This window comes from Achromobacter sp. GW823-FHT04E03 (assembly GCF_058796095.1).
Genome location: NZ_JBXAIJ010000003.1, coordinates 449,733 through 506,333, shown reverse-complemented (window position 1 = coordinate 506,333; position 56,601 = coordinate 449,733). Strand labels below are relative to the sequence as shown.

The window sequence follows — 56,601 nt, the reverse complement described above, 5'->3', positions numbered from 1 at the left end:
CGACAGCAGCAACAGGCCGGCCGGACCGAGCGCGCCGGCCAGCAGGCCGCCCAACAGCGGGCCTGCCAGCCCGCCGGCGCTGGCGCCCGCGGCAATCAGCGCGAACAGGCGCTTGGCGGACTCCATGCGGAATACGTCGGCCATCAGGCTCCAGGCGATGGAGACGACGAACAGGTTGAAGACCGACAGCCAGACGTAGAAGCTGCGCGCCGCCCAGACGCTGCCGGGGCGCAGATGGAGCAGGGCGGCGAAGCCGGCCATGCTGAGCGCGAAGGCGGCATAGACCCAGGTCACCAGCATGGCGCGCGGCACGCGCGCCGACAGCCAGCCGAACAGCGGCACCACGGCCAGCATGGCGATGAAGGTCGCGGTGAACAGCCATTGCAGCTGGTCGACGCCCGCCTGGATGCCCATGGTCTCGCGTATCGGCCGCAGCATGAAATAGCCGCAGAACAGAAAGAAGAAAAACGCGAAGCCGCAGGCTGCCGGCGCCAGTTCTTCCTGCGGAATGCCCAAGGCCTGCGCGGCGCGGCCTGGCAAGCTGCCGGGGGCGGACGCCATGGCGTCAGGCCAGCAGCGCGGCGATGCGTTCCCGCATGGCGGCGTCCGGCAGCGGCCCGAAGCCGGCCTGCGCGTTGTCCGCCATGTTGGCCGGCTTGGAAGTGGCGGGAATGACGGCGGTGACCGCGGGATGGCCGATGATGAACTTCAGGAAGATCTGCGCCCAGGATCCGCAATCGATCTCGGCGGCCAGCTCGGGCAGCGCCATCCCCTTGACCCGGCGGAACAGCGCGCCGTCCTGGAACGGGCGGTTGATCAGCACCGCGACGCCGTGGGCCTGGCAGGCGGGCAACAGGCGTTTTTCGGCGCTGCGGTCGGCTACGGACAGGTTGATCTGCAGGAAATCGGGCTTTTCGCGTTCGACCAGTTCGGTCAGTTCGTCGTGGGCATGGTCGGTGTAGTGCGTGATGCCCAGATAGCGGATCATGCCTTGCTGCTTCAGTTCGCGCAGCAGCGCCAGCTGGTTGGCGGTGTCGATCAGGTTGTGCACCTGGACCAGGTCGAGCTTGTCGCTGCCCAGCGCCCGTTGCGATTGGCGCACCTGGCGCATGGCTGACTCGTGGCCCTGCGTGCTGATCTTGGTCGCCAGGAAGGTCCTGGCCCGCACGCCGCCGTCGCGCGCCAGCAGCGCGCCGGTGACCGCTTCCGCCTGCCCGTAGCTGGGCGCGGTGTCGATCAGCTTGCCGCCCTTCTGCAGCAGCGTATCCAGCACCTGCGCCAGCGGCGCCATGGCGGCCTTGTCGGCGGGGGACACGTTGAAGGTGTCGGCGGTGCCCAGGCCGATCACAGGCAGCGCCTCGCCGGAGGCGGGTATGTTCCGCCTGTGCATGGGAGTTACCACGCTGAGGGCGCGGGCCGTCCAGGCCGGCCCGGTCAGGGCGGCGGCGGCAGCGGTCTGGAGGAAGCGGCGGCGGTCGGGCATGGCGTGGCTCCAGCGGGAAAGGGCGCCCGGGAGGGGCAAAGAAAAGGGCCTACACGTGAATGCAGGCCCAAGGTAAAAAAAGAGCCTACACGTGAATGTAGGCTCTTTGTGCCGGTTTGGCTGCGTTGCGATTACTCGCGGTTGCCGCCGAAGATGCCCAGCAGCATCAGCAGGTTCGAGAAGACGTTGTAGACGTCCAGGTAGATGGCTAGCGTGGCGGACACGTAGTTGGTTTCGCCGCCGTTGACCACGCGCTGCAGGTCGACCAGCATGAAGGCCGAGAAGATGACGATGGCCAGGACCGAGATGGTCAGCATCAGCGCGGGCAGTTGCAGGAAGATGTTGGCCAGGGCCGCCACCAGGATCACGACCGCGCCGATGAACAGGAATTTCTGCAATCCCGACAGGTCGCGCTTGATGGTGGTGGCCAGCGTGGCCATCGTGCCGAACACGATCGCGGTGCCGCCGAAGGCCGTCATGACCAGCTGCGAGCCGTTGCTCATGCCCATGACGAAGCCCAGCAGGCGCGACAGCATCACGCCCATGAAGAACGTGAAGGCCAGCAGCAGGACCACGCCCAGCGAGCTGTTCTTGTTCTTTTCGATCGCGAACATCAGGCCGAACGCGCCCACCAGGAACACGATGGCGGACAGGCCGGGACTTGCGCCCATGATGCGGTTGATGCCGGTGTACATGCCGACGGCCGCGCCCAGCACGGTCGGGATCAGCGAGAGCGCCAAGAGCCAATAGGTGTTGCGCAGCACCTGGTTGCGCGCGACCTCGCCCGGCGCGCCGGCTACGGCGCCGGAACGGTTAAAAGGGGACGGACGATATTCGTTCATTGAGAACTCCTGTGTGCGGCAGAGTAATGGTTGCCTAGAAGGCTTAGATGGGAAGGATACCTTACAGTTCCCTGAAGAATCCAGTTCTGCCTAGGATTAGACCAGAGGCGCGAAATAGGTTCCAGACGGGTCAACCCGGCCTGACGTCCTGCAGCACCCTGGCGACGATGCGCGGCAATTCTGCGTCCATGCGGGCCTGGATCTGTTCGATGGCTTCGGCCAGGGCTTCGCGCATCAGCTGCTCGACCTCGGCCTGAAGGCGGGCGCTCAGGACCGTGGCGTCCGGCGCGGCGGGAGGCGCAGCCAGGACGGCGGCTGCCGGTGGAATAATATCAGGGGACGCATCTGCGTCGTCCGCCACTTCCGTCAGTAGCGGAAAGGCGTCGTCGTCATGACCCTGCGCGCCATCGTCGGCCAGGTCGGTCAGCACGAGCATGTCCGCGTCGTGCGGGGACGCCGGCGGGTAGAGCGCGGGCTCGGCCCGCTGGGTCAGGGTAGGGATGCCGGGGTCGGCGTGGCGAGAGGGCATGATGGCTCCCGGGTGATCGAGGTGGCGCGCCGCAAGGCCGGCGCGTTCAGCCGTCCGGCTGCTGGCGGCTGAGGTCGTGGCTTTGCGGCGTGTGGCCCGCGGCCAGGTAGATCCGCCAGCGCTGGCGGGCGGCCTGCTTGTCGTCGGGGTCGTCCGAGACGATTTCAAGCAGGCGCTCGAAGGCTTCGAAACCCGGAGGGCAGTCGAGGTCCAGGTTCAGCAGCCAGGACGGCTGGGGCTGTCCGCCCTGGCCCGCCGCGGCCGCGGCCTGTTGCGGATCGCCGGCAGTGAGAATTACAGGAGTCTCGCCCGCCAGCGGATCGTTGGCCAGCACGTGCGGCACGAAAGAAGTGTCGTCGAAGGCCCAGAGCATGCGGTCGAACGCGGCCAGCCGGGAGCCATCCCTACAGTACACCACCAGCCGCTGCCCTGCCAGGTAGCGCTTGCGCACCACCTGGCAGGCGGTGCGCAAGCGGTCGGGCGCGCCGAAGGCGAAGTCGATGCGCGTCATGCCGGGTTCCGTTGCTGCCGTTTCAAGCCTGGTCCAGCAGGTACTGCATCAGGAGCGGCACGGGGCGGCCGGTGGCGCCCTTGTCCTTGCCACCGCGCCAGGCGGTGCCGGCGATGTCCAGGTGGGCCCAGCGGTACGAGGTGGCAAAGCGCGACAGGAAGCAGGCCGCCGTGACCGCGCCCGCCGGAGGACCGCCGATGTTGGCGAGGTCGGCGAAGTTGGACTTGAGCTGTTCCTGGTAGGCGTCGTCCATCGGCATGCGCCATGCGGTGTCCAGCGACTGGCGGCCGGCCGCGGCCAGCGCATCGGCCAGCGCGTCGTCCTTGGAGAACAGGCCGCTATTGACGTTGCCCAGGGCCACCACGCAAGCGCCGGTCAGGGTGGCGATGTCGATCACCGCGGACGGCTTGAAGCGTTCCGCGTAGGTCAGCGCGTCGCACAGCACCAGGCGGCCTTCGGCGTCGGTGTTCAGGATTTCGATGGTCAGGCCAGCCATGCTGGTGACGACGTCGCCCGGCTTGTTGGCCTTGCCGCTGGGCAGGTTTTCGCAAGCCGGGATCAGGCCCACCACGTCCAGCGGCAGCTCCAGTTCGGCCAGGGCGCGGAACGAACCCAGCACGCTGGCGGCGCCGCACATGTCGTACTTCATTTCGTCCATGGTGGCGGCGGGCTTGAGCGAGATGCCGCCGGCATCGAAGGTGATGCCCTTGCCGACCAGCACGATGGGGCCTTGCGCGCCCTTGGCGGTCTTTTTGGCGGCCTTGTTGCCGGCATGGCGCAGGACGATGAAGCGCAGCGCTTCCTCGGAACCGCGCGCGACCGACAGGAACGAGCCCATGCCCAGCGCTTCGACCTGCTTGCGGTCCAGCACTTCCACCTTCAGCGACTTGAACTCGCGGGCCAGGCGCTTGGCCGTCTCGCCCAGGTAGGTCGGCGTGCAGATATTGCCGGGCAGGTTGCCCAGCGTGCGGGTCAGGTCCATGCCGTTGGCGATGGCGCCGCCTTCGCGCAGGCCCTTCTGGGCCTGGGCCGCGTCGGCGCGCTCGACGACCTGGACGATCTTCTTGAGCTTGGGACGGGCGTCGCGGTCGGGCTTGCCGAAGCTGGCGTCGTAATGATAGGTGGCGTTGCCGGCTGCGATGGCGGCGCTGCGGGCGCGCGCGATGACAGCCACGTCGGCGATCGGATTGGCGACCAGCGTGGACACGCCTTCAGCCAGCTGCGCCGATACGCAAGCCGCGGCGAAGGCCTGCTCGGCCGAGGCGTGGGCGCGGGCAGAATATTCTTCCTGCTTGCCCAGGCCCACCAGCACCACACGCTGCGCGGACACGCCGGGCAGGTTGCGCAGGGTCAGCGTGGAGCCGGCGCGGCCGCGGAACTCGGCCTTGACCACCGAACGCACCGCGCCATTGGAAGCGCGGTCGATGAGATCGGCGGCGGGGCTCAACACGCCTTCCGCATAGACCCCGACGGCCAGGGCGGCGGTCTTGACTTGGTGCAGGGAAGCAGTGGTCTGTGTGCTAAATTCCATGAGGGTTTCCCGTGTACGTCTGTGTAGAATGCGGTCGATTATCCCGCATATTCTCCCATGTCTCTATTCAAACGCTCTGTCGTCAGCGAGATCACCAGTCACGCTGGCGTTGTCTTTTCCACGTTGCTCATCGTATGGCTCAGCGTGTTGCTCGTGCGCCTGCTCGGTGAAGCAGCGGGCGGCAACATCGGGGCGGACGTCGTGGTGGTGCTGGCCGCGCTGTCGACCATCACCGCATTGCCGACCATTCTCGCGGTCTCCGTCTTCATTGCGGTCCTCACCACCGTCACGCGCAATTACCGTGAATCGGAAATGGTGGTGTGGTTCGCCAGCGGCCTCTCGCTGGCCGACTGGTTCCGGCCGGTGCTGCGCGTCGCCATCCCCGTGGCGCTGGCGGTGGCGGGGTTGACGCTGGTGGCGGCGCCTTGGGCGTACCGCCAGATCGGCGAATACCACGAACGCTTCGAGCAGCGCTCCGACCTGTCCAAGGTCACGGCCGGCCAGTTCGCGGAATCGTCCGGCGGCAACCGCGTGTTCTTCGCCGAAGATCCGCTGGAACCCAGCGATGAACTGGGCAACGTATTCGCGCGCGAAAATGGTCCCGAATGGCTCAGCGTGCTGACCGCCAGCAAGGCCCATAGCGAAACCATGCCCAACGGCGACCGCTTCCTGGTGCTGGGCGAAGGCCATCGCTATGACCTGAAGCCGGGCACGCCCGAGATCCGGCTGGTGCACTTCGACAAGTACGGCCTGCGCCTCGAAAGCAAGTCGGGCGGCGATCCCGTGGCCGAAGCGCGCGCCAACGCGGAGCGTTCCGCCAAGGCGCGCACGACCTCGCAATTGATTGCGGACAACACCAATAGCAGCTGGTCGCAAGTGATGTGGCGGGTCTCGTTGCCACTGGCCGCGCTGAACCTGGCGTTGCTGGCGATTCCGCTGGGCGCCGTCAACCCGCGCCTGGGACGTTCGGGCGACCTGCTCATCGCCGGCCTGGTGGGCCTGCTCTACATGAACCTGATGAACCTGTCGCGCGCCTGGATCTCCAACGGCAAGCTCAGCTTTGGCGTGGGCGTGTGGGCGATCCATGCCTTGGTGGCGATGCTGACGGTCTTCCTGCTGATGCGGCGCTTGCGCGTGAAAGCGCCCAAGAACAGCGCCTGACGCCGGCACATCCAACGCCTTGCGGCCCGCCCAGCGCGGGCCGCGGCTTTTTCAGGGCAGGTACTTCATCGTGCCGCCCTTGCCGGCCAGCAGGTCGGCGTTCTTCAGCACTGACTTGCGAATGAACTCCCACAGGGCCGTCACGCGTTTGAGCTTGCGCAGGTCTTCATGGCAGTACATCCAGAACGAGCGCGTGATCTCGACCTCGTCCGCCAGCACGGGCGTGAGCCGCGGGTCCTGCGCGGCGATGAAGCAGGGCAGGATCGCCAGCGACTGGCCCTGCAACGCGGCGTGGTATTGCGCCACCACGCTGGTGCTGCGCAATACCACCTTGCTGGCGGGCAGCAGGTCTTCCAGATAGCGCAGCCGCTCGCTGAACAGCAGTTCGTCGACGTAGCCGATGAAGGTGTGGTCGGCCAGGTCCGCGCGCTCTCGGATCGGCGGATGGCTGGCCAGATAGCCGGGCGTGCCGTACAGGCGCAGCGTGTAGTCGCACAGCTTGCTGCACACATAGGGGCCGCGCTGGGGGCGCTCGATGGTGATGGCCAGGTCGGCTTCGCGCTTGGACAGGCTGACAAAGCGCGGCACCGGCAGGATGTCCAGCGTGATGTGCGGATAGCGCCGCTGGAAGTCCGCCGCCAACGGCGTCAGTACATAGCTGCCGAAGCCCTCGGTGGCGCCGATGCGCAAGTGTCCCGACAGCGCCTGGCCGATGCCCGACAGGTTTTCGCGGGCGGAATGCACCGTGCTTTCCATCTGTTCGGCATGGACGAACAGGCGCTGGCCGTCTTCGGTCAGCACGAAGCCCGCGCCGCGCGACTTTTCGAATAGCAGGGTGTCCAGCTCAGCTTCCAGCGCGCGGATGCGCCGCGACACGGTCGTGTGCTCGACCCCGAGCTTGCGCGCCGCGGCGCTCACCCGCTGGGTGCGGGCCACTTCCAGGAAATATCTCAGGCTGTCCCAATCAAGCACTTTCCGGCTCTCCAGGCCCGGCTGCGCGCTGCGCCGCCGGGAAAATTTTGCTTGTGCATGAATGCACAAGGAATGTGCATTTCTAGTGTTGCTTGTTGATTTTCACACATCTACACTGGGTCGGCGGGCTTGGGGCCTGTAGCCAGGCTCTCCGGGGTCTGAACCCCGGGACCGCAGGCCGCGTAGACGGCGCCATAACGAATAAAACTCAGGAGACAAATCCATGAAATTGCACGCACGCGGGCTGGCCGTAGGCTTGTGTCTGGGCGCCGCATTGGTCGGCCAGGCGCAGGCGGCGGATAAGCCGCCAGTGAAGATCGGCATTCTGACGGACATGTCGGGCACCTACGCCGGCATGGGTGGGCCTGGTTCGGTGGCGGCGGCGCAGCTGGCCATCGACGACTGCCTGGCCGCGGAATGCAAGGGCATGAAGATCGAGCTGGTGTCCGCGGACAACCAGAACAAGGCCGACGTGGGCGCGGCCAAAGCGCGCGAATGGTTCGACCGCGACGGCGTCACCGCCATCGCCGACCTGACCAATTCCGCGGTGGCGCTGGCGGTGCAGGGCATTGCGCGCGAAAAGAACAAGGTGGTGATGTTCTCCGGTCCCGCCACTACGGCGCTGACCAACAAGGAATGCTCGCCGGTGGGATTCCACTGGATGTTCGATACCTACTCGCAGTCCGCGGGCGGCGCCAAGGCCACGGTAAAGGCAGGCGGCAAATCCTGGTACTTCATTACCGTGGACTACGCCTTCGGCCACTCGCTGGAAGCCGACACGGCCAAGGCCGTGCAAGCGCTGGGCGGCACCGTCGCCGGCAGCGTGCGCCATCCCCTGAACGCGCCGGACTTCGCGTCCTACCTGCTGCAGGCGCAGGCCTCCAAGGCCCAGGTCGTGGCGCTGGCCAACGGCGGCCAGGACACGGTCAACGCGGTCAAGCAAGCGCGCGAATTCGGCATCGTGGCCGGCGGCCAGCGCCTGGTCTCGTTGCTGATTTTCCTGTCGGACCTGCGCGCGCTGGGCCTGGAAAGCGCCCAGGGCCTGTCGTACGTGGACGGCTTCTACTGGGATTACGACGACGCCACGCGCCAGTGGTCCGGGCGCTTCGAGAAAGCGTTCCGCGGCCTGAAACCCACCATGACGCAGGCCGGCGTGTACTCCAGCGTGCGGCACTACCTGCGCTCGGTCGCCGCTTCCGGCAGCACCGACGGCAAGGTGGTGGCCGACAAGATGCGCGCGCTGCCCATCGAGGATCCGATCATGCGCAACGCGTCCATCCGTCCCGACGGCCGCGTGATCCACGACATGTACCTGTATGAAGTGAAAAAGCCGTCCGAGTCCAAGGGCGGTTGGGACTATTCCAAGCTGGTGGCCACCATTCCGGCCGCCGAAGCCTTCCAGCCGCTGGCGGATTCGAGCTGCCCGCTGGTCAAGAAGTAAACCCGGGGCGCCGGCAGGCCCTTGCCGCCGGCGCCTCACCATCCATGTATGCGGATTCCATCCGCATCGACCATGCAGTGTGAGGAGCATCAAATGAGTGAAGTCCCCCGCGTTCCGCTATTGATCGGCGGCAAGCTCGTGCAGTCCAAAACCACCGAATGGCGGGACGTGATCAATCCCGCTACCCAGGAGGTCGTTGCCAAGGTGCCCTTCGCCACGCGCGAAGAACTGGACCTGGCCGTCTCCAACGCCAAGGAGGCTTTCAAGACCTGGCGCAACAGCGGGCAGGGCGCTCGCATGCGCGTCATGCTGAAGTTCCAGGAACTGCTGCGCGCCAATACCGGCAAGCTGGCCGAAATGATTACCCGCGAGCACGGCAAGACCCTGCCGGACGCCGAGGGCGAAGTCGGCCGCGGCCTGGAAGTGGTGGAGCACGCATGCTCCATCGCCAACCTGCAACTGGGCGAGTACGCCGAGAATGCCGCTTCCGGCATCGACGTCTACACGCTGATCCAGCCGCTGGGCGTGTGCGCGGGCATTACCGCGTTCAACTTCCCGGTCATGCTGCCTTGCTTCATGTTCCCGATCGCCGTGGCCTGCGGCAATACCTTCATCCTCAAGCCTTCCGAGCAGGATCCGACGTCCTCGCTGTTCCTGGCGCAACTGGCGCTGGAAGCCGGCCTGCCGCCGGGCGTGCTGAACGTGGTGCACGGCGGCCCGGAAACCGCCAACGGCCTGTGCGAACACCCCGACATCAAGGCGGTCTCGTTCATCGGTTCGACCCGCGTCGGCACCGAGATCTACAACCGTGCCTCCGCCGCCGGCAAGCGCTGCCAGTCCATGATGGGCGCCAAGAACCACTGCGTGATCCTGCCGGACGCCGATCCCGAGGTCGCGCTGAACCAGCTGGTGGGCGCCGCCTTCGGCGCGGCCGGCCAACGCTGCATGGCCTCGTCCGTGGCCGTGCTGGTGGGCGAAGCCCGCAACTGGCTGCCTGACTTCGTCGAACGCTCGAAGAAGCTCAAGGTCAATTCCGGCATGGACCGCGAAGCGGATCTCGGCCCTCTCGTTTCGCCCAACGCCAAGAAGCGCGTCGAAAGCCTGATCCAGAAGGGCGTGGACGAAGGCGCCAAGCTGCTGCTGGACGGCCGCAGCCTGAAGGTCGCCGGCTTTGAGCAGGGCAACTTCGTGGGTCCGACGATTTTCGACGGCGTCACCGAAAACATGACCATCTACACCGAGGAAATCTTCGGGCCGGTCCTGTGCGTGGTGGGCGTGGAAACGCTGGAGGACGCAGTTGCGTTCATCAACCGCAATCCCAACGGCAACGGCGTGGCGCTGTTCACCCAGGATGGCGGCGCGGCGCGCTACTTCCAGAACAACATCGACGTCGGCCAGGTCGGCATCAACGTGCCGATCCCGGTGCCGGTGGCCTGGTTCAGCTTCACCGGCTCGCGCGGCTCCAAACTGGGCGACCTGGGCCCCAATGGCAAGCAGGCCGTGCAGTTCTGGACGCAGACCAAGACCGTCACGGCGCGTTGGTCGGCCCATGCCAAGAGCGTGAACACCACGATCTCGATGCGCTGAACTGGGGACGCCTTGCATGTAAGCTTATATAAATAAGTTATATAACGAGGCGTCCTTATTACTTATAATTGGCCCGTCTAACAGGGGCCAATTCATGAACCTGCAGCAATTTCGTTTTGTCCGCGAAACCATCCGGCGCGACTTCAACCTGACCGAAGCCGCCCGGATGCTCTATACCTCGCAGCCCGGCGTCTCCAAGGCGATCATCGAGTTCGAGGACGAACTGGGCATCAAGATCTTCGAACGGCACGGCAAGCGCATCAAGGGGCTGACCAAGCCCGGCCTGGCGGTGTCGCAGGTCATCGACCGCATCATGCGCGAAGTGGACAACCTGAAGAAGGTCAGCGACGAGTTTGCGCGCCGCGACGAAGGCGGCCTTGTCATCGCTTGCACCCACACTCAGGCGCGCTATCTGCTGCCGCGCGTGATTCCCGCGTTCCGCAAGCAATTCCCCAAGGTGCACCTGTCGCTGGCCGAAGGCAGCCCCGCGCAACTGGCCGAAATGGTGCTGCATGAGCAGGCCGACCTGGCCCTGGCGACGGAATCGCTGGCCTTGACGCCGGGCCTGGCGACCTTGCCGGTCTATGCCTGGGAACACACCGTGGTGGTGCGCCCGGACCATCCCCTGGCCGAACTGACCTCCAGCGCAGCCAAGCGCCTGTCGCTGGCGCAGCTGGCCGAGTATCCCATCGTGACCTACGACCGCGCCTTCACCGGCCGCAGCACCATCGATGAGATCTTCGCCAACCAGGGTATCCACCCAGACATCGTGCTGGAAGCCATCGACGCCGACGTCATCAAGACCTATGTCGACGTGGGCCTGGGCATTGGCATCATCGCCGGCGTAGCCTACGATCCGCGCCGCGACAGCAACCTGGTGGGCCTGCCGGTGGGCCATCTGTTCGGCACGCATACGACCCGCGTCGGCGTGAAGGCAGGCGTGTTCCTGCGTGACTACGTCTACACCTTCCTGGAGATGCTGGCGCCTTCGCTGACCCGCGCGGTGGTGACCGAAGCGGTGCAGGGCACGCCCAAGTAGGCATCCGTTTCACGGGGCGAGAGGCGCGGCGTCATTGGGCGGCGCGCCTTTTTTCTTGATGCGTCGCGGTCCGCGCTATCCCTTTTCATGGGCTCATAAAAATAATTAAATAAGAACTGATCTCATTTGAGTTGACTAAAAAATAGGAATCATTATCATTACATCCAGTCTCAACGACCCAGTGAGGTTCATCATGACGGCAGGATTAAGTGCAGTGGTAGTGGGCGCCGACCGCCTTGGCAACATCCCGGATCTGCTCAAAGGGCACAATATTTCGATCACGCACCACATCAGCGGGCGTGATCCCTCGCATCAAAAGAAGACGTTGCAACTGCCCTCGGGCACCCAGCTGGTCATCCTGCTGACCGACTTCCTGGGCCACAACGTCATGAAAACCTTCCGCAACGCCGCGCAACGTGGCGGTATCCGAGTCGTCGCTTGTCGGCGTTCGGTATGCAGCATGCAGCAGGCCCTGCAGCAATGCGGCCTGTGCCAGCGGGCTGGCTCTGTGCACTGAAGACACGGTCTGCTGCAGCCAAACAAAAAACTGGGGAGGCCGAAACGGCCTGCGGCCCAAAGCGCCGCGAAGAGATGGAAAAACGCCGCCGGACTGGAAAGTCCGGCGGCGTTTTGCTTGTAGCGGGGAGAGCCTGGCGGCTATCCTGGGAATGTGTCAGTTCGAGGCGCGGGCGGACGCCATCAGGCTGTTGTCCAGGCGGCGCGCGCCGTTGTAGCGCTTGGACCAGTAGGCCATGGTCATGTTTTCGACGCGGACCACGCCGCCAGCGCTGGGCGAGTGCACGAAGCGGTCGTCGCCCAGGTAGATGCCCACGTGCGAGTAGCGGCGGCCCAGCGTGTTGAAGAAGACCAGGTCGCCGGCCTTCAGTTCGTTCTTGGCGACCGAGACGCCTTGCTGCGCCATCTCGGCGGCGTTGCGGGGCAGCTTCAGGCCCAGCGAACGTTCGGCGGTGTAGGTCACCAGGCCGCTGCAGTCGAATCCGGTATCGGGGGAATTGCCGCCGAAGCGGTAGCGGATGCCCAGATGGTTCAGGGCTTCGCTGACCAGGGCGTTGTCGCTGCTGACGCCCGAGTGGGTCTTCTGGCGTTCGCGCTTGAATTTCTGGCTTACCAGTACGCCGATGGGATCATCGGAGGTGGCGACCCATTCCGTCTCGTAGGGGTCAATCTCGGACGTATGGGCGGTTGACTTTTGATTTGTAGCGGCACAACCTGCCAGACCCACCACGCATGCAACCAACGCCAGCAAGCGCAGACCGCGAGTTGCTTGGCCGGAGGATGAATTCAGTCTCGCGTGGTTGGAGTGTCGATGCATGCGCCTGGGGGTGATTTGCAGATAACGGCAAAAAACACGGAATTCGCCGTGAATGTGGCCGAGATGTCAGCAAAATCAACATTGTTCTACAACTTCGCGGGGATTCTACCAAACTTTTAAGACCAGTTAGTTACGAAACCGGCGTTAATGTCCATGCAGCGTGGACATTTGGTAGAACATTTTGACTTGCGGCAAGCCTCGTGCAAGGTTTGCCTACCAGAATGACCGAAGGATCAGAGAAGAAATCAATCAGCCTTAAGGCCTAAGAAAGATAACAGGAGACATAAATGCAAAAAACCCGGGATTTCCATTACCGCTCGATACATGACCGCGACGCGTTCTGGCGGGAAGAGGCCGGCCGCATCCACTGGGAGACGCCGTTCGAGTCCGTGCTGGACTTCTCCCGGCCGCCGTTCGCCAAGTGGTTCACGGGCGGGCGCACCAATCTCTGTTACAACGCCGTCGACCGCTGGCTGCCGACCCAGGCCGAAACGCCGGCCCTGATCTGGGTGTCCACCGAGGTCGACCGCGAGCGCGTCTACACGCGCCAGGAAATGTACGAAGAGGTCAACGCCGCCGCTGCCATGCTCAAGGAGCTCGGGGTGGGGCGCGGCGACCGGGTGCTGCTGTACATGCCCATGGTGCCGGAAGCCGTGTTCACCATGCTGGCGTGCGCGCGGATCGGCGCGGTGCATTCGGTGGTGTTCGGCGGCTTCGCCTCGGTCAACCTGGCCCAGCGCATCGACGACGCGGCGCCCAAAGTGGTGGTCTGCACCGACGGCGGTTCGCGCGGCGGCAAGGTCGTGCCCTACAAACCGCTGCTGGACCGTGCCTTGGCGCTGGCCAAGACGCCGCCGGCCTCGGTGGTGGTGTTCGACCGCGGCCTGGCGCCGTTCGAACCCGTCGCAGGACGCGACCTGGATTACGAGACGCTGCGCCAGCGCCACCTGGGCGCGCGGGTGCCGGTGGAATGGCTGGAGTCCTCGGAGCCCAGCTATATCCTCTATACCTCCGGCACCACCGGCAAGCCCAAGGGCGTGCAGCGCGATACCGGCGGCTATGCCGTGGCGCTGGCCTCGTCCATGGAATACCTGTTCGACGGCCGCGCCGGCGACACCTTCTTCTGCACCAGCGACATCGGCTGGGTGGTGGGCCATTCGTACATCATCTACGGCCCCCTGATCGGCGGGCAGGCGACGGTGCTGTATGAAGGCACCCCGGTGCGTCCGGACGGCGCCATCCTGTGGAAGCTGGTGGAGCAGTTCGGCGTCAACACCCTGTTCTCGGCGCCGACCGCGGTGCGCGTGCTCAAGCGCCAGGATCCGGAGCTGCTCAAGCGCCACGACCTGTCCTCGTTGCGTGCGGTCTATCTGGCGGGCGAACCGCTGGACGAGCCGACCGCGCAATGGATCTCGGGCGGCCTGGGCAAGCCCATCATCGACAACTACTGGCAGACGGAATCGGGCTGGCCGATCCTGTCGGCCCAGCCTGGCGTGGAAAAGGTCCCGACGCGCTTCGGCAGCCCGTCGTTCCCGGTATATGGCTTTGACGCGCGCATCGTCAGCGAGTCCACGGGCGAGGATCTGGGCCCCGACCAGAAAGGCGTGGTGGCCATCGTGCCGCCGCTGCCGCCGGGCGCCATGTCCACCATCTGGGGCGACGACGAGCGCTTCGTGCAGACCTACTTCACCTCCATTCCCGGCCGCCAGGTGTATTCGACCTTCGACTGGGGCCTGGTGGACGCCGATGGCTACTGGTTCATCCTGGGGCGCACGGATGATGTGATCAATGTGGCGGGCCACCGGCTGGGCACGCGCGAGATCGAGGAATCCGTCAATAGCCACAACGCGATTGCCGAATGCGCGGTCGTGGGCGTGGCGGACTCGCTCAAGGGCCAGGTTGCGATGGCGTTCGCCGTGCTCAAGAATCCCGCCGGAGCCGAAACCGAGGAAGGGGCAAAGCGCCTGGAAGGCGATATCATGCGGCTGGTGGAAGAGCAGCTGGGAGCGGTGGCTAGGCCCGCCAGGATCCGGTTCGTGGGCGCATTGCCCAAGACCCGTTCCGGCAAGGTCCTGCGCCGCGCGATCGTCGCGGTATGCGAAGGACGCGATCCCGGCGATCTGACCACCATAGAAGATCCCACCGCCCTGGAACAAATAAAGGAGTCGCTGCAATGAATACCAAGCCCGTGCTGAGCGCCGAAGACGTCAAGAAGATTTTGGCTGCGGCCGAAGCACACGCCCTGCAGAACAAGTGGGCCGTCACGATCTCCGTGGTCGATGACGGCGGCCATCTGCTGGGCATGCTGCGCCTGGACGGCGCGGCTCCGATTTCGGCGCACATCGCGCCGGCCAAGGCCAAGACCGCGGCGCTCGGCCGCCGCGAATCGCGCGTCTACGAGGAAATGATCAACAACGGCCGCGTTTCGTTCCTGTCGGCCCCCTTGATCGACGGCCTGCTGGAAGGCGGCGTGCCGGTCGTGGCCGATGGCCATGTGGTCGGCGCGGTCGGCGTGTCGGGCGTGAAGTCGAGCGAAGACGTGCTGATCGCTCAAGCTGGCATCGCCGCCCTGGGCCTATGAGCCACGGCGAGCCGTCGGATGCGCCGGCCGGCGCATCCGCGCAGAACGCTGGAGCAGGGGGCGACGGCCCCCTGAATCCCGGCGTGGCCAAACGCGAGGTCTGGGCCTGGGCCATGTACGACTTCGCCAATTCCGGCTACACCACCGTGATCCTCACGGCGGTGTTCAGCACCTATTTCGTCGGTGTGGTCGGCGGGCGCGCGCCCTGGGCCACGCTGGCCTGGACCGCGGCGCTGTCGCTGTCCTATCTCCTCATCATGCTGACCATGCCCACGCTGGGCGCCCGCGCCGATGCGCGTGCCAGCAAGCGCCGCCTGCTGTTTTCGAGCACGGTGGGTTGCGTGGCCGCTACGCTGGTGCTGACGCAGGCCGGGCCCGGGGACGTCTGGCTGGCGCTGGCCGCCATCGTCATTTCCAACTACTGCTATTGCGTCGGCGAATCCGTGGTCGCGGCCTTCCTGCCGGAGCTTGCGCGGCCCTCCGCGCTGGGCCGCGTTTCGGGCTGGGGCTGGAGCTTCGGCTATTGCGGCGGCATGCTCACGCTGGGCTTGTCGCTGGTGGTCGTGACGCTGGCCGAGGGGCGTGGCGAGACGGCCGAGCATTTCGTGCCGTGGGTCATCGTGGTCACGTGCGCGGTGTTCGCGCTGGCGGCGCTGCCGTCCTTCTTCCTGCTGCGCGAACGCGCGAAGCCGCAGGCCGGCAAGCAGGAGGCGCTGCACATGCTCAAGCGCCTGGCCTATGCCTGGCGCGAAACCGGGCAGCATTTTCCGGAGTTCCGCCGCCTGCTCATGTGCATCGCCTGCTACCAGGCGGGCATTTCGGTGGTGATCACGCTGGCCGCGGTCTATGCCTCGGAGGTCATGGGCTTCACCACGCCGCAGATCATGCTGCTGGTGTTCACCGTAAACATCGGCGCGGCGGCCGGCGCGTTTTCGTTCGGCTACGTGCAGGACCGCATCGGCCACAAGCCGGCGCTGGCCCTGACGCTGTGCGGCTGGATCGTGATGGTGCTGGTGGCCTACGCCGCCGTGACCGCGCCCGTGTTTTGGGTCGCGGCCACGTTGGCCGGGCTGTGCATGGGCACCACGCAGAGCGCGGGCCGCGCCATGACCGGCGCGCTGGCGCCCGCCGGCCGGCTGGCAGAGTTCTACTCGCTGTGGACCTTCGCGGTGCAACTGGCCGCGGTGATCGGTCCGCTGACCTACGGCCTGGTGACCTGGGCCACGCACGGCAACCACCGGCTTGCGATCCTGGTGACCGGCCTGTTCTTCGTGGGCGGCCTCATCCTTTTGTCGCGCGTGGACGTGAAGCGCGGGCTGGAACGGCGCGCCGCCTGAGGCGCGCGGTTCGCGCAGGCTGCTATCCTTATGGACTGTCCGGTGCCGCCGCGTCGAGAGCGCGGCGGCACGCCTTGATTACCCGGCGCCGGCCTTGCGCCGCGGGCTCCGGCCCGCATTTTGCGTAAGGTGCCCGTAAGAGCGCGGCGATACGGTTGCGGTTGGGTAATGAACAAGCGGCACAAACAAACAGAATTACCGATTGGAGACAAAGATCATGTCGAACGCTATTGAGTCCGTACTGGTGGAAACCCGGGTGTTCCCGCCGCCCGAGCGCGCAGCAGAAGGCGCCGCGATTCCCAGCATGGAGGCCTACAACGCGCTGTGCGCGCAGGTCGAAAACGATTTCGACGGATTCTGGGCCGGGCAGGCGCGCGACAACCTGCAGTGGACCAAGCCGTTCACGCAGGTCCTGGACGAATCGGACGCGCCGTTCTACCGCTGGTTCGGCGATGGCGAATTGAACGTGTCGGCCAACTGTCTGGACGTGCACCTGACCAACGGCAATGCCGACAAGACCGCCATCATCTTTGAAACCGACGACGGCAAGGTCAACAAGGTCAGCTACCGTGAACTGCTGGCGCGCGTCTGCCGCTTCGCCAACGGCATGAAGGCGCTGGGCTACAAGAAGGGCGACCGCGCCATCATCTACATGCCCATGTCGATCGAAGCCGTGGTGGCCATGCAGGCCTGCGCGCGCCTGGGCGTGACGCACTCGGTGGTGTTCGGCGGCTTCTCGGCCAAGAGCCTGCAGGAGCGCATCATGGACGTGGGCGCGTCCCTGGTCATCACCGCCGACGAGCAGGTGCGCGGCGGCAAGACCATACCGCTGAAGCCCGCGGTCGAAGAAGCCTTCACCATGGGCGGCTGCGAGGCCGTGAGCAAGGTCATCGTGTACCGCCGCACCGGCGGCAAGGTGCAATGGAACGAAGGCCGCGACCTCTGGATGCACGACGTCGAAGCCGGCCAGCCCGACACCTGCGAACCCGTGCCGGTCAACGCCGAGCATCCGCTCTTCATCCTCTATACCTCCGGCTCCACCGGCAAGCCCAAGGGCGTGCAGCATTCCTCGGCGGGCTACCTGCTGTGGGCGCTGCTGACGGTGAAGTGGACCTTCGACGCCCGCAAGGACGACGTGTACTGGTGCACGGCCGACGTGGGCTGGGTCACTGGCCACACCTACATCACCTACGGTCCGCTGGCCGCCGGCCTGACGCAGGTGGTGTTCGAAGGCGTGCCGACCTATCCCAACGCCGGCCGCTTCTGGGACATGATCGCGCGCCACAAGGTAACCACCTTCTACACCGCGCCCACCGCGATCCGCTCGCTGATCAAGGCCGCCGAGGCCGCGCCCGAAGCGCATCCGCAGAACTACGACCTGGACAGCCTGCGCATCATCGGCACGGTGGGCGAGCCCATCAATCCCGAAGCCTGGATGTGGTACCACAAGAACATCGGCCGCGAACGTTGCCCCATCGTGGACACGTGGTGGCAGACCGAGACCGGCGGCCACATGATCACGCCGCTGCCTGGCGCCACGCCGACCAAGCCGGGTTCCTGCACCTTGCCGCTGCCGGGCATCGCCGCCGCCATCGTCGACGAGACCGGCGGCGACGTGGAGCAGGGCAATGGCGGCTTCCTGGTCATCAAGCGTCCGTGGCCCGCCATGATCCGCAACATCTGGGGTGACCCGGAGCGATTCAAGAAGAGCTACTTCCCCTCGGAACTGCGCGGCTACTACCTGGCCGGCGACGGCGCGCAGCGCGATGCCGACGGCTATTTCTGGATCATGGGCCGCATCGACGACGTGCTGAACGTGTCCGGCCACCGCCTGGGCACGATGGAAGTCGAGTCCGCGCTGGTGGCGCACGAACTGGTGGCGGAAGCCGCGGTGGTGGGCCGTCCGGACGACACGACGGGCGAAGCCGTGGTGGCCTTCGTGGTGCTCAAGCGTTCGCGTCCGGAAGGCGAAGAGGCGCAAGCCATCGCCAAGGTGCTGCGCGACTGGGTGGCCAAGGAAATCGGCCCCATCGCCAAGCCCAAGGACATCCGCTTCGGCGACAACCTGCCCAAGACCCGCTCGGGCAAGATCATGCGCCGCCTGTTGCGCGTGGTCGCCAAGGGCGAGGAAATCACGCAGGACGTTTCCACGCTGGAGAATCCGGCCATCCTGGATCAGTTGGCCAAGTCGCTGTGATCCTTCCCGTCCACTTGATGGACGGGAACGGCCCGCCTGCAGCCTCCGCGGGAGGCAAGGCAGGCGCATAATGTCATACGCCCGTATCGGAACCGCCGGTACGGGCGTATTTGCTTTTTCGCGCCGAGAATTTTTTCCCACGGAGCCGTGCCAGTGAGCCGCAGCAGTTTCGATCGAGCAGGGCTAGCCCTGATGTTCAGCACCATCCTGGTCTGGGCGGGCAGCTGGATCGCGATGAAACTGATCGTTCCCTACATCGGTCCCTTCGACTTCGTGGCGCTGCGCTACGTTTCGGGCGGCCTGGTGCTGTTCGCGCTGGCCATCGCGATGCGGCGGCCGCTGGCGATGCCGCCCTGGAAGCTGACATTGCTGATCGGCCTGACGCAGACGGCCGGATTCCAGGGTTTTGTACAGACGGCGCTGGTGTCGGGCGGCGTGGGCAAGGTCTCGCTCATGGCGTACACGATGCCGTTCTGGGTGATCCTCTTCGCGTGGTGGCTGCTGGGCGAACGTCCCACGGCGCGGCATGGGGTGGGCATTGCGCTGGCCGCCATCGGGCTGGTCTGCTTCGTCGAACCCTGGAACGGCCTGGGCGATATCCGGCCCGTGTTGCTGGGGCTGGGCAGCGGCCTGTGCTGGGGCGTGGGCACCGTGCTGTCCAAGCGCATGTTCGAGCGGCACGCGCCCGATGTGATGACATTCACCGCCTGGCAGATGCTGCTGGGCGGACTGGTCATGACGCCGGTCGCCTTTCTGGTGCCGCAGATGCCGGCCCAGTGGGGCTGGCAGCTCTGGGCCGGCATGGCCTACATCGTGCTGATCGCGACCGCCGCGGGCTGGTTGTTGTGGCTGCTGGTGGTGCGACTGGTGCCGGCGTCGATCGCAGGCCTGTCCAGCCTGGGCGTGCCAGTCGTGGCCATGCTGTTCGCCTGGGCGCTGCTGTCCGAGCAGCCTACCGCGGCTGAGCTGGGCGGCATGGCGCTGATCCTGGCCGGCATCTGGGTAGTGAGCCGCGCGGCGCCGGCGGCGCGCGCCGAATAAGCGCTTTCCATATTCCTTTTCCTATCCTGGGATTTTCCATGATCGATCTGCGTAGCGACACAGTCACCCGGCCATCCGCAGCCATGTTGCAGGCCATGGTCTGCGCGCCCCTGGGCGATGACGTGATGGGCGATGACCCGACCGTGATCCGCCTGCAGGAGGCGGTTGCCGAGCGCACGGGCAAGGCGGCCGGGCTGTTTTTCCCCTCTGGCACGCAAAGCAATCTGGGGGCTCTGATGGCCCATTGCGAGCGCGGCGACGAGTACCTGGTGGGCCAGCTTGCGCACACCTATAAGTACGAAGGGGGCGGGGCGGCCGTGCTGGGCAGCATCCAGCCGCAGCCCATAGAACATGCGGCGGACGGCTCCTTGCCGCTGGACAAGTTGACCGCGGCGCTCAAGCCCGAGGGCGACGCGCATTTCGCCCGCACCCGCTTGCTGGCGCTGGAGAATACTTTCCACGGAAAGCTGATTCCGGCCAGCTACGTGCAGGCCGCGACCGACTGGGCGCGCCAGCATGGCCTGGCGACGCATCTGGACGGCGCCCGCGTGTTCAACGCGGCCGTCGCCAGCGGCAAGCCGGTGGCGGACCTGTGCGCGCCTTTCGACACGGTGTCCATCTGTTTTTCCAAGGGCCTGGGCGCGCCCGTGGGGTCGGTGCTGGTCGGCAGCGTCGAACTCATCGCCCGCGCCCGCCGCTGGCGCAAGATGCTGGGCGGCGGTTTGCGCCAGGCTGGCGTGCTGGCCGCGGCCTGCCTGTATGCGCTGGAGCACAACGTGGAGCGCCTGGCCGAAGACCACGAGAACGCCCGGCTGCTGGCAGAAGGGCTGCGCGCCATTCCGGGCGTAAAGGTATTGAGCCAGGACACCAACATGGTGTTCGCGGAATTCGAGCCCGCGCGCTGCGATGAACTCACCGCCAAGCTGGCGGCTGACGGTATCCAGATGCGGGCTGTGTATGGCGGCCCGACCCGCCTGGTCACGCACCTGGACGTGTCCGCCGCGGACGTGCGGCAGGTGGTCCAGGCGGTGGCCCGGCACCTGGCATAAGCGGGGCGGGCGCTCAGGCGTCCGCGCGCAGCACGTCCGACAAGACCGAGAACAATTCGTCGATCTGCGCGCGCTCGATGATGAGCGGGGGCGACAACAGCATGGTGTCGCCCGCCGAACGGATCAGGCAGCCGCGTTCCAGGCAGGCCTGGTGCACGGCGTACGCCCGCTGGCCGGGCTTGCCTTCCAGCGGTTCGAGTTCGATGGCGGCCAGGAGGCCGATGTTGCGGATGTCCACTACGTGCGGCAGTCCCTTCAGGCTGTGCGCCGCGTCTTCCCAATAGCGCCAGAGTTCGCGGCTGCGCTGGAACAGGCCTTCGCGGCGGCAGATGTCCAGGGTCGCGAGGCCGGCGGCGCAAGCCACGGGATGGCCGGAATAGGTGTAGCCATGCGACAGCTCGATGGCGCTGTCCGGCCCCTGCATGAACGCATCGTAGACATGCTGCTGCACCAGCGTGGCGCCCATGGGGATGGCGCCGTTGGTCAGCCCCTTGGCGCTGGTGATGATGTCGGGCGTGACGCCGAAGTGCGATGAGGCGAACGCGCCATCGATGCGGCCGAAGGCGCAGATCACTTCGTCGAAGATCAGCAGGATGCCGTGCGCGTCGCAGATCTGCCGCAGCTTCTGCAGATAGCCCTTGGGCGGCACCAGCACGCCGGTCGAGCCCGCCACGGGCTCCACGATGACGGCCGCGATGGTGGAGGCGTCATGCAGCGCGACGATGCGCTCCAGCGTATCGGCCAGGTGGGCGCCCCAGTCCGGCTGGCCGCGCGTGTAGGCCATCTGGCTGCGGTCATAGGTGTGCGGCAGGTGGTCCACGTAGGGCAGCAGATTGCCGAAAGGCTTGCGGTGGCCGGCGATGCCCGACACCGACAGGCCGCCGAACCCCACCCCGTGGTACGAGCGCTCGCGCCCGATCAGGCGCACGCGCTGGCCCTGTCCGCGCGCGCGGTGATAGCCCAGCGCGATCTTCAGCGCGGTGTCCACCGCTTCGGATCCGGAGTTCGAGAAAAACACGTTGGAGAACCCGGCGGGCGCTTCCTGGCGCAAGGACTCGGCCAGCTCGAAGGCCAGGGGATGGCTCATCTGGAACGACGGCGCGTAGTCCAGTTCATGGGCGGTGCGGGCGATGGCCTCGACGATTTCCGGGCGGCGGTGTCCGGCGTTCACGCACCACAGGCCCGCAATGCCGTCCAGCACGCGGCGTCCGTCCGGCCGGATGTAGTGCATGCCCTCGGCGGCGCTGAATAGCACGGGCGCGCGCTTGTAGCGGCGGTTCGCGGTGAAGGGCATCCAATAGGCTTCGGCGTTGATGGCGGGAGTGGGATGAGGCGCTGACGATGGCATGGGTGTTCCGGCGTGAAGAGATATTCGGGCTTTCTATTTTGTATTAATCAATTGATAAATACAATACAAGAAGACCCGAAGGTACGCCGCAACGCGGACGCCATGCGTGCCGAGGGCCCGCGACGGCGGGCTGGCGGATGAATGAAAGCGGAGAGGGTGTCAGGACACTTGCAGCGAGGTCTTCAAGTGGCGCCGCATGAGCTGCGAAGCCCACTCCTGGTCGCCGGCCTCGAGCGCGTCGATGATCTGCAGGTGTTCGCTGCTGGAGTTGATGAAGCGCGCGTCGCGGTAGAACGCGGCATGCTCTTCCAGCCGGCGCAATTGGTTCTGCTGCTGCACCGCCTGCAGGATGTAGCGGTTGCCCGAGAAGCGGGCCAGCATTTCGTGGAACGAGGCGTTGAGATTGAAGAACTCGGTGGCCGAGATGTCGGCGTCGCTGCGCGCGGCCAGCGCTTCATGCGCGGCGCGCATGCGGGCCAGCGCCTCGCGGTCCAGGCGGAACGTGGGTTCCAGCAGGCCGGCGCATTCGATCGTCATGCGGAAGCGGTAGCTCTCGTTGAGCGCGTCGCGGTTTTCCAGCGACGGCGCGAATTGCCAGCCATGGCCCTTGCGCTTCTCGATCAGGCCGTCCGCGGAGAGCTGCAACAAGGTCTTGGTCAGCACGCTGCGCGGCGCTGGATAGCGCTGTTGCAGGTCGCGCTCGGTAAAGGTTTCCGGCAGCTCGCGCGAGGCGCGGTCATCGATCAGGCGCCGGTATAGCTCGTCCTGGGTGGGGCCGGCGCCCTCGATGGCGGGGGGCGCGGCCGCCGCATGCGCCGCTACCGTGTAGCCGCTGTTGGGGCGGTGCGTGATGAGGCCCTGCGCGGCCAGCAGCTTCAGCGCGCCGCGCACGGGCGTGCGCGACACCTCGTAGCTCGCGGCCAACGTTTCCTCGGACAGGTGGTCGCCGGGCGCATGGCGCCGGGCCACGATGTCTTCCGCGATAAGGCGCGCCAGGTCGACTTGCAGCGGAGTGGGGCGGGCGGGAGCGGCGTTGGACATGAAGGATGGGCGCGAAGGGCGACGGAGTCGGAATGGTACCGGAGAGCTACGCGCGCAGCGTTCGCGATAGTGGCTCCGGGGAAACCCTTATATTGAACTTTTTCTTATATTAGTACAAAATTTGTCCGTCTTGAACCTTGCTCCGGAGCCTTGAGCCGTGACTTTGCCCACCCCCTTCCCCCTGGTCGATGTACAGGGCAGCCCATACGAGCGGGGCCGCCAGCATGGCGCCGCCGTCCCCGAGCGCGTGGCGCGCAGCGTGGCCCTCTACCGCGGGCAGCTGGAGCGGCGCGGCGTCGCCGCGGACCGCTTGAAGGAACTGGCCGCCGCCATGGTGCCGGTGGTGGGCGACTATGACGCGGCCTACCTGGAAGAGCTGCGCGGCATCGCCGACGGATCGGGCCAGGCGCTGGAGGATGTGGTGGTCATCAACTGCCGCACCGAAATGATGTTCGGCCATGCCGAGCTGGGCCGCGCCCGCAAGGGGCTGGACGATGGCTGCACCGGCCTGGTCGTGCTGCCCGAGGCCGCCGCCGGCGGCAAGCTCATGCATGCCCATAACTGGGACTGGCGCGAGGAATGCGTGGACACCGGCATCGTGCTGCGCATGCGCCGCGAAGACGGCCCCGACCTGCTGGTGTTCACGGAAGCCGGCAGCCTCGCGCGCCACGGTTTCAACAGCGCGGGCGTTTCCCTGTCCGGCAATTTCCTGTCTTGCGAACACGACTATCAGCGCCCCGCCGAGGTGCCGCTGGTGCTGGTGCGGCGCAAGATGCTGGAAGCCAGCAACATCTGCAACGCCATGAAGGTGCTGTGGGCCTCGCGCCGCTTTTGCTCCAACAACCTGATGCTGGCGCAGGCGCAGGGCGAGGCGGTCGACCTGGAGTGCTCGCCCGACGAAATCTTCTGGATCACCCCCGAGGACGGCCTGCTGGTACATGCCAACCACTGGATCAGCCCGCCCGCGCGCGCCAAGCTGTTCGACAAAGGGCTGGCGGCCAATCCGGATTCGATCTACCGCCAGCGCCGTGTGCAGGACATGCTGGCGCGCGCCACGGGCGGCATCGACTGGGACACGGTCAAGCGCATCCTGGCCGACGACTTCGCCGCGCCCGACGGCGTGCTGCGTTCGCCCAAGCCGGCCAGTTTCGACAGCATCTCGGCCACGGTGGCCACCACCTTGATGGAGCCGGCCAGCGGCGTGATGTGGATCGCGCGCAAGCCCTACGAAGGACGCAACTTCGCGGAGTACCGGCTCTTCTGAGCCGGCCCCCAGACCCGTATGCGGCGAGCGCCGCGCCTGGAGTGATCCCTATGAATTCGCATGCTACGCGCGCCAAGAACGCGCTGCTGTTGTCCGCCGCGCTGGCCGCCGCCGTGGCCGCTCTGCCCGCCGCCGTGCGGGCGCAGGCCGCCGCGCCAGAAATCCGCTACGCCGAAGGGTCGGGCACGCCGACCACGCTGCCCGGCGGGCGGTCCCGCAACACTTCCACCGACAACGTGCTGGCGCACGTGGTGGAGTCCCTGGTGGCGCTGCGCGCCGACATGAGCGTGGCCCCCATGCTGGCCGACAGCTGGACGCTGTCCGACGACAAGCGCGCCTATACCTTCAAGCTGCGCCAGGGCGTCACCTTCCATGACGGCACGCCCATGACCTCGGCCGACGTCAAATGGACCTACGACTACCTCAACGGCGCCCAGTCCGAGTACTCCTGCAAGAACCTCTACGACGGCAGCAAGGGCGCCAAGGTCGTGGCGGTGGAGACGCCCGATCCGGCCACCGTGGTGTTCAGGCTGGAGCAGCCCTACGCGCTGTTCCTGGACCAGATGGCCAGCGTGCAGTGCCCGATGCCGGTGCTGAGCGCCAAGAGCGTCGACGCCGACGGCAAGTGGGCCAGGCCCATCGGCACCGGTCCTTACGTGCTGGCGGAATGGAAGAAGGAACAGTACCTGCTGCTGACGCCGTACGCCGGCTACAAGCCGCGCGAGGAAGCGCCCAGCGGCATGGCCGGCAAGAAAGTGGCGCGGGCCAATGTGCGCTTCGTGGTGATTCCGGATGCGGCCGCGCAGAAGGCGGCGCTCATGGCGGGGCAGGTCGACGCCTACAACGCGGACGAAGACAATCTGCCGGCCAAGGACCCGCGCTGGAACATCGTCACCGAGCAGGGCCTGGACACCGTCAACCTGCTGATGCAGACGCGCGCGCCGTTGCTGTCGGATGTGAACATGCGCCGCGCCATCGCGCTGGCGCTGGACTTTCCCGGCATCGCCAAGGCTTTGAATAACGGCCAGGCGGCCTATAACCCGTCCCTGGTGCCCGCGGCCAGCGTCTACTACTCCGAGGCCGACCGCGCCGGCTACGAGAAGAACCTGAAAGAGGTCAAGCGCCTGCTCGATGCCGCCGGCTACCGCGGCGAGCCCCTGAAGCTGCAGGCCAACAAGCGCTATCCCTACCTGTACCGCGTCGCGGTGGTGACGCAGCAGCTGTTGGGCAAGGCCGGCATCAAGGCCGAGCTGGACATGCTGGAATGGGGCACCCAGGTGACCAACTTCCGCGAAGGCAAGTTCCAGCTGATGGCATTCGCGTATTCCGCGCGCACGGAGCCGGCGCTGATGTTCCGCGACGTGATCGGCGATAAGTCCAAAACGCCCATGGCCCAGTGGGAAAGTCCGGAGGCCGCGGCCATCCTGGAAGGCATAGAAGCCGAATCGGATCCTGCCGTGCGTAAGCAGGCCTTCGACAAGCTGCATGCCCTGATGCTGCGCGACACGCCGCTGCTGATGTACTACAACAAGCCCGGCTATGTGGTCGTCTCCAGCAAGCTGCAGGGCTTTACCGGCTGGCCGCTGCGCAAGCCGCGTTTCTTCAACGTGACCAAGAACTGAGGCGCCGTGCTGGGCTATCTACTCAAGCGCATCGCGGCGTCGGTGCCCACCGTGATCGTCGTCACGGTGCTCGTGTTCGCGCTGATACGCGCGATCCCCGGGGACCCGGCCTCGCTGATGCTGGGCGATATCGACAACCCTGCGCTGCTGGCGGAAATGCGCCACGCGCTAGGGCTGGACCGTCCTGTAGGCGAGCAGTTCCTGATCTGGGTGGGCAACGCGCTGCAGGGCGACCTGGGCATGTCCATCGCGCGGCGCGAACCCGTGATGCATCTGGTGCTGACGCATTTTGCGGTGACGGCCCAGGTGGTGCTGACCGCCACGCTGCTGGCCTGCCTGGTGGCGGTGCCCGCCGGCATGGTGGCCGCCTGGCGCCAGAACCGCCGCGCCGACACCGCCATCGTGTCGACCTCGATCCTGTTCGTGTCCATGCCCAGCTTCTGGGTCGGCATCCTGCTGATCTGGCTGTTCGGCGTGAAGCTGAACTGGTTGCCGGTGTATGGCTTCGAATCCATCGCCCAGGGCGGACTGGGCGCTGCTCGGTATCTGGTGCTACCGGTCTGCGCCATCGTGCTGACGGAAATCGCGGCCATCACGCGCATGATGCGCGCCAGCACCATCGAGACGCTGCGGCTGGAATACGTGGCGCATGCGCGCGCCAAGGGCCTGCCGGAAAAGCGCGTCATGCTGCGCCATGTGCTGCCCAATTCGTTCGGCCCCACCTTGACGGTGATCGGCCTGATGCTGGGCCATCTGCTGTCGGGCGCCGCGGTGATCGAGACCGTGTTCACGCTGCCGGGCATCGGGCGGCTGCTGGTGGAAAGCATCTATGCGCGGGACTACCCCGTGGTGCAGGGCTGCCTGCTGTTCATCGCGCTCTTGTACGTGGCGGTCAACCTGGTGGTGGATCTGCTGTATCCGCTGTTCGACCCGCGCGTGAAGCTTCAATAGGATCATCATGGGCTTTAAACATACCAATGCCGTCCTGGGCGGCGCGCTGGTCGGGGGCGTCGTGCTGCTGGCCCTGGTCGGGCTGGTGTACACGCCGCACGATCCGCTGGAAGGCGATCTGCTGGCGCGCTTTTCGCCGCCGTCGGCGGAGTACTGGCTGGGCACCGATGAATTCGGCCGCGACGTGCTGTCGCGGCTGATGGCGGGCGCCGGGGTCAGCGTGGCGGTCAGCGTGTTTTCCGTGCTGCTGGCGCTGCTCTTGGGCACGACGATAGGCGTCACGGCCGGCTATGCGGGCGGCTGGGTCGATCGCGGCATCACCGTGCTGGTGGAATCGCTGATGGCGTTTCCGGGCCTCCTGCTCGCGCTCGGGATCATGACCGTGCTGGGGCCGTCCAAATGGGGCGTGGTGCTGGCGCTGGGCCTGGCGTATTCGCCGTCGGTGTCGCGCATCGCGCGCGGCGCGGCGCTGTCCCTGCGCCAGCGCGATTTCGTCATTGCCTCGCGCGCCACCGGCCATGGCGGCCTGTGGACCGTGTTCCGCCACGTACTGCCCAACTGCCTGCCGCCGTTGCTGATCTTCGCGACCTCGATCTTCGGTTCCGCCCTGCTGGCGGAAAGCGCGCTGAGCTTCCTGGGCCTGGGCGTGCCGCCGCCGCTGGCCACCTGGGGCGGCATGCTGTCCGAAAGCCGCAACGCCATGGACCAGGCCATCTGGCTGGCGGTGTTTCCGGGCGCCATGATTTCGTTGAGCCTGCTGGGCATCAATCTGCTGGGCGATGCGGTGCGCGATCTGCTGGATCCGCGCATGCGGGGGGTGATGGCATGAGCGCTGCGCAACCCTTGCTGTCCGTGCGCGACCTGGAGATCCGCTTTCCGGGCAAGCGCGACGCCGCGCCGGTGGTGAACCGGGTGTCATTCGATCTGCACGCAGGCGAATCGCTGTCCATCGTCGGTGAGTCCGGCAGCGGCAAGACGCTGATCGGCAAGACGCTGCTGGGCCTGTTGCCCGATTCGGCGCGCATCACCGGCGGACAGGCGCTGTTCGAAGGCCAGGACCTGTTGCAGCAGGCGCCGCGCGACTGGCTGGCGAAGCGCGGCACCGGCATCGGCATGGTGTTCCAGGAGCCGATGGTGTCGCTCAACCCGGCGTTCCGCGTGGGCGAACAACTGATCGAGGCGCTGGTTCTGCGCCGTGGCATGGCGCGCCGCGAGGCCTGGGACGAAGCCGTCCGGATGCTGGAGCGGGTGCGCGTGCGCGTGCGCGACGCGCAGGATTGCATGAAGCGCTATCCGCATGAATTCTCCGGCGGCATGCGCCAGCGCATTCTGCTGGCGGGCGTGATGCTGCTCAAGCCGCGCCTCCTGATCGCGGACGAACCCACCACCGCGCTGGACTGCGTGGTGCAGAAGGAAGTGCTGGACCTGATGTGCGAACTGACGCGCGAGCAGGGCACGGCGCTGATCTTCATCAGCCACAACCTGGCCCTGGTGGCCGCGTACACGCAGCGCGTGCTGGTGATGTGCCGCGGCCGGGCGGTCGAGACCGGGCCGGTGGCCGAGGTGCTGTCGCGGCCGGCGGATCCGTACACGCTCAGCCTGCTGGACGCGTTGCCCAAGCGCGGTCCGGCCCGGCCTGCCGTCGAAGCGGCGCCCATCCTGCAGGTGGACGGATTGGCGATCGACTACTCGGTCCGCGAGGGCTGGTTCCGCAAGCGCGCGGTGCGCGCCGTGCACCGCGCGACGTTCGCGGTGGCGCCGGGGGAAACGCTGGCCATCGTCGGTGAATCGGGCAGCGGCAAGACCACGGTCATGATGTCCATCCTGGGGCTGGTGCCGCAGGCGCAGGGGCGCATCGAACTGGACGGCCAGGCCTTGCCCGCGGGCGGTTCGGGGCAGTCGTGGCAGGCGGCGCGCCGGCGGGTGCAGATGGTGTTCCAGGATCCCTATTCATCGCTGGATCCGCGCATGACCATCGGCGACCTGGTGGGGGAGGGCCTGCGGCTGGAAGCCGGCATGACGGCGGACATCCGCCGCAAGCGCGTGGCCGACGCGTTGCGGGACGTGGGCCTGGGCGAGGACTACGCCGAGCGCTATGCGCACGAGCTGTCCGGCGGCCAGCGCCAGCGCGTGGCCATCGCGCGGGCGCTGGTGCTGCGGCCCGAGGTCATCATCGCGGACGAGCCAGTGTCGGCGCTGGACGTCACCGTGCAGAAGCAGGTGCTGGAGACTCTGATGTCGCTGCAGCGTTCACACGGCTTTGCCTGCCTGCTGATCTCGCATGACCTGGGCGTGGTCGAGCAGATCGCCGACCGCGTGGTGGTGATGTTGCGCGGCCATATCGTCGAAGAAGGCACGCGCGACGAAGTGTTCGACCGGCCCACGCATCCCTACACGCGCCGCCTGTTGCAGGCGGTGCCGGAACTGCGCGGCAACCGGACCGAGGGCTTTCGCGTGGAAGTGCGCGACCTGCTGGCGGGCCCGGGCCGCGACGAGGCCGATTACTTCGATCCCTCGTCCGCGCCGGGCCTGCCCGCAATGACGGCGGTACTCGAATCGGGCGCGACCCACCGGGTGGCGCTGGCGGCAGCCGCGGCCGGGGCCTGAGGCGGGGCCTCAGCCGTGCCGCTCGCGGCTGTCGACGGGCGCAGCGTCGCGCTGGTTCATGCCGTAGTCGCGCAGCACCTGCGCCACGCGCAGGCGGTAATTGGCGAAGACGCCGCCGCGCCCGGCTTCCTGGGCCCGGCGGTGCGACTCCAGCGTGCGCCAGCGCTGGACCGCCGCTTCATCGCGCCAGAACGACAGCGACAGCAGCTTGCCCGGATCGCTCAGGCTCTGGAAGCGTTCGACCGAGACGAAGCCGTCAATGGCCTTCAGCTCGTCGATCAGGCTGGCGGCGATGTGCAGATAGGGATCGGGGTTGCCGTGGGCGGGTTCGACTTCGAATATCACTGCGATCATGGTGCTTGTTCCTCGGAAAAATCAAACTGCGGCACGCGCGCGTTGGGCAGCGGCCGGTAACGGAAACGGGCCGCCAGCGCGGCGGCATCCAGGCCTGCGCGCAGCAGGCGAGTGAGCGCGCCCGCCGCATGCAGGCGGGCCGGAAGGCGGCCCGGGCAGGCATGCCCGAAAGCGCCGAAAGTCCAGTGCGCCTCGGGTTGCACCGTGGCAGCCGCGGCCAGCACCAGCAGCACGGTCTGGCCGGCTTCGATGCGCAAGCCGCAGACGTCCATGCCCGCGGCGAGAAAGCGCCGCGTGTTGTGCAACGGCGGGTCGCTGCGTTCCACGTCGTCCACCAGGGCCAGCGCCGCAGCGTCCGTGAGATCCGCGCGCAGGCCGCGCTGTCCGGCCAGGACGATGGCGTTGCCCAGCAGGCCGGCGCCCGCCTCGCAGGACTGGAACAGCAGGCCGGCCAGGTTGGCGGCCAGCACCGCGGGCGCTATCTCCGCCCGCGCGCCGTCTTCGCGCAGCCGGCGCAGGGCCGGCGCGGCGTCGGGGGCTTGCAGATGCGATTCCAGGCGTGTCTGCAGGCGCTGCGCTGCGGCGTGTCCCGCTTCGATGCGATCCGCCGCTGCGGCGGCGGGCAGCGCGGACAGGAACGCCGCAATATCGGCGGCGCAATCTGCATACAGGTCAGGCGGCAGCCCCAGGAAGGCGGCTTGCGCATGCACCGGCGCGGCGCTCAGGTAACGGTCGACGGCGGCGGCGTCCAGGGGGCCGGGATCGGGACACGCGGGCGTACAGGGCCGCGCCGATTGTTCGCGGAGGTAGGCGCTCAGCAGGGCCTTCACCTGCGTGTGCGTTGCGCTGTCGTTCATGCGCACGAAGCGGCCGAAGAGTTCGCCCGCCGGGCCTGGACACAGCGCCTTGGGCACGGGCTCCGCGGCCGGGCGCACGCGCGCGGCCGGATGCTGCATGATGGCCGCTATCGCGTCCGGATGGCTGGCCACCCACAGGTCCAGCGCCGCCTCGCGATACAGCGGCCGCTCGCGCGCCAGCGCGGCGTAGTACGGGTAGGGGTCGGGGTGAGTGACCGCCTGCAGGGGATGGGCAGGATGCATGGCGATGGCCGGTAATGGATACGGCCGCCAGTATCCGCCAGCCTTGACGGCCACGATTCGATGCGCGGCGAACTATGCCTGCGGCGCGTCCGGGTTGCCTGCCGCCGCCAGCAGCGCGGCATAGCCGAGCCGCGAGTCCGGCCATTGCAGGGTGAAGCCGCTGGCGCGCAGGCGAGCGTTGCTCAGCTTCTTGCTGCCGACGTTGGCCGGCGCCGGCGCCTCGCGCGGCGCGGGGGCGCCGATCAGCCTGGCGAGGTCGGCATAGAGCTCGTGCAGGGGCAGCGGCGTATCGTCGCAGCCTATGTAGACAGGCGCGACGTCGGGCAGCAGCGCCAGATGGACCACGGCCCCCGCCGCGTCGTCGATGTGGATGCGGTTGGCCCAGTGTTCGGGAGCGGTCGGCGCGCCTGCCGCGCCTTGGCGCAGGCGTTCGATCAAGTGCAGGCGTCCGGGGCCGTAGAGGCCCGCCAGGCGCAAGGCGGTCGAGGGCAGGCCGCGGGCCGCCAGCGCGGCTTCGGCCTCGAGCAGGATGCGGCCATTGACGCCCAGCGGCGCGGGCGGCGTGTCTTCGTCGACCCAGCCGCCTTCGTGTTCGCCGTAGACCGCGCTGGACGAGATGAACACGACTCGCTTGAGCGGTGTGGCGTCCAGCGCGTCCAGCACGTGTTTCAGGCCATCGACGAACACCGCGCGGTAGGCGGCGGCTTCGCGCGCGCCGGGCGCGGGCAGGTGGATGAGCCGCGTGACACCCGGGGGCAGGGCGGGCAGCCCGTCGGCGCGGGAGATGTCGCCCCGCAGCCAGCGGATGCCGTCCGCATCCCCGACCGGTGGATTGCGGCGCAGCGCGTAGACTTCGTCGCCGCGCGCCAGGAAACGCCGGGCCGCGCGCTGACCCAGGTCGCCGCAGCCGATAAGGAGTACGCGTTCGGTCATGGAGAGTTCTGCCTGTCGAAAAAAAAAGCGCCCCGCGGGGCGCCTTCGGTGGCCGGGCGCGGGCGTCCGGTAGCGTTACATGCCGCTGTACACGGGCCCTTCGCCGCCTTGCGGGGCCACCCAGACGATGTTCTGGGTCGGGTCCTTGATGTCGCAGGTCTTGCAGTGCACGCAGTTCTGCGCGTTGATCTGCAGGCGGTCCTCGCCGTGGTCGCCCTTGACGAATTCGTACACGCCCGCCGGGCAGTAGCGCGATTCCGGGCCGCCATACTTGGCCAGGTTGACCTGCACTGGCACGGACGGATCCTTCAGCGTCAGGTGGACGGGTTCGTTCTCGTCATGGTTGGTGTTCGAGATGAACACCGAGCTGAGCTTGTCGAAGGTCAGTTTGCCGTCGGGCTTGGGGTAGTCGATGCGCGCGCATTGCGATGCGGGTTGCAGACAGGCGTGGTCGGGCTTGTTGTGGCGCAGGGTCCAGGGCATCTTGCCCTTGAGCAGCAGCTGTTCGACGCCGGTCATCACGGTGGCGATGGTGCGGCCCTTCTTGAACCACTGCTTGAAGTTGCGCGCCTTGTTCAGTTCTGCATGCAGCCAGGAAGACTCGAAGGCCGCGGGGTAGGCGGCCAGCTCGTCCTGGCGGCGGTCAGCGACCAGCGCGTCGAACGCGGCTTCGGCGGCCAGCTTGCCGGACTTGATGGCGGCGTGGCTGCCCTTGATGCGCGAGGCGTTGAGGAAACCGGCTTCGCAGCCGACCAGCACGCCGCCCGGGAAAGTCAGCTTGGGCAGGGCCAGCAGGCCGCCCGCGGTGATGGCGCGCGCGCCGTAGGCGATGCGCTTGCCGCCTTCAAAGGTGCCGCGGATGGCGGGGTGCGTCTTGTAGCGCTGGAATTCGTCGAACGGCGACAACCAGGGGTTGGCGTAGTCCAGGCCCACGATCATGCCCACCGCCACCAGGTTGTTGTCCAGGTGATAGAGGAAGGAGCCGCCGTAGGTGTCGGCGTCCAGCGGCCAGCCGGCGGTGTGGATCACCAGGCCGGGCTTGGATTGGGCCGGATCGACTTCCCACATTTCCTTGATGCCGATGCCGTAGGACTGAGGATTGCGGCCGTCGTCCAGCTTGTAGCGTTCGATCAGCTGGCGGCCCAGCTGGCCGCGCGCGCCTTCGGCGAACACGGTGTAGCGGGCGTGCAGCTCCATGCCGGGCTGGTAATGGTCGGTGTGCGAACCGTCGCGGGCCACGCCCATGTCGCCGGTGGCCACGCCGCGGACCGCGCCGTTTTCGTCGTACAGCACTTCCACGGCTGCGAAGCCCGGGAAGATGTCCACGCCCAGGGCCTCGGCCTGCTCGCCCATCCACTTCACGACATCGCCCAGACGGACGATGTAGTTGCCTTCGTTGTGGAAACAGGGCGGCAGCAGCCAGTTGGGCGTGGTGCGCGCGCCGGTCTCGGACAGGAACATGAACTTGTCATGCGTGACGGGCACGTTCAGGGGCGCGCCTTTTTCCTTCCAGTCGGGGATGAGCTCGGTCAGCGCCAGCGGGTCCATGACGGCGCCGGACAGGATGTGTGCACCCAGTTCCGCGCCCTTTTCAAGTACGCAGACGCCGATTTCCTGATTCTTCTCAGCGGCCAACTGCTTAAGACGGATAGCAGTGGCCAGGCCGGCGGGTCCACCGCCAACCACGACCACGTCATATTCCATCGACTCGCGTTCAGACATTGCAAAGCTCCCCGTATGTATTCCATATATGGCTGGAAGTATTATCGGCGATTGTATTGCAGGCGGAGGCCATGGTTGCCTTCGTATTTCTTTTAGCCATCAGGAGTAATTGGTGAACGCGGACAAAACCTCAGCGCGGATCCTGGCCGTGGGAGATATCCATCAAGTCGAACTGCCTTTGCGGTGGGGCGACTCGGACGCTCTGAATCATCTGAACAATGCGATGTATTTCCGCCTCATGGAAGAGGCCCGGATACAGATACTCTATGGCGCGGGTTTCGCGCTCCCCGCAGATCAGGGGCTCATCCTGGCGCATGCGTCCTGCGATTTTCTGCGGCCGCTGACCTATCCCGCCAATGTGCTCGTGACGCACAAGCTCATGCGCATAGGCCGGTCCAGCGCCGAATTCGAATTGCTGCTGGAGAAGGCGGGCGACGAAGGCGGTCCGTATGCCCGCGCGCGCAACGTGCTAGTCTGGATGGACTATGTGGTCAATGCGTCCGCCCCGTGGCCGCAAGAGGTGCTGTCCAAGCTGGGCGCCATGTTCAAGCCCGGGGCTTGAATCGGCGCCGGCCAAAATAGCGCGTGCGTTGGCCGGCCATGCCGGTAAAATCAGCGCAAAATCAAAAAAGCAATAAGGGCGCGCCACCCTAGGCGCCAGCCGCACAGGACTCCGTACGGTGTTGCTGGGACCGGCGTCGGCAGCCGCGCCCTCTTCAAGTTCGACCTTAACTAGGAGTTGGAGCGATGGACAAGGTTTTTGCAAGCGCCCAGGAGGCGCTGGCAGGCATCGTCAAGGACGGCCAGATGATTGCCGTGGGCGGTTTCGGCCTTTGCGGCATTCCCGAGGCACTGATCGCCGCGCTGCGCGATTCGGGCGTGAAGGATCTCACTTGCATCAGCAATAACGCGGGCGTCGACGGCTTCGGCCTGGGCCAGCTGCTCAATACGCGCCAGGTCCGCAAGATGATTGCGTCCTACGTGGGCGAGAACAAGGAATTCGAGCGCCAGTACCTGTCCGGCGAACTCGAGCTGGAGTTCACTCCCCAGGGCACGCTGGCCGAGAAGCTGCGCGCCGGCGGCGCCGGCATCCCGGCCTTCTTCACCCGCACCGGCGTGGGCACCATCGTCGCCGACGGCAAGGAAATCCGCGAGTTCGATGGCCAGCAGTACGTGATGGAGCGTTCGCTGGTGCCGGACGTGTCGCTGGTCAAGGCGCACATCGCCGACCGCAGCGGCAACCTGGTGTTCCGCAAGACCGCCCGCAACTTCAATCCGAACGTCGCCATGGCGGGCAAGTTCACGGTGGTCGAAGTCGAGGAAATCGTTGACACCGGCAGCCTGGATCCCGATCAGATCCATCTGCCCGGCATCTATGTGCATCGGATCGTGCTGAATGCAACGCCCGAAAAGCGCATCGAACAACGCACCACTCGCCCGGCCTAAGGAGAACAGACATGGCATGGTCCCGCGATGAAATGGCGGCACGCGCCGCGCGCGAGCTGCAAGACGGCTTTTATGTGAACCTGGGCATCGGCTTGCCGACCCTGGTGGCCAACCACGTGCCCAAGGGCATGGAAGTGTGGCTGCAATCCGAGAACGGCCTGCTGGGCATCGGCCCGTTCCCCACCGACGATGAAGTCGACGCCGACCTCATCAACGCAGGCAAGCAGACGGTCACGACCTTGCCCGGCTCCTCGATCTTCTCGTCGGCGGATTCGTTCGCGATGATCCGCGGCGGCAAGATCAACCTGGCCATTCTTGGCGCCATGCAGGTGTCCGAAAAGGGCGACCTGGCCAACTGGATGATCCCGGGCAAGATGGTCAAGGGCATGGGCGGCGCCATGGACCTGGTGGCGGGCGTGGGCCGCGTCGTGGTCCTGATGGAGCACGTGGCCAAGAAAAAGGACGGCACCGAGGACATCAAGCTGCTGTCCGAATGCAACCTGCCGCTGACGGGCGTGGGGGTGGTCGACCTGATCATCACCGACCTGGGCGTGATGGAAGTCACCGAAAACGGCCTCAAGCTGCTGGAAACGGCGCCGGGCGTGACGGTGGACGAGATCAAGTCCAAGACCCAGGCCAAGCTGGACGTGTCGGCAGTCAAGTAATCCTTGCGCCGCACCCATGAAAAACGCCCCTCCGGGGCGTTTTTTTATGCCGTTTCGTCGAGCCGCATCCCCACATGCGGGATGCCGTCCTCGATGTACTCCTCGGTGACCTGCACGAAGCCGTGGCCGCCGTAGTAGTTGCGCAGTCGGGCCTGCGCGCCCAGGTACATGGCGCGGCCGGGCCAGCGCAGGCGTACTTCCTGCATCGCGTGGCGGATCAGCTCGTGGCCCAGGCCCTGGCCGCGGGTCCAGGGGGCGGTGATGACGCGTCCGATCTCGATCTGGCCGTCCTTCAGCGACGGATCCAGGATGCGGCAATAGGCGGCGAGCTTGCCGTCCTGCCAGGCCATCAGGTGCGAGGTCTGCCCGATCAGATCCTTGCCATCCATGTCCTGGAAGATGCAATTCTGTTCAATGACAAAGACTTCCGTGCGCAACCGCAGGATCGCGTAGATCTCGGTCACGGTCAGTTCCTGGTGCGGCTTGCAGATCCAATCGGGCATAGCGTCAATCCGGTGTGGCGGGGTGGGGGCCATTAGGGCGGGCCTTAGCGTACCTCAAACCGACCCCGTTTTATTCGATGCACTGTTACATGTTTTCACGGGTATACCCTTAGTATGAAAATCTATTTTCTTCTCTAAAATTTGTTTGTAAACAGATTTACATAAACTCCCGCTACATCTCCCCCCTCGATGACCAAGGCCGCACTCACGATTGCTGACCGGATCGCCCGGGCCCAGCCCGCGCTGAGCCGTACTCAGCACAAGATGGCCGAGTACGTGCTGGCGCACCAGTTCCGCGCCGCCACCATGACCATCGATGAGTTCGCCGCGGCGGTGGGAGTGTCGGTGGCGACGGCCAACCGCTTCGCGCGCGCCCTGGACCTGCCGGGCTATCCGCAGTTCCGCGCCGAACTCGCGCGCGGCTTCGAGGCGGCGCTGGAGCCAGTGGAAAAGCTGCGCACAGAGCTGGCGCATTCCGCCAGCGCCGTGCAGATCTTCGCCGCCACGCTGGAAGAAGACATCCGCAATGCCCAGCGCAACCTGCAGTCGCTGGACGCCGCCGCCTGCGAGCAGGCAGTGGAGGCCATCCTGGCCGCCGACCGCGTTTTCATCATCGGTTTCGGCGCCAGCGGCTTCCTGGCCGGCCTCCTGCAGCGCGGCCTGTGCATGCATCTGCATTCCGTCGAATCGCTGGCCGGTCCCGGCGGCGTGTCGCACGCGGCGCGCCAGATGGCGCGCATGACGTCCAAGGACCTGGTGATCGCCATCGGCTTTCCCCGCTACCTGGCCGACACGGTGACGTTGGCCGGCGCCGCCAAGCAGGCCGGCGTGCCGGTGCTGGTGCTGACCGACAAGCCCACCTCGCCATTGGCGCCCACGGCTTCCGTCCTGCTGTATGCGTATTCCGCGCGCCAGCTGATTCCCAATTCCGAAACCGCTGCGCTGGGGCTGATCGAAGCCCTGTCGGCCGCGGTGGCCTATCGGGCCAAGAATTCCGTCGCGGCCGCCGCTGGGGTGACCCAGTCCGTGATGCCGTGGCTCATCCATGGAGTAGGTAAACGATGATTCAACCCGTGATTGCGATTCACGGTGGCGCCGGCGCGATGTCCCGCGCGGCCATGTCGCCCGAGAAAGAACAGGAGTACCTGAGCGCGCTGGAATCCATCCTGACCGCCGGCCAGGCCGTGCTGGCCCGTGGCGGCAGCGCCCTGGACGCCGTGACCGAAGCCGTCCGCCTGCTGGAAGACTGTCCGCTGTTCAACGCCGGCCATGGCGCAGTGTTCACCAGCGCCGCCACCCACGAACTGGACGCCGCCATCATGGACGGCGCCACGCTGCGCTCGGGCGCGATCGCCGGCGTGCACCGCGTGCGCAACCCGATCTTCGCCGCGCGCAAGGTCATGGAAAACAGCAAGCACGTGTTCTTCGTGGGCGAGGGCGCCGAAGCCTTCGCCAAGGAAGAAGGCGTGGAACTGGTCGATCCCTCCTACTTCTCCACCGAAGCCCGCCGCGAACAGCTGCTGCGCGTGCAGCGCGAAACGCCGGAAGCGGCGGTGCTGGACCATGACGGCCAGGCGCTGGTCGCGCGCGGCCAGCCCGCACCGGCCGATCCGCTGGACTCGGACAAGAAGTTCGGCACCGTGGGCGCGGTGGCGGTGGACGCCCAGGGCAACCTGGCCGCGGCCACTTCGACCGGCGGCATCACCAACAAGCAGGTCGGCCGCGTGGGCGACGCGCCGCTGATCGGCGCCGGCACCTATGCCAGCAACAAGACCTGCGCGGTGTCCACCACGGGCACCGGCGAAATGTTCATCCGCATGGTCGCCGCCTATGACGTGGCGGCGCAGATGGAATATTGCGGCGCGTCGCTGGAAGCGGCCGCCGACCGCGTCGTGCATGAAAAGCTGCCCACCATCGATGGCAAGGGCGGCCTGGTGGCCGTCGACGCCCAGGGCAATGTGGCCTTGCCGTTCAACACGGAAGGCATGTATCGGGGTTACGCCCGCGTCGGCGAGAAGCCGGTCACCGCTATCTACCGATAAGCGGCGGCGGGTTCGTTTTTTCAGTATTTGGGGAATCAAAAGAGATGGTTGATCGCGCAAACAGCCTGGCGCTGCCGGAAAACCGCGTGGTCCAGGTCGACGACCTGACAGTGCGCTTCGTGGGATCGGAGCGCACGGTCGAAGCCGTGCGCAATCTGTCGTTCCATGTGGACCGGGGCGAGACCCTGGCCATCGTGGGCGAATCGGGTTCGGGCAAATCGGTGACGTCCCTGGCGCTCATGCGTCTGGTGGAGCACGGCGGCGGGCGCATCGCCCAGGGCAGCATGGCCCTGCGGCGGCGCAACGGTTCCGTGATCGACCTGGTCGGATCCAGCCAACGCGAAATGCGCAGCGTGCGCGGCGCGGACATGGCCATGATCTTCCAGGAGCCGATGACCTCCCTGAACCCGGTCTTCACCGCCGGCGACCAGATCGCCGAATCGATCCGCCAGCACCAGGGCAAGGACGCCGCGGCCGCGCGCGCCGAGGCGCTGCGCATGCTGGAACAGGTCCGCATTCCGGAAGCCAAGTCGGTGCTGGACCGCTACCCGCACCAACTGTCGGGCGGCATGCGCCAGCGCGTGATGATCGCGATGGCGCTGGCCTGCAAGCCGGCGCTGCTGATCGCCGACGAACCCACCACCGCGCTGGACGTCACCATCCAGGCGCAGATCCTGCAGCTCATCCGCCAGCTGCAGGAAGAAATGCACATGGGCGTGGTGTTCATCACCCACGACATGGGCGTGGTCGCCGAAGTGGCCGACCGCGTGCTGGTCATGTACCGCGGCGACAAGGTCGAGGAAGGCCCGTCCGAGCAGGTGTTCGCCTCGCCGCAGCACCGCTACACCAAGGCGCTGCTGTCGGCCGTGCCGAAGCTGGGCGCCATGCAGGGCACGGACCTGCCCGCGCGTTTCCCGCTGCTGCAGGCCGAAGGCCAGGCCCAGCCCGAGGCAGCTCCGGTCAGCGCGCCCACCGCGCCGGACGCCAAGCGCGAGCCTATCCTGAGCGTGCGCAAGCTGGTCACCCGCTTCGATCTGCGCGGCGGCATCATGAGCCGCGTGCAGCGCCGCGTGCATGCGGTGGAGCAGGTCAGCTTCGACCTGTTCCCCGGCGAAACGCTGTCGCTGGTGGGCGAGTCCGGTTGCGGCAAGTCCACCACCGGCCGCTCGCTGTTGCGCCTGGTCGACAGCCAGGGCGGCGAGATCCGCTTCGGCGGCCGCGACATCGTGCGCCTGAAGAACACCGAACTGCAATCCCTGCGCCGCGACATCCAGTTCGTGTTCCAGGACCCGTTCGCCTCGCTGGATCCGCGCGTGACGGTCGGCTTTTCCATCATGGAGCCGCTGCTGGTGCACGGCGTGGCCAAGGGTCGCGATGCCGAGCGCCGCGTGGCCGAGCTGCTTGAGCGCGTCGGCCTTCCCGCCGAAATGGCGCAGCGCTATCCGCACGAATTCTCGGGCGGCCAGCGCCAGCGCATCTGCATTGCGCGCGCCCTGGCTTTGAATCCCAAGGTCGTGATCGCGGACGAATCCGTGTCGGCGCTGGACGTGTCGATCCAGGCGCAGATCGTGAACCTGCTGATCGACCTGCAGCGCGACATGGGCATTTCCTTCCTGTTCATTTCGCATGACATGGCCGTGGTCGAGCGCGTCAGCCACCGCGTCGCCGTCATGTACCTGGGCCAGATCGTGGAGATCGGGCCGCGCCGCGCCATTTTCGAGAATCCGCAGCACCCTTACACCAAGAAGCTGATGTCCGCCGTGCCGATCGCCGATCCGGCCCGCCGCCACATGAAGCGCACGCTGTTGTCCGACGAAATCCCCAGCCCCATCCGCAAGCTCGGCGACGAGCCCGTGGTGCAGCCGCTGGTGCAGGTCGGAACGGATCACTTCGTCGCCCGGCATCCGGTCGGCGGAGCGTATTGAGTCAGTTGTCGTACTTGTTTTTCTTCCACCAAACCCCCTAATTCCTTTTTGGAACCAGGAGTTGCAATGATGAAAGTTCTGCGCCCCACCAAACTGATGGCCGCCGCTGCGCTGGCCTTCGGCGTGATCGCGTCGCCGCTGGCGCATGCCGCCAAGGACGTGACGTTCGCCGTCTCCATCGCGCTGGAAACGCTCGATCCGTACAACACCAACAGCACGCTGAACCAGGCGGCCGGCAAGGCCTACTACGAAGGCCTGTTCGAGTTCGACAAGGACCTGAAGGTCCAGAAGGTCCTGGCCACCGACTACACCGTCAGCGAAGACGGCCTGGTCTACACCTTCAAGCTGCGTCCTGGCGTGAAGTTCCATGACGGCACCGATTTCAACGCCGAAGCCGTCAAGATCAACTTCGACCGCCCGGCCAATCCGGACAACCGCCTGTCGCGCTACATCCAGTTCAGCGTCATCGACAAGACCGAAGTGGTCGACCCGATGACCGTCAAGATCACGCTGAAGAAGCCGTTCTCGGCCTTCATCAACGCGCTGGCCCACCCGGCTGCCATGATGATCTCGCCCGCCGCGCTGGCCAAGTACGGCAAGGAAATCGGCTTCCACCCCGTGGGCACCGGTCCCTTCGAATTCGTCGAATGGAAGCCGGCCGAATACCTGAAGGTCAAGAAGTTCGACGGCTACTGGAAGAAGGGCTACCCCAAGGTCGACACCCTGACCTTCCGTACCGTGACGGACAACAACACCCGCGCCGCCGTGGTGCAGACGGGTGAAGCGCAGTTCGCCTTCCCGGTGCCGTTCGAGCAGGCCGCCGTGCTGAAGAAGAACGACAAGCTGGACGTGGTCGATCACCACAACTCGATCATGGCGCGCTACCTGTCGATGAACACGCAGCAAAAGCCGTTCGACAACGTCAAGGTGCGTGAAGCCATCAACTACGCCATCAACAAGGAAGCCCTGGCCAAGGTCGCTTTCTCGGGCTATGCCACCATCGTCGACGGCGTCGTGCCGCAAGGCGTGGACTACGCGCACAAGACCGGCCCGTGGCCGTACGACATCAAGAAGGCCAAGGCCCTGCTGGCCGAAGCCGGCTACCCCAACGGCTTCGAAAGCCAGCTGTGGTCCGCCTATAACGACGGCACCTCGGTGAAGGTGGTGCAGTTCCTGCAGCAGCAATTGGCGCAAGTCGGCATCAAGGTGTCCGTCGAAGTGCTGGAATCGGGCCAGCGCGTGCAGCGCGTCCAACAGGTGCAGAAGCCTGAAGACGCCAAGGTCCGCATGTACTACGCCGGCTGGTCGTCCTCGACCGGCGAAGCCGACTGGGGCCTGCGTCCGCTGCTGACCACCGCCGCGTTCCCGCCGGTGCTGAACAACGTCTCGTACTACTCGAACAAGTCGGTGGACGATGGCATCCAGCAAGCCCTGGCCACGACCGACCGCGCCAAGAAGACCGAGATCTACAAGAACGTTCAGGAAACCATCTGGAAGGACGCCCCGTGGGCCTTCCTGGTGACCCAGAACAACCTGTACGTGAAGTCGAAGAACCTGTCGGGCGTGTACGTTGAGCCGGACACCTCGTTCTGGTTCGGCGACATCGATCTGAAGCAGTAAATCTGGCAGTAACTCTCGGGGCCTAGTCGCCCCTGTAAGGCCACATACGGCGGGGGCGCGGTGTCCCCGCCGATGTTGCAGGAATTTCAATGCTGACCTACATCGTCAAACGTCTTTTGGGCATGATCCCCACGCTGCTGCTGGTAGCCGTGGTCGTGTTCCTGTTTGTGCACATGCTTCCGGGCGACCCGGCGCGACTGGCCGCGGGCCAGGAGGCCGACCAGCAGACCGTCGAGCTCGTGCGCAAGGAACTGGGACTGGATCTGCCGCTGCCGCAGCAGTTCGTGCGCTATTTCAGCCACATGCTGCAAGGCGACCTGGGTACCTCCTTGCGTACCAAGCGCCCCGTCTCGACCGAAATCGCCGACCGTTTCATGCCTACCCTGTGGCTCACGCTCGCCAGCATGGTGTGGTCAGTGACCTTCGGCATGATCATCGGGATCGTGTCGGCGGTATGGCGCAATCGCTGGCCCGACCGTCTCGGCATGACGCTGGCGGTGTCCGGCATCTCGTTCCCCGCGTTCGCGCTGGGCATGATGCTGATGCAGGTCTTCTCCGTGAATCTGGGCTGGCTGCCTACCGTGGGCGCCTCGACCTGGCAACACTACATACTTCCGTCCATCACGCTGGGCGCCGCCGTGGCGGCCGTGATGGCGCGCTTTACCCGGGCTTCCTTCGTGGAAGTCATCCAGGAAGACTTCGTGCGGACCGCCCGCGCCAAGGGCCTTACCGAGCGCCGCGTCGTGATCAAGCATGCGCTGCGCAATGCGCTGATTCCCGTCGTCACGATGATGGGCCTGCAGTTCGGCTTCCTGCTGGGCGGCTCCATCGTGGTCGAGACCGTGTTCAACTGGCCCGGCCTCGGCCGCCTGCTGGTGGACGCCGTGACCCAGCGCGACTATCCGGTGATCCAGGGCCTGGTGCTGCTGTTCTCGCTGGAATTCATCCTGATCAACCTGATTGTCGACGTGCTCTATGGCGTCATCAATCCCAGCATCCGTTACAAGTGAGGCGGCCATGAGCAATACGACACCCGCCACGACCATCGCCGCCGCTCCCAAGAACGACGTGCGCACCCCCGCCACCGAGTTCTGGCGCAAATTCAAGAAGCAGAAGCTCGCCGTCGGCGCGGGCATCTTCGTCCTGCTGCTCGTCGTCGTCGCGGTCTTCGCGCCGTGGATCGTGCCGTTCGACCCGGAGAACTTCTTCGACTACGACGCCCTGAACGCCGGACCTTCCACCACCCACTGGCTGGGCGTGGACTCGCTGGGCCGCGACATCTTCAGCCGCATCATCATGGGCGCGCGCATCTCCTTGGCCGCGGGCTTCCTGTCCGTCGCCATGGGCGCCGTCGTCGGCACTTTCATGGGCCTGATGGCGGGCTACTACGAAGGCTGGTGGGAACGCATCACGATGCGCATCTCCGACGTGCTGCTGGCGTTCCCCGGCATGCTGCTGGCCATCGGCGTGGTCGCCATCCTGGGTTCCAGCATGGTCAACGTGATCGTGGCCGTGGCCGTGTTCAGCGTGCCGGCGTTTGCCCGCCTGGTGCGCGGCAACACGCTGTCGATCAAGCAGATGACCTACGTCGAAGCGGTCAAGAGCGTGGGCGCGTCCGACTGGACCATCATCATGCGCCACATCCTGCCCGGCACGATCTCGCCGATCGTGGTCTACGGCACGATGCGCATCGGCACCTCGATCATCACCGCTGCCAGCCTGTCGTTCCTGGGCATGGGCGCTTCGCCTCCCACGCCGGAGTGGGGCGCGATGCTGAACGAAGCGCGCGCCGACATGGTGATCGCGCCGCACGTGGCGATCTTCCCGGCGCTGGCGATCTTCTTCACGGTGCTCGCGTTCAACCTGCTGGGCGACGGCCTGCGCGACGCGCTCGATCCCAAGATCGACCGCAAGTAATCCTGCCGCCGGTCCTCCCTGGAGGGCCGGCGTGGAGGGCGAATCTTTGCGCCGTCGCCCCAGGGCGGCGGCGTTTTACATTCAGGAGCGTGGCGACACGCAGCGAACATGGACAAACAAGCGCTGGACATCCCCCGCATCGGCGTACTGCCAGCGGGACCGCTGGATTCGATCTGCGACGTGGGCGAGGTCGCCGTCGGCCACCGTACGCTGGCCGAAGGCCCGCTGCAGACCGGCGTAACCGTGGTGCGTCCGCATGCCGGCGATCCCTATCTGGATAAGGTGCCGGCTGCCGCCACCGTGCTGAACGGCTTCGGCAAGAGCACCGGCCTGGTTCAGGTGCAGGAGCTGGGCGTGCTGGAAACGCCCATTGCGCTGACCAATACGTTTGGCGTGGGTACGGTGGCCAATGCGCAGATCCGCGCCGCGGTCGCCGCGAACCCTGGCATTGGCCGTGGCATGGCTACCGTCAATCCGCTGGTCTTCGAATGCAACGATGGCTATCTGAACGATATCCAGGCGCTGGCGGTGCAGGAATCGCACTACGCCGAGGCGCTGGCCGCCGCGGGCAAGCCGTTCGAGCAGGGCGCCGTCGGCGCGGGCCGGGGCATGTCCTGCTTCTCGTTCAAGGGCGGCATCGGCTCGGCCTCGCGCCTGGCATCCATTCAGGCCGGACCGCAATACACGGTTGGCGCGCTGGTGCTGGCGAACTTCGGCCGCCTGCCCAACCTGACCGTGGCGGGCAGGCCCTTCGGCCGCCGGCTGGCGCAGCAGCTGGACAGCGGCCTGGCCCAGGCGGGCGAGAACGCCGCCATCGTGCCCGAGAAGGGTTCCATCATCCTGCTGCTGGCGACCGATGCGCCGCTGGACTCGCGCCAGTTGCGCCGCCTGTCGCTGCGGGCCGGGGCGGGGCTGGCCCGCACCGGTTCGGTGTATGGCCATGGCAGCGGCGACATCGCGCTGGCGTTTTCCACCGCCTATACGGTGCCGCAACTACCCGAGCAGCCCATGCCGGCGGTGGCGATGCTGCACGAGGCCCGCATCGATCCCTTGTTCGAAGCCGCCGCCGAAGCCTGCGAACAGGCCATCATTTCCGCGCTGTGGCATGCCGAAGGCGTGACGGGGCGCGACGGCAACCACCGCGCCGCGATCCGCGACGCGGCGCCGCAGTGGCGCCAGTGGCTGTCCGAAACCGAATTCTGAAATCCTCCGAGGCTGATCCCATGAAGATCCTGATTTCCACCGATATCGAAGGCGTCGCCGGCGTCTTTCATTCCGAACAAGTCCGCGCCGGCAACGGCGAATACGAGCGCGCCCGCGCCTGGATGACCGCCGAGGCCAACGCGGCCGTGCAAGGCGCGATCGCCGGCGGCGCCGAAGAGATCCTGGTCAACGATTCGCACGGCGGCTTTCGCAACCTGCTGCCTGACGGCCTGGACGAGCGCGCCCGCCTGGTGCTGGGCAAGCCGCGCTACCTCGGCATGATGGGCGGCCTGGAAGAGGGCTGCGACGCCGTCTTCATGATCGGCTACCACTCGCGTTCGCAGGGCCGCGGCATCCTGGCCCACACCATCAACAGCTTCGCCTTCGCCCGCGTGCTCATCAACGGCATGGAGCTGGGCGAGGCCGGCCTGTACGGCGCGCTGGCGGGCGAGTTGGGCGTGCCCGTCATCCTGGGCACCGGCGACGATGCCTTCATCGAGGAGACCCGCGATACCTTCCCGGGCGCCGAATGGGTGCAGACCAAGGTGGCCCATGGGCAGGGCAGCGGCGTGACCCTGTCGCCTGCTGCATCGCGCCGCGCGATTGCGTCCGCCGCCGAAACCGCCGTGCGCAATTTGAAGAAAGGGGGAGTGGTTCCTTTCCGCATTCCCGCCCCTATAGAATGCCGGTTGCAGACGCAGAGCTCGGCCCTGGCCGACCTGTTCTGCATGTGGCCCACGCTGGAACGCGTGGACGGCGTGACCTTGCGATTCACCACGGATAGCATGCAGTCCGCCGTCCGCACGCTGAACAGCCTGGCCGCCATGTCTTTCATGTTGCGCTAAGGATCCCATCCCCCATGTCTAGCACCGACGCCCGTATTGCCCAATTGCGGCAGGCCATGAGCCGCCGCGGCCTGTCCGCCTATGTCGTTCCGTCCTCGGACCCGCACCTGTCCGAATACCTGCCCGCGCGCTGGCAGGGACGGCGCTGGTTGTCCGGCTTCACGGGCTCGGTCGGCACGCTGGTGGTTACGGCCGATTTCGCCGGCCTGTGGGTGGACAGCCGCTACTGGGTGCAGGCCGAAGCCCAGTTGGCCGGCACCTGCGTGCAGTTGATGAAGATCGCGCTGGCCACGACGCCGGGCCATGTGGACTGGCTGGCGGCCAATGCCAAGGCGGGCGAGGTCATCGGGGTGGACGGACAGGTGCTGGGCCTGGGCGCTTTCCGCGCCTTGTCGGCGGCCGCGGCCTCGGCCGGCGCGGCCCTTGAAATCCGCGAGGATCTGCTGGAAGACATCTGGCAGGAACGCGCCGGGCTGCCCGGCGCCGCCATCTATGAACATGTGGCGCCCGAAGCCTGCGTGACCCGCGCAGACAAGCTGGCGCAGGTGCGCGCCGCCATGCGCACGCATGGCGCCGACGTGCATTTCATCAGCACGCTGGACGACATTGCCTGGCTCTTCAACCTGCGCGGCGCGGACGTGGACTACAACCCGGTGTTCGTCGGCCACGCGCTGATCGGACTGGACCATGCCACGTTGTTCGTGGCCGACGGCAAGATCGACGACGCCCTGCGCGCCGTGCTGGCGGCCGACGGCGTGGAAGTGGCCGCTTATGCCCAGGCCGCCGATGCGCTGGCCTCGCTGGAACTCGATCAGAAGCTGTTGATCGATCCGGCGCGCGTGACCTGCGGCGTGTTCCATGCGATGGATCCGGCCGTGCCGCGCATCGAAGCCATCAATCCGTCCACGTTGCTGAAATCCCGCAAGACCGATGCCGAGCTGGCGAACGTGCGTCAGGCCATGGCGCAGGACGGCGCCGCGCTCTGTGAGTTCTTCGCCTGGTTCGAAGGCGCGCTGGGCAATGAAACCATCACCGAACTGACCATCGACGAGCAGATCACCGCTGCGCGCGCGCGCCGGCCGGCCTATGTCTGCCCCAGCTTCGCCACCATCGCCGGCTTCAACGCCAACGGCGCGATGCCGCACTACCGCGCAACCCAGGAATCGCACGCCACCATCGAAGGCGACGGCCTGTTGCTGATCGACTCGGGCGGCCAATACCTGGGCGGCACGACCGACATCACCCGTGTGGTCGCGGTGGGCTCGCCCAGCGCCGACCAGAAGGTGGATTTCACTCTGGTGCTCAAGGGCATGATCGCGCTGTCGCGCGCCTCGTTCCCGCGCGGCACGCCTTCGCCCATGCTGGACGCCATTGCGCGCGCCCCTATCTGGGAAGGCGGCGCGGAATACGGCCATGGCACGGGCCACGGCGTGGGTTACTTCCTGAACGTGCATGAGGGCCCGCAGGTCATTTCCTACCGCGCCGTGCCGGGTCCGCACACGGCGATGGAGCCAGGCATGATCACCTCCAACGAGCCGGGCATCTACCGCCCGGGCCGCTGGGGCGTGCGCATCGAGAACCTGGTCGCCAACCGCGCCTGGCTGACCTCGGAACTCGGCGAATTCCTGTGCTTCGAAACGCTGACGCTGTGCCCGATCGACACGCGCTGCATCGAGCCGTCGCTGATGCGCGCCGACGAAATCGCCTGGCTCAACGACTATCACAAGACGGTGTACGAACGCCTGTCGCCGCTGGTCGAAGGCGAGGCGCTGGCCTGGCTGGAGCGCCGCACCGCCGCGATCTGAACCGCTGCGTGAGTGCATGAAAAAAGGCCGCGGGCGCAATGCCCGCGGCCTTTTGCTTCGCGCGAAGTCGGGTCAGCTTGCCGGCGTGGCCGTCTTGGCGCGGGGATACAGTGCGAGCCTGCCGATCAGGCAGCCCAAGGCCAGCAGCGCGCCATAGGCCAGCAGCGTCAGGCCGGCGGCCGCATGGGACTCCGCCGCGCGCATCAGTTGTCCCCAGGTCATCGCCCGGACGGCCAGGAATCCCAAACCTATGCCCAGCGCCTGCGCCAGCCAGAAGGCGATGGTGCCGTGGGCGACGGCCCGTCCGAACCGGGCCGCGCCGATCGGGCGCGGCAGGATGTTCAGGCAGACCAGGGTGCATAGCCCCAGCAGGGCCGCAGGCAGGACCAGGTAGCCCAGCGCGTACGCCGTCCAGCCAGCGCCCTGAGCCTGCATCTGCAGGAAACCGCCCAACCAGATCGAAACAGTCAGTTGCCAGACCAGCACGGTCAGTGCGGTAGTCCAGGCGGCATGGCGCCGTTCATAGGCGGGGCCGCCAGCCGGGCCCGCAGGCTGCACGGTCCAGGCGGCAATGCGCACGATGACGCAGATGCCGATGATCTCAAGCACGATGGTCACGAGCTTGGTGATGATGTTCAGGGCCAGAAACTGCCCGATCATGCCGAAGCCGAGCCGTTCCTGCAGCACGTCGCGGTGGTCCATGACGAAGCGCATCAGCGTGTTCTGCAGGAAGGCGATGCCTGCCGCCACGGCCAGGGTGTAAAGCAGAAACAGCGCGATGAAGGTGCCGAACAGCTTGCGGGGCTCGGTCACCGCCTGGGTGTCATGGCGCGCCAGCCAGCCTCGCATGGCTCCCCAGGCGGTCAATCCGGCGATTACCGCGCCCGCGACGATATGGACCAGCAGCGGCGCCAGGAACTGCGGCTGGGTGTACATCTCCTGCATTTGCTCGAACTGGGGCAGGGCCAGCAGGCTGTACGACTGGACCAGCGCCGAGTAAGCCAGCCGCAGGAAAACTGCGGTCAACGCAAGGCGCCAGGCGAGCGAGTAGGAGGATCGGGCGGGATCGGTCATCGGCGGAAGCGGGAGTGTTGAGAAAAAACAGCAAGCAAAAAAATAGGGATCGAACATAGCACGGCGCTGCGCCGCGCCACACAAGGCGATGCCCCTTTCGGCGATTCGAGTGCTGCCAAATGTTACGCCCCGGAGCTAGGGGAAAACCCAAATAAGCTCCGCCTCCCGGCTATAATCCAAATTTCCCGCACGCGCCCGCTCGTCCCGGGTGCTCATTACGATGACCAAATACGTATTTGTCACCGGCGGTGTGGTGTCTTCCCTGGGCAAAGGCATCGCCGCTGCGTCGCTCGCCGCCATCCTCGAGTCGCGTGGCCTGCAAGTCACCATGCTGAAGCTCGACCCGTACATCAACGTCGATCCGGGCACCATGAGCCCGTTCCAGCATGGCGAGGTGTTCGTCACGGAAGACGGCGCCGAAACCGACCTGGACCTTGGCCACTACGAGCGTTTCATTTCGGCTCGCATGCACAAGGTGAACAACTTCACCACCGGCCAGATCTACGAATCCGTGCTCCGCAAGGAGCGCCGCGGCGACTACCTGGGCAAGACCGTCCAGGTCATTCCGCACATCACCAACGAAATCCAGGACTTCATCGCCCGCGGCGCCGAAGCCGCCTGGAACGGCAACACGGACGTCGCGATCGTCGAGATCGGCGGCACCGTGGGTGACATCGAGTCCCTGCCGTTCCTGGAAGCCGCCCGCCAGATGAGCCTGCGCATGGGCCGCAACAACGCCGCCTTCGTGCACCTGACGCTGGTGCCCTTCATCGCGTCGGCCGGCGAACTCAAGACCAAGCCGACCCAGCACTCGGTGCAGAAGCTGCGCGAAATCGGCATCTACCCGAACGCGCTGCTGTGCCGCGCCGACCGCCGCATCCCGGACGACGAGCGCGCCAAGATCTCGATGTTCTCCAACGTGCCCCTGGACGCGGTCATCTCCGTCTGGGACGCCGATTCGATCTACAAGATCCCGGCGATGCTGCATGCGCAGGGCGTGGACAACATCGTCTGCGAAGCGCTGGGCCTGACCCCGCCGCCGGCCGACCTGTCCATGTGGGACAACCTGGTCGAGGCGCTGGAGCACCCGCAGCACCAGCTCACCATCGGCATGGTCGGCAAGTACGTCGACCTGACCGAGTCGTACAAGTCGCTGACGGAAGCCCTGGTCCACGCCGGCATCCACACGCGCTCGAAGATCAACATCGAGTACATCGACTCCGAAGACATCGAAACCCGCGGCACCGACCAGCTCAAGCACCTGGACGCCATCCTGGTTCCGGGCGGCTTCGGCAAGCGCGGCACCGAAGGCAAGATTGCCGCGATCCGCTACGCCCGTGAAAACGGCGTGCCGTACCTGGGCATCTGCCTGGGCATGCAGCTGGCCGTGATCGAGTTCGCGCGCCACGTCGCCGGCCTGGGCGGCGCCAACAGCACGGAATTCGATCCCTCGGCGCCGCACCCCGTGGTGGCCCTGATCACCGAATGGATGGACCGCGAAGGCAAGGTCGAAAAGCGCAACCAGTCGTCCGACCTGGGCGGCACCATGCGCAAGGGCGCGCAGCGCGTGCCGATCAAGCCTGGCACCCGCGCGCAGTCGATCTACGGCGACGAAGTGAACGAGCGTCACCGCCATCGCTACGAGGTCAACAACGTCTACGTGCCGCGCCTGGAAGAAGCCGGCATGGTGATCAGCGCCCGCACGCCGACCGAGAACCTGCCGGAAATGATGGAATTGCCCGACCACCCGTGGTTCGTGGGCGTGCAGTTCCACCCGGAGTTCACGTCGACCCCGCGTGACGGCCACCCGTTGTTCGCCAGCTATATCCGCGCCGCCATCGAGCAGAAGGCTCGCCGCGGTCAGGAGGCGTAATGCGCGTCTGCGGTCTGGAGTTCCGTAAGCGGATCTTCGGGACCGCGGGCCGCCGCCTCAGCGCCGCCCTATACGGCGGCGCTTCTTTCGGATACAACCAATTAGCATCGGATATGCGTCGCCCGGCCGCCTTGCGCGACACTGGCGGCGTCGCCGTATCCGGCGTCAGACCGAAACCAACGCAACTGCTCTGAAGGAATCCCATGAGTGCCTACCTCATCGCCGACGTCTCAGTGACCAAGCCCGCACAGTACGAGGACTACAAGCGTCTGTCCACGCTCGCAATGCGCGCGTACGATGCGAAGATCCTGGTGCGCGGCGGCGATTCCAGGCACCTCGAGGGCCGTGAGCCTGGCCGTACCGTCGTCATGGAATTCCCCTCCATGACCGCGGCCCAGGCTTTCTACGACTCCTGGCAGTACCGCCGCGCCCGCAATGCCCGCGAAGGCGCGGCTGTCATGAATATGTTTATCGTTCAGGGAATGTAAAGTCATGAGTGCTATCGTCGATATCATCGGCCGCGAGATTCTGGATTCGCGCGGCAACCCCACCGTCGAATGCGATGTGCTGCTGGAGTCCGGCGCCATGGGCCGCGCGGCCGTGCCGTCGGGCGCGTCCACCGGCGCGCGCGAAGCCATCGAGCTGCGCGACGGCGACAAGAGCCGTTATCTGGGCAAGGGCGTGCTGCGCGCCGTCGAGAACCTGAATACGGAAATCTCGGAAGCCCTGATGGGCCTGGATGCCCAGGAACAGACCTTCGTCGATCGCACCCTGATCGAGCTGGACGGCACCGAATCCAAGGAACGCCTGGGCGCCAACGCGATCCTGGCCGCCTCCATGGCCGTGGCCCGCGCCGCCGCCGACGAATCGGGCCTGTCCCTGTACCGCTATTTCGGCGGCAGCGGCCCCATGAGCATGCCCGTGCCGATGATGAACGTCATCAACGGCGGCGCGCACGCCAACAACACGCTGGACCTGCAGGAACTGATGATTCTGCCGGTGGGCGCAGGCAGCTTCCGCGAAGCCCTGCGCTGGGGCGCCGAAGTCTTCCACATGCTCAAGAAGCTGATCCACGGCCAGGGCATGTCCACGGCAGTGGGCGACGAGGGCGGCTTCGCGCCCAACGTGGCCAGCCATGAAGCCGCCATCCAGCTGATCCTGAAGGCCATCACCGAAGCCGGCTACGAGCCGGGCACGCAGATCGCCCTGGGCCTGGATTGCGCCAGCTCCGAGTTCTACCGCGACGGCAAGTACACGCTGGCCGGCGAAGGCGGCATCTCGCTGTCCTCGCAGGAGTTCACCAATCTGCTGGCCACCTGGTGCGACAAGTACCCGATCATCTCGATCGAAGACGGCATGGCCGAAAACGACTGGGAAGGCTGGAAGCTCCTGACCGACCAGTTGGGCAAGAAGGTGCAGCTGGTGGGCGACGACCTGTTCGTCACCAACACCAAGATCCTGCGCGAAGGCATCCAGAAGGGCGTCGCCAACTCGATCCTCATCAAGATCAACCAGATCGGCACCCTGACCGAGACCTTCGCCGCCATCGAAATGGCCAAGCGAGCCGGCTACACCGCCGTCGTGTCGCACCGTTCGGGCGAAACCGAAGACTCCACCATCGCCGATATCGCCGTGGCGACCAACGCCATGCAGATCAAGACGGGTTCGCTGTCGCGTTCGGACCGCATGGCCAAGTACAACCAGCTCCTGCGCATCGAGGAAGAGCTGGCTGAAGTCGCGTCGTATCCCGGCTTGGAAGCTTTTTACAACCTGCGTTGATGAGAAGCGCGGCCCCAGGCGCAATCCCGGGGCCGCATCCACGCCACGACTGCTGAGGGTTCCCGCGTATGCGCCTGTTGTTCCTGGTGCTGTTCGTGCTGCTAGGCCTGATCCAATACCCGCTGTGGCTGGGTAAGGGCGGGTGGTTCAAGGTCTGGGATCTGCAACGCCAGGTGGCGGAGCAACGCGAGACCAACGAAGGCCTGCGCGCGCGCAATGCCGCATTGGAAGCGGAAGTGCGCGACCTCGAAGGCGGCTCCGGCGCCATCGAGGAACGCGCCCGCGGCGAACTGGGCATGATGCGCGACGGCGAGGTGTTCGTGCACATCCTGCCGCAGAACACCCCGGCCCCGGCTGGCGGCGCCTCTTTGGCTGCCGACGCCGCGGCCAAGCCGGCCACCCCCGCGCGCGCCAGCGCGCCGGCGGCCCGCCCTGCGGCTACGCCTCCCAAGCCCGCCAATCAGGCCAACGCCCGGCACTGAGCGCCGGCTGCCGTTCCTGTTCATTCCCCGTTCCGTTCAACCGCAGCGCACGCTGCGGCACTCTCCGTACACGATGCCGGCGGGTTGCGGCGTCCTGCGCGCCCAATCCACCGGGTGCGAATGCATCTCCGTTTCCAGTTCCATGCGCAGGGGCAACAGGCCCCGGGTCTGCGCGTTTCCGGCATAGCTGCCGCGATCGGAGCCCAGCGCGGCCAGCAGCGCCCGCAAGGGCGGCAGCAACGGCTTGTGCAGATAGGTCAGCCGCAGCTTCAAGGTGTTGGCCTGAAATATGGTCTGGCCGCCCGGCTGCGGCGGCCGGCGCGCATGCTGCAGGTCCTGGTAGCCGTTGTCGATGGCGCGCAGGCCTGACGCGGCGGGCACCTTGAGATCCGGGCGGGCGTGTTCGCGGAACGATTGCTCGTCGGGCAGCAGGACTTCGATGCGCCAGGGGTGGGTACCCGAAATGGCGGCCAGCTCGGCTTGCTCGTCTTCCTGGCGGCGGCGTGCGCCGGCCTGGCCTTGCGCATCGGCGTACCGCGGCAGCAGGGCCTGCAGAAAGGCCATGCGCATGCGCGCTGGATCGCCGTGCCCGGTGGCGCCGGCGCGTCCCGCCTCCATCAGCGCCAGATAGGCCATCTGGCGCACGCCCTGCCAGCGGGCCGTTTCGATCGCCAGCAGGCCCAGCAGCAGCACCACGGCGCCCGCCACCGCGAATTCGATGGCGGCGGCGCCGCGTTGCCGGCAGGAGGGTGCATGAAAAAAGGCGGTCATGGCTGCGCAGTCTGGCGCAGGCATGGCCGCCTGTCGATGAGGATAAGCCGGCGTGATCGAAACGTCCCGGCGGCCAGGCCGCCGGTGTGGATCAGTGCACCGTGGGAGGTTCGTCCGCGGCCGGAGCTGCGCCGGACGAGAACAAGGTGGCGCAGTCGACGGAGTCGAACTTATACGGTTTGCCGCAGAAGTCGCAGGCCACGTCGACCTGGCCGCGTTCGGCCAGGATGCTGTTGATCTCTTCCTGGCCCAGCGTGCGCAGCATGCTGGCCACGCGTTCGCGGGTGCAGGGGCAGTGCCAGCGCACCGCCAGCGGATCGAACGCCACCAGGGTTTCTTCCCAGAACAGGCGATGGATCAGCGTGTCGATGTCGGTGGCCAGCAGTTCATCGCGCTTGATGGTGCCGGCCAGGGCGCAGGCGCGGTCCCAGGTTTCGGCGGCGTTCTGCTCGGTAAGAGCGGGCGCGTCCGAGCCGCCGTGGTAGGGCAGGCGCTGGATCAGCATGCCCGTGGCATGGTCGGCGTCGGCCGCCAGCCACAGCCGGGTATCCAGCTGTTCGGAGGCTTTCATGTAGTGCTGCAGGGCTTCGGCCACGGTGTCGCCCTGCAGGGGCACGATGCCCTGATAGGCCTGCTGGCCCGGCAGCTTGCGCTGCGGATCCAGCACCACGATGAAACGGCCGTTGCCGCCCGGGTTCAGCAGGCTTTGCATGTTGCCGTCGCTGGGCACGTCGTGGCCTTCGCGCATCTTGACGGTGGCGCGCAGGCTCAGGTCGTTGCGGCATTCCACCACCAGCAGCGCAATGGGGCCGTCGCCCTGGATCTGCAGCACCAGCGAGCCGTCGAACTTGATGTTGGCGGCCAGCAGCGTGGACGCCGCCACCAGTTCGCCCAGCAGGTGGGTGATGGCGGGAGGGTAGTCGTGATTGGCCTGCACGGCCTTCCAGGTCGCGTCCAGGCGCACGGCCTGGATGCGGACGCTGCGGTCTTCGGTAAGGTATTTCTTGAGCTGATCGGTCATGGAGGAATGTTAGCCGATCAGGCCCGTCTATTCCCCCTGCCGCCAGCAGGGTCGAAGCGCCGCCCCGGGGCGCTCAGCCGATCCGTTTCAGCGCGGTCTTGTAGTGTTGGCCGCGCGCCACGTAATGGGCGGTGTTCTTGTGCAGATTGGCGATTTCCTCGTCCGAGAGCTCGCGGACGATCTTGCCGATGCCGATGACCAGGGAGTTGTCGGGAATGATGCGGTCTTCCGGAATGATGGCGCCGGCGCCGATCAGGCAGTTGCGGCCGATGACGGCATTGTTCAGCACGATGGCCTGCATGCCCACGAGGGCGCCTTCATGGATGGTACAGCCGTGCAGCATGGCCTGATGGCCTACCGTGACGTTGGGGCCGATGGTCATGGGACAGCCGTCGTCCACGTGCAGCACGCTGCCTTCCTGGATATTGGTGCCGCTCTTGATCAGGATGGCGTCGTTGTCGCCGCGGATCGACACGTTGGACCAGATGCTGACGCCTGCCTCCAGCGTTACGTTGCCGATGATGTCGGCGCTGTCGGCCACATAGGCCGCCGGGTCGATGCGGGGAATCAGGTCGTCGAGCTGGTAAATGGGCATGCCTAGGTCTCCGGTTGCGGCGTCACGCCTTGGGGGCGTGCGGCGCGTCTGTAATGGCTGCGGTCATCCGCGAGCGCTCTTCTTCGCGCAGGCGCAGGATGCGGCGCTGGATTTTACCGGTGGTGGTCATGGGCAGCTCGTCGACGAATTCGATCTCCTTGGGGTACTCATACGGGGCCAGGCGCTCGCGCACATGTTCCTGCAGGTTCTCGATGATGTCGTTGCGGTCGCGCTGCGCGAACTCCGGCGTCAGCACCACGTAGGCCTTGACCAGGGCGCCGCGCTCGGCGTCCGGCTTGGGCACGACGGCGGCGTTGGCCACGGCCGGATGCCCGATCAGGCAGCTTTCGATTTCGCCCGGTCCGATGCGGTAGCCGGCGGACTTGAATACGTCGTCGGCGCGGCCCGCGTACCAGAGGTAGCCGTCGGCGTCGATCTTGGCCAGGTCGCCAGTCAGGCACCAGTCGCCCTTGAACTTGGCCTGGGTGGCGGCTTCATTGCGCCAGTAGCCCAGGAACATCACGGGATCCGGGTAGCCATGGATGTCGAGCCGGTTGACGGCGATCTCGCCGGTGGCGCCGGGCGCGACCGGCTTGCCGTCCTCGTCCAGCACCGCGACGTTGTGACCCGGGTAGGGGCGGCCCATGCTGCCTGGTTTGGCGGGCCAGCGCTTCTGGCTGTTGCCCACCACGTAGTTCATTTCCGTCTGGCCGAACATTTCGTTGGGCGTTACGCCCAGCGCCGATTGGCACCATTCGAAGACGGTCTCGCCCACGCTTTCGCCGGCGCTCATGATGGAACGCAGGGCCAGCTGGTAGCGGCCGCGCGGCTCCGGCACCGCTTTCATCATCATCTTGAGCGCGGTGGGGAAGAGGAAGGTGTTGGTGACCTGGTAGCGTTCCAGGAGCTCGAATGCGCGCTCGACCGAGAAGCGGCCGCGCGTGCCGACGATGGGGTGGCCGAAGTACAGGGTGGGCAGAAGGGCGTCCATCATGCCGCCGGTCCAGGCCCAGTCGGCCGGCGACCAGAACACGTCGGCGGGCTTGGGGAACCAGTCCTGCGAGGCCACGAAGCCCGGCAGGTTGCCGATCAGCACGCTGTGCGGCAGCAGCGCGCCCTTGGGGGCGCCGGTGGTGCCGGAGGTATAGAGCAGGATGGCCGGGTCCGAGGAACGGGTCTGGACCATCTTGAATTCGCTGGGTTGGCGCGCCAGCAGGCTGCGCCAGGGCAATACGCGTTCGTCGGCGAAGCCGATGCCGATGATCTGCTGCAGGTTGGGACAGTTGTCGCTTACGGCCAGCAGGTTGGCGCTGGAGGCGTAATCCACGATCGCGACCCGGGTTTCGGAGTCGCGCAGGCGGCTTTCCAGGGCCTCGGGGCCGAACAGGGCGGACAGCGGCAGCACTACCGCGCCGACGCTGTAGATGGCCATATGGGCCACCACAGTCTCGGGCCGTTG

Annotated in this window: 52 protein-coding genes (2 of these 52 running past the window's edge); 32 read left to right on the top strand and 20 right to left on the bottom strand. The window is 66.4% G+C overall.

The genetic code is table 11. From position 1 onward, the window contains the following. The 6 genes from AC1RHV_RS21925 to AC1RHV_RS21900 form a co-directional block, all read right to left on the bottom strand. On the bottom strand, positions 1-561 hold the start of the coding sequence (locus AC1RHV_RS21925; protein ID WP_492301971.1) for an NTP/NDP exchange transporter. 729 nt of this gene lie to the left of the window's left edge; 561 of the gene's 1,290 nt are visible here — the first part of the coding sequence; the start codon lies at positions 559-561; the stop codon falls past the left edge of the window. Between the two features lie 4 nt (positions 562-565). Continuing rightward, positions 566-1,483, bottom strand: coding sequence for an aldo/keto reductase (locus AC1RHV_RS21920; protein WP_492301969.1), 918 nt, complete (start codon positions 1,481-1,483; stop codon positions 566-568). A 131-nt stretch (positions 1,484-1,614) separates the two neighbouring features. Continuing rightward, positions 1,615-2,325, bottom strand: a complete 711-nt coding sequence (locus AC1RHV_RS21915; RefSeq protein WP_054450644.1) for a Bax inhibitor-1/YccA family protein — start codon at positions 2,323-2,325, stop codon at positions 1,615-1,617. 130 nt (positions 2,326-2,455) lie between these two features. Continuing rightward, positions 2,456-2,854 carry a hypothetical protein gene (locus AC1RHV_RS21910; RefSeq protein ID WP_492301967.1) on the bottom strand — a complete coding sequence of 133 codons (399 nt, stop codon included), beginning with the start codon at positions 2,852-2,854 and terminating at the stop codon, positions 2,456-2,458. 46 nt (positions 2,855-2,900) lie between these two features. Continuing rightward, positions 2,901-3,365, bottom strand: a complete 465-nt coding sequence (locus AC1RHV_RS21905; RefSeq protein ID WP_492301966.1) for a DNA polymerase III subunit chi — start codon at positions 3,363-3,365, stop codon at positions 2,901-2,903. A gap of 22 nt (positions 3,366-3,387) precedes the next feature. Continuing rightward, the gene (locus AC1RHV_RS21900; RefSeq protein WP_054450650.1) at positions 3,388-4,896 is read right to left on the bottom strand and encodes a leucyl aminopeptidase; all 1,509 of its coding nucleotides are present in this window, start codon (positions 4,894-4,896) and stop codon (positions 3,388-3,390) included. Between the two features lie 57 nt (positions 4,897-4,953). Between AC1RHV_RS21900 and lptF the strand changes: the two genes are divergently transcribed. Further along, positions 4,954-6,057: an LPS export ABC transporter permease LptF gene (gene lptF, locus AC1RHV_RS21895; protein ID WP_054450652.1), complete on the top strand. Its 1,104-nt coding sequence runs from the start codon at positions 4,954-4,956 to the stop codon at positions 6,055-6,057. Positions 6,058-6,108: 51 nt separating this feature from the next. Here lptF and AC1RHV_RS21890 read toward each other — a convergent pair whose 3' ends face one another. After that, on the bottom strand, positions 6,109-7,029 hold the full coding sequence (locus AC1RHV_RS21890) for a LysR family transcriptional regulator (protein ID WP_054450654.1): 921 nt from the start codon (positions 7,027-7,029) through the stop codon (positions 6,109-6,111). 223 nt (positions 7,030-7,252) lie between these two features. Between AC1RHV_RS21890 and AC1RHV_RS21885 the strand changes: the two genes are divergently transcribed. The 4 genes from AC1RHV_RS21885 to AC1RHV_RS21870 all read left to right on the top strand — a co-directional run bounded on the left by AC1RHV_RS21885 (position 7,253) and on the right by AC1RHV_RS21870 (position 11,613). Beyond that, on the top strand, positions 7,253-8,470 hold the full coding sequence (locus AC1RHV_RS21885) for an ABC transporter substrate-binding protein (RefSeq protein ID WP_054450656.1): 1,218 nt from the start codon (positions 7,253-7,255) through the stop codon (positions 8,468-8,470). Between the two features lie 93 nt (positions 8,471-8,563). Then, a complete protein-coding gene (locus tag AC1RHV_RS21880; protein WP_054450658.1) occupies positions 8,564-10,057 on the top strand; it encodes a CoA-acylating methylmalonate-semialdehyde dehydrogenase in 1,494 nt (497 codons plus the stop codon). Positions 10,058-10,151: 94 nt separating this feature from the next. Next, positions 10,152-11,096, top strand: coding sequence for a CysB family HTH-type transcriptional regulator (locus AC1RHV_RS21875; protein ID WP_054450660.1), 945 nt, complete (start codon positions 10,152-10,154; stop codon positions 11,094-11,096). Positions 11,097-11,289: 193 nt separating this feature from the next. Further along, positions 11,290-11,613 carry a DUF2325 domain-containing protein gene (locus AC1RHV_RS21870; RefSeq protein ID WP_054451313.1) on the top strand — a complete coding sequence of 108 codons (324 nt, stop codon included), beginning with the start codon at positions 11,290-11,292 and terminating at the stop codon, positions 11,611-11,613. Between the two features lie 156 nt (positions 11,614-11,769). Here the strand turns inward: AC1RHV_RS21870 and AC1RHV_RS21865 are convergent, their stop codons facing one another. Beyond that, complete coding sequence (locus AC1RHV_RS21865) at positions 11,770-12,429, bottom strand: C40 family peptidase (protein ID WP_054450662.1); 660 nt, start codon at positions 12,427-12,429, stop codon at positions 11,770-11,772. 287 nt (positions 12,430-12,716) lie between these two features. Between AC1RHV_RS21865 and AC1RHV_RS21860 the strand changes: the two genes are divergently transcribed. The 6 genes from AC1RHV_RS21860 (at position 12,717) to ltaE (ending at position 20,634) form a co-directional block, all read left to right on the top strand. Further along, positions 12,717-14,606, top strand: a complete 1,890-nt coding sequence (locus tag AC1RHV_RS21860) for a propionate--CoA ligase (RefSeq protein ID WP_054450664.1) — start codon at positions 12,717-12,719, stop codon at positions 14,604-14,606. Then, entirely contained in the window at positions 14,603-15,010 is a 408-nt protein-coding gene (locus AC1RHV_RS21855) for a GlcG/HbpS family heme-binding protein (RefSeq protein ID WP_054450667.1), read from the top strand. Before AC1RHV_RS21860 ends, AC1RHV_RS21855 begins: the two co-directional genes overlap by 4 nt. Further along, positions 15,007-16,347, top strand: a complete 1,341-nt coding sequence (locus AC1RHV_RS21850; protein ID WP_054450669.1) for an MFS transporter — start codon at positions 15,007-15,009, stop codon at positions 16,345-16,347. The genes AC1RHV_RS21855 and AC1RHV_RS21850 overlap by 4 nt, the downstream gene beginning before the upstream one ends. Positions 16,348-16,564: 217 nt before the next feature. Further along, complete coding sequence (gene acs / locus AC1RHV_RS21845; RefSeq protein ID WP_054450671.1) at positions 16,565-18,544, top strand: acetate--CoA ligase; 1,980 nt, start codon at positions 16,565-16,567, stop codon at positions 18,542-18,544. Positions 18,545-18,697: 153 nt separating this feature from the next. Beyond that, positions 18,698-19,585, top strand: a complete 888-nt coding sequence (locus tag AC1RHV_RS21840) for a DMT family transporter (RefSeq protein WP_119450963.1) — start codon at positions 18,698-18,700, stop codon at positions 19,583-19,585. 38 nt (positions 19,586-19,623) lie between these two features. Further along, positions 19,624-20,634: a low-specificity L-threonine aldolase gene (gene ltaE, locus AC1RHV_RS21835; RefSeq protein WP_492301962.1), complete on the top strand. Its 1,011-nt coding sequence runs from the start codon at positions 19,624-19,626 to the stop codon at positions 20,632-20,634. Between the two features lie 13 nt (positions 20,635-20,647). Here the strand turns inward: ltaE and aptA are convergent, their stop codons facing one another. Both aptA and AC1RHV_RS21825 read right to left on the bottom strand, forming a co-directional pair. After that, positions 20,648-21,982, bottom strand: a complete 1,335-nt coding sequence (aptA, locus tag AC1RHV_RS21830; RefSeq protein ID WP_125472906.1) for an omega-aminotransferase AptA — start codon at positions 21,980-21,982, stop codon at positions 20,648-20,650. Positions 21,983-22,141: 159 nt separating this feature from the next. Further along, positions 22,142-23,023 (bottom strand): GntR family transcriptional regulator, encoded by an 882-nt coding sequence (locus AC1RHV_RS21825; RefSeq protein ID WP_054450677.1) that lies wholly within the window; start codon positions 23,021-23,023, stop codon positions 22,142-22,144. 157 nt (positions 23,024-23,180) lie between these two features. Here AC1RHV_RS21825 and AC1RHV_RS21820 point away from each other — a divergent pair, with 157 nt between their 5' ends. From AC1RHV_RS21820 to AC1RHV_RS21800, 5 genes are read left to right on the top strand one after another with little or no spacing between them, the layout of a single operon-like run. Further along, positions 23,181-24,287 carry a C45 family autoproteolytic acyltransferase/hydrolase gene (locus tag AC1RHV_RS21820; protein WP_054450679.1) on the top strand — a complete coding sequence of 369 codons (1,107 nt, stop codon included), beginning with the start codon at positions 23,181-23,183 and terminating at the stop codon, positions 24,285-24,287. Positions 24,288-24,337: 50 nt separating this feature from the next. Then, on the top strand, positions 24,338-25,909 hold the full coding sequence (locus tag AC1RHV_RS21815) for an ABC transporter substrate-binding protein (RefSeq protein ID WP_054450680.1): 1,572 nt from the start codon (positions 24,338-24,340) through the stop codon (positions 25,907-25,909). Between the two features lie 6 nt (positions 25,910-25,915). Beyond that, positions 25,916-26,860 (top strand): ABC transporter permease, encoded by a 945-nt coding sequence (locus AC1RHV_RS21810; RefSeq protein WP_013392266.1) that lies wholly within the window; start codon positions 25,916-25,918, stop codon positions 26,858-26,860. Positions 26,861-26,867: 7 nt separating this feature from the next. Further along, complete coding sequence (locus AC1RHV_RS21805; RefSeq protein WP_054450682.1) at positions 26,868-27,689, top strand: ABC transporter permease; 822 nt, start codon at positions 26,868-26,870, stop codon at positions 27,687-27,689. Then, positions 27,686-29,467: a dipeptide ABC transporter ATP-binding protein gene (locus tag AC1RHV_RS21800; protein ID WP_492301959.1), complete on the top strand. Its 1,782-nt coding sequence runs from the start codon at positions 27,686-27,688 to the stop codon at positions 29,465-29,467. Before AC1RHV_RS21805 ends, AC1RHV_RS21800 begins: the two co-directional genes overlap by 4 nt. Before the next feature lie 9 nt (positions 29,468-29,476). Here AC1RHV_RS21800 and AC1RHV_RS21795 read toward each other — a convergent pair whose 3' ends face one another. From AC1RHV_RS21795 to AC1RHV_RS21780, 4 genes are all read right to left on the bottom strand, one after another. Further along, positions 29,477-29,821, bottom strand: a complete 345-nt coding sequence (locus AC1RHV_RS21795) for an antibiotic biosynthesis monooxygenase family protein (protein WP_175213962.1) — start codon at positions 29,819-29,821, stop codon at positions 29,477-29,479. Then, positions 29,818-30,921: a cytochrome P450 family protein gene (locus AC1RHV_RS21790; protein ID WP_492301958.1), complete on the bottom strand. Its 1,104-nt coding sequence runs from the start codon at positions 30,919-30,921 to the stop codon at positions 29,818-29,820. The genes AC1RHV_RS21795 and AC1RHV_RS21790 overlap by 4 nt, the downstream gene beginning before the upstream one ends. 72 nt (positions 30,922-30,993) lie before the next feature. Further along, positions 30,994-31,854, bottom strand: coding sequence for an NAD-dependent epimerase/dehydratase family protein (locus AC1RHV_RS21785; RefSeq protein ID WP_492301956.1), 861 nt, complete (start codon positions 31,852-31,854; stop codon positions 30,994-30,996). 75 nt (positions 31,855-31,929) lie between these two features. Then, complete coding sequence (locus tag AC1RHV_RS21780) at positions 31,930-33,576, bottom strand: electron transfer flavoprotein-ubiquinone oxidoreductase (RefSeq protein WP_492301955.1); 1,647 nt, start codon at positions 33,574-33,576, stop codon at positions 31,930-31,932. A gap of 112 nt (positions 33,577-33,688) precedes the next feature. On the opposite strand from AC1RHV_RS21780, the gene AC1RHV_RS21775 reads away from it, so the two are divergent. The 3 genes from AC1RHV_RS21775 (at position 33,689) to AC1RHV_RS21765 (ending at position 35,687) form a co-directional block, all read left to right on the top strand. Continuing rightward, the gene (locus tag AC1RHV_RS21775; protein ID WP_054450693.1) at positions 33,689-34,138 is read left to right on the top strand and encodes an acyl-CoA thioesterase; all 450 of its coding nucleotides are present in this window, start codon (positions 33,689-33,691) and stop codon (positions 34,136-34,138) included. Between the two features lie 185 nt (positions 34,139-34,323). Then, positions 34,324-35,022: a CoA transferase subunit A gene (locus AC1RHV_RS21770; RefSeq protein WP_025137174.1), complete on the top strand. Its 699-nt coding sequence runs from the start codon at positions 34,324-34,326 to the stop codon at positions 35,020-35,022. Between the two features lie 11 nt (positions 35,023-35,033). After that, complete coding sequence (locus AC1RHV_RS21765; RefSeq protein WP_054450695.1) at positions 35,034-35,687, top strand: CoA transferase subunit B; 654 nt, start codon at positions 35,034-35,036, stop codon at positions 35,685-35,687. 44 nt (positions 35,688-35,731) lie between these two features. Here the strand turns inward: AC1RHV_RS21765 and AC1RHV_RS21760 are convergent, their stop codons facing one another. Beyond that, the gene (locus tag AC1RHV_RS21760; protein WP_054450697.1) at positions 35,732-36,190 is read right to left on the bottom strand and encodes a GNAT family N-acetyltransferase; all 459 of its coding nucleotides are present in this window, start codon (positions 36,188-36,190) and stop codon (positions 35,732-35,734) included. A 189-nt stretch (positions 36,191-36,379) separates the two neighbouring features. Here AC1RHV_RS21760 and AC1RHV_RS21755 point away from each other — a divergent pair, with 189 nt between their 5' ends. From AC1RHV_RS21755 to AC1RHV_RS21715, 9 genes are all read left to right on the top strand, one after another. Next, complete coding sequence (locus AC1RHV_RS21755; protein ID WP_054450699.1) at positions 36,380-37,255, top strand: MurR/RpiR family transcriptional regulator; 876 nt, start codon at positions 36,380-36,382, stop codon at positions 37,253-37,255. Further along, positions 37,252-38,232: an isoaspartyl peptidase/L-asparaginase family protein gene (locus AC1RHV_RS21750; RefSeq protein ID WP_054450701.1), complete on the top strand. Its 981-nt coding sequence runs from the start codon at positions 37,252-37,254 to the stop codon at positions 38,230-38,232. The genes AC1RHV_RS21755 and AC1RHV_RS21750 overlap by 4 nt, the downstream gene beginning before the upstream one ends. Before the next feature lie 44 nt (positions 38,233-38,276). After that, the gene (locus tag AC1RHV_RS21745) at positions 38,277-40,157 is read left to right on the top strand and encodes a dipeptide ABC transporter ATP-binding protein (protein WP_492301952.1); all 1,881 of its coding nucleotides are present in this window, start codon (positions 38,277-38,279) and stop codon (positions 40,155-40,157) included. A 66-nt stretch (positions 40,158-40,223) separates the two neighbouring features. Further along, complete coding sequence (gene gsiB, locus AC1RHV_RS21740) at positions 40,224-41,777, top strand: glutathione ABC transporter substrate-binding protein GsiB (RefSeq protein ID WP_054450705.1); 1,554 nt, start codon at positions 40,224-40,226, stop codon at positions 41,775-41,777. Between the two features lie 89 nt (positions 41,778-41,866). Then, complete coding sequence (gene gsiC, locus AC1RHV_RS21735) at positions 41,867-42,787, top strand: glutathione ABC transporter permease GsiC (protein WP_013392281.1); 921 nt, start codon at positions 41,867-41,869, stop codon at positions 42,785-42,787. 7 nt (positions 42,788-42,794) lie between these two features. Then, a complete protein-coding gene (gene gsiD / locus AC1RHV_RS21730) occupies positions 42,795-43,694 on the top strand; it encodes a glutathione ABC transporter permease GsiD (RefSeq protein WP_054450707.1) in 900 nt (299 codons plus the stop codon). A gap of 108 nt (positions 43,695-43,802) precedes the next feature. Continuing rightward, the gene (locus AC1RHV_RS21725) at positions 43,803-44,897 is read left to right on the top strand and encodes a DmpA family aminopeptidase (protein WP_492301949.1); all 1,095 of its coding nucleotides are present in this window, start codon (positions 43,803-43,805) and stop codon (positions 44,895-44,897) included. A gap of 20 nt (positions 44,898-44,917) precedes the next feature. After that, positions 44,918-45,742 carry a M55 family metallopeptidase gene (locus AC1RHV_RS21720; protein ID WP_054450710.1) on the top strand — a complete coding sequence of 275 codons (825 nt, stop codon included), beginning with the start codon at positions 44,918-44,920 and terminating at the stop codon, positions 45,740-45,742. Between the two features lie 14 nt (positions 45,743-45,756). Further along, a complete protein-coding gene (locus AC1RHV_RS21715) occupies positions 45,757-47,547 on the top strand; it encodes an aminopeptidase P family protein (RefSeq protein ID WP_492301948.1) in 1,791 nt (596 codons plus the stop codon). A 72-nt stretch (positions 47,548-47,619) separates the two neighbouring features. Here the strand turns inward: AC1RHV_RS21715 and AC1RHV_RS21710 are convergent, their stop codons facing one another. Next, the gene (locus AC1RHV_RS21710; RefSeq protein ID WP_225590355.1) at positions 47,620-48,573 is read right to left on the bottom strand and encodes a hypothetical protein; all 954 of its coding nucleotides are present in this window, start codon (positions 48,571-48,573) and stop codon (positions 47,620-47,622) included. A 268-nt stretch (positions 48,574-48,841) separates the two neighbouring features. Here AC1RHV_RS21710 and pyrG point away from each other — a divergent pair, with 268 nt between their 5' ends. The 4 genes from pyrG (at position 48,842) to ftsB (ending at position 52,755) form a co-directional block, all read left to right on the top strand. Further along, complete coding sequence (gene pyrG, locus AC1RHV_RS21705) at positions 48,842-50,494, top strand: CTP synthase (protein WP_054450715.1); 1,653 nt, start codon at positions 48,842-48,844, stop codon at positions 50,492-50,494. A 203-nt stretch (positions 50,495-50,697) separates the two neighbouring features. Continuing rightward, the gene (locus AC1RHV_RS21700) at positions 50,698-50,982 is read left to right on the top strand and encodes a DUF1330 domain-containing protein (RefSeq protein ID WP_013392289.1); all 285 of its coding nucleotides are present in this window, start codon (positions 50,698-50,700) and stop codon (positions 50,980-50,982) included. A gap of 4 nt (positions 50,983-50,986) precedes the next feature. Beyond that, positions 50,987-52,273 carry a phosphopyruvate hydratase gene (eno, locus tag AC1RHV_RS21695; protein WP_054450719.1) on the top strand — a complete coding sequence of 429 codons (1,287 nt, stop codon included), beginning with the start codon at positions 50,987-50,989 and terminating at the stop codon, positions 52,271-52,273. Between the two features lie 68 nt (positions 52,274-52,341). Beyond that, positions 52,342-52,755, top strand: coding sequence for a cell division protein FtsB (ftsB, locus tag AC1RHV_RS21690; protein ID WP_054450721.1), 414 nt, complete (start codon positions 52,342-52,344; stop codon positions 52,753-52,755). A gap of 36 nt (positions 52,756-52,791) precedes the next feature. Here ftsB and AC1RHV_RS21685 read toward each other — a convergent pair whose 3' ends face one another. The 4 genes from AC1RHV_RS21685 to AC1RHV_RS21670 all read right to left on the bottom strand — a co-directional run. Further along, positions 52,792-53,526, bottom strand: coding sequence for a pilus assembly protein (locus AC1RHV_RS21685; protein WP_225591407.1), 735 nt, complete (start codon positions 53,524-53,526; stop codon positions 52,792-52,794). Positions 53,527-53,617: 91 nt separating this feature from the next. Continuing rightward, entirely contained in the window at positions 53,618-54,547 is a 930-nt protein-coding gene (hslO, locus tag AC1RHV_RS21680) for an Hsp33 family molecular chaperone HslO (protein ID WP_054450725.1), read from the bottom strand. Between the two features lie 73 nt (positions 54,548-54,620). Continuing rightward, a complete protein-coding gene (locus AC1RHV_RS21675) occupies positions 54,621-55,142 on the bottom strand; it encodes a gamma carbonic anhydrase family protein (RefSeq protein ID WP_054450727.1) in 522 nt (173 codons plus the stop codon). 22 nt (positions 55,143-55,164) lie between these two features. Beyond that, on the bottom strand, positions 55,165-56,601 hold the 3' portion of the coding sequence (locus tag AC1RHV_RS21670; RefSeq protein WP_313389449.1) for an acetate--CoA ligase. The gene runs 258 nt beyond the window's last position; only the last 1,437 of its 1,695 coding nucleotides appear in the window; its start codon lies off the right edge, out of view; it ends in the stop codon at positions 55,165-55,167.

Coding starts and splice junctions, on each gene's coding strand:
- AC1RHV_RS21920 (WP_492301969.1), bottom strand. CDS start 1,483: ATGCCCGACCGCCGCCGCTTCCTCCAGACCGCTGCCGCCGCCGCCCTG.
- AC1RHV_RS21915 (WP_054450644.1), bottom strand. CDS start 2,325: ATGAACGAATATCGTCCGTCCCCTTTTAACCGTTCCGGCGCCGTAGCC.
- AC1RHV_RS21910 (WP_492301967.1), bottom strand. CDS start 2,854: ATGCCCTCTCGCCACGCCGACCCCGGCATCCCTACCCTGACCCAGCGG.
- AC1RHV_RS21905 (WP_492301966.1), bottom strand. CDS start 3,365: ATGACGCGCATCGACTTCGCCTTCGGCGCGCCCGACCGCTTGCGCACC.
- AC1RHV_RS21900 (WP_054450650.1), bottom strand. CDS start 4,896: ATGGAATTTAGCACACAGACCACTGCTTCCCTGCACCAAGTCAAGACC.
- lptF (WP_054450652.1), top strand. CDS start 4,954: ATGTCTCTATTCAAACGCTCTGTCGTCAGCGAGATCACCAGTCACGCT.
- AC1RHV_RS21885 (WP_054450656.1), top strand. CDS start 7,253: ATGAAATTGCACGCACGCGGGCTGGCCGTAGGCTTGTGTCTGGGCGCC.
- AC1RHV_RS21880 (WP_054450658.1), top strand. CDS start 8,564: ATGAGTGAAGTCCCCCGCGTTCCGCTATTGATCGGCGGCAAGCTCGTG.
- AC1RHV_RS21875 (WP_054450660.1), top strand. CDS start 10,152: ATGAACCTGCAGCAATTTCGTTTTGTCCGCGAAACCATCCGGCGCGAC.
- AC1RHV_RS21870 (WP_054451313.1), top strand. CDS start 11,290: ATGACGGCAGGATTAAGTGCAGTGGTAGTGGGCGCCGACCGCCTTGGC.
- AC1RHV_RS21865 (WP_054450662.1), bottom strand. CDS start 12,429: ATGCATCGACACTCCAACCACGCGAGACTGAATTCATCCTCCGGCCAA.
- AC1RHV_RS21860 (WP_054450664.1), top strand. CDS start 12,717: ATGCAAAAAACCCGGGATTTCCATTACCGCTCGATACATGACCGCGAC.
- AC1RHV_RS21855 (WP_054450667.1), top strand. CDS start 14,603: ATGAATACCAAGCCCGTGCTGAGCGCCGAAGACGTCAAGAAGATTTTG.
- AC1RHV_RS21850 (WP_054450669.1), top strand. CDS start 15,007: ATGAGCCACGGCGAGCCGTCGGATGCGCCGGCCGGCGCATCCGCGCAG.
- acs (WP_054450671.1), top strand. CDS start 16,565: ATGTCGAACGCTATTGAGTCCGTACTGGTGGAAACCCGGGTGTTCCCG.
- ltaE (WP_492301962.1), top strand. CDS start 19,624: ATGATCGATCTGCGTAGCGACACAGTCACCCGGCCATCCGCAGCCATG.
- aptA (WP_125472906.1), bottom strand. CDS start 21,982: ATGCCATCGTCAGCGCCTCATCCCACTCCCGCCATCAACGCCGAAGCC.
- AC1RHV_RS21825 (WP_054450677.1), bottom strand. CDS start 23,023: ATGTCCAACGCCGCTCCCGCCCGCCCCACTCCGCTGCAAGTCGACCTG.
- AC1RHV_RS21815 (WP_054450680.1), top strand. CDS start 24,338: ATGAATTCGCATGCTACGCGCGCCAAGAACGCGCTGCTGTTGTCCGCC.
- AC1RHV_RS21805 (WP_054450682.1), top strand. CDS start 26,868: ATGGGCTTTAAACATACCAATGCCGTCCTGGGCGGCGCGCTGGTCGGG.
- AC1RHV_RS21800 (WP_492301959.1), top strand. CDS start 27,686: ATGAGCGCTGCGCAACCCTTGCTGTCCGTGCGCGACCTGGAGATCCGC.
- AC1RHV_RS21795 (WP_175213962.1), bottom strand. CDS start 29,821: ATGATCGCAGTGATATTCGAAGTCGAACCCGCCCACGGCAACCCCGAT.
- AC1RHV_RS21790 (WP_492301958.1), bottom strand. CDS start 30,921: ATGCATCCTGCCCATCCCCTGCAGGCGGTCACTCACCCCGACCCCTAC.
- AC1RHV_RS21785 (WP_492301956.1), bottom strand. CDS start 31,854: ATGACCGAACGCGTACTCCTTATCGGCTGCGGCGACCTGGGTCAGCGC.
- AC1RHV_RS21780 (WP_492301955.1), bottom strand. CDS start 33,576: ATGTCTGAACGCGAGTCGATGGAATATGACGTGGTCGTGGTTGGCGGT.
- AC1RHV_RS21770 (WP_025137174.1), top strand. CDS start 34,324: ATGGACAAGGTTTTTGCAAGCGCCCAGGAGGCGCTGGCAGGCATCGTC.
- AC1RHV_RS21765 (WP_054450695.1), top strand. CDS start 35,034: ATGGCATGGTCCCGCGATGAAATGGCGGCACGCGCCGCGCGCGAGCTG.
- AC1RHV_RS21760 (WP_054450697.1), bottom strand. CDS start 36,190: ATGCCCGATTGGATCTGCAAGCCGCACCAGGAACTGACCGTGACCGAG.
- AC1RHV_RS21755 (WP_054450699.1), top strand. CDS start 36,380: ATGACCAAGGCCGCACTCACGATTGCTGACCGGATCGCCCGGGCCCAG.
- AC1RHV_RS21750 (WP_054450701.1), top strand. CDS start 37,252: ATGATTCAACCCGTGATTGCGATTCACGGTGGCGCCGGCGCGATGTCC.
- AC1RHV_RS21745 (WP_492301952.1), top strand. CDS start 38,277: ATGGTTGATCGCGCAAACAGCCTGGCGCTGCCGGAAAACCGCGTGGTC.
- gsiB (WP_054450705.1), top strand. CDS start 40,224: ATGATGAAAGTTCTGCGCCCCACCAAACTGATGGCCGCCGCTGCGCTG.
- gsiC (WP_013392281.1), top strand. CDS start 41,867: ATGCTGACCTACATCGTCAAACGTCTTTTGGGCATGATCCCCACGCTG.
- gsiD (WP_054450707.1), top strand. CDS start 42,795: ATGAGCAATACGACACCCGCCACGACCATCGCCGCCGCTCCCAAGAAC.
- AC1RHV_RS21725 (WP_492301949.1), top strand. CDS start 43,803: ATGGACAAACAAGCGCTGGACATCCCCCGCATCGGCGTACTGCCAGCG.
- AC1RHV_RS21720 (WP_054450710.1), top strand. CDS start 44,918: ATGAAGATCCTGATTTCCACCGATATCGAAGGCGTCGCCGGCGTCTTT.
- AC1RHV_RS21715 (WP_492301948.1), top strand. CDS start 45,757: ATGTCTAGCACCGACGCCCGTATTGCCCAATTGCGGCAGGCCATGAGC.
- pyrG (WP_054450715.1), top strand. CDS start 48,842: ATGACCAAATACGTATTTGTCACCGGCGGTGTGGTGTCTTCCCTGGGC.
- AC1RHV_RS21700 (WP_013392289.1), top strand. CDS start 50,698: ATGAGTGCCTACCTCATCGCCGACGTCTCAGTGACCAAGCCCGCACAG.
- eno (WP_054450719.1), top strand. CDS start 50,987: ATGAGTGCTATCGTCGATATCATCGGCCGCGAGATTCTGGATTCGCGC.
- ftsB (WP_054450721.1), top strand. CDS start 52,342: ATGCGCCTGTTGTTCCTGGTGCTGTTCGTGCTGCTAGGCCTGATCCAA.
- AC1RHV_RS21685 (WP_225591407.1), bottom strand. CDS start 53,526: ATGACCGCCTTTTTTCATGCACCCTCCTGCCGGCAACGCGGCGCCGCC.
- hslO (WP_054450725.1), bottom strand. CDS start 54,547: ATGACCGATCAGCTCAAGAAATACCTTACCGAAGACCGCAGCGTCCGC.
- AC1RHV_RS21675 (WP_054450727.1), bottom strand. CDS start 55,142: ATGCCCATTTACCAGCTCGACGACCTGATTCCCCGCATCGACCCGGCG.